The organism is Pseudomonas baltica, from assembly GCF_031880315.1.
In the GTDB taxonomy this organism is placed as follows: Bacteria; Pseudomonadota; Gammaproteobacteria; order Pseudomonadales; family Pseudomonadaceae; genus Aquipseudomonas.
Genome location: NZ_CP134771.1, coordinates 6420595 through 6478265, shown reverse-complemented (window position 1 = coordinate 6478265; position 57671 = coordinate 6420595). Strand labels below are relative to the sequence as shown.

Annotated in this window: 42 protein-coding genes and 1 pseudogene (1 of these 43 running past the window's edge); 21 read left to right on the top strand and 22 right to left on the bottom strand. The window is 62.8% G+C overall.

Features of this window, described 5'->3' with window-relative positions:
* Positions 1-566, top strand: partial view of a murein transglycosylase A gene (locus tag REH34_RS29350; protein WP_409373203.1) — the final stretch only. 589 nt of this gene lie to the left of the window's left edge; only the last 566 of its 1155 coding nucleotides appear in the window; the start codon falls outside the window, past its left edge; it ends in the stop codon at positions 564-566.
* 101 nt (positions 567-667) lie between these two features.
* Here REH34_RS29350 and REH34_RS29345 read toward each other — a convergent pair whose 3' ends face one another.
* From REH34_RS29345 to REH34_RS29320, 6 genes are all read right to left on the bottom strand, one after another.
* Positions 668-1309, bottom strand: coding sequence for a ribonuclease T2 (locus tag REH34_RS29345; RefSeq protein WP_311972185.1), 642 nt, complete (start codon positions 1307-1309; stop codon positions 668-670).
* Between the two features lie 49 nt (positions 1310-1358).
* Complete coding sequence (locus REH34_RS29340; protein ID WP_311970197.1) at positions 1359-3740, bottom strand: DNA polymerase II; 2382 nt, start codon at positions 3738-3740, stop codon at positions 1359-1361.
* Positions 3741-3743: 3 nt separating this feature from the next.
* The gene (locus tag REH34_RS29335; RefSeq protein ID WP_226502574.1) at positions 3744-4196 is read right to left on the bottom strand and encodes a MarR family winged helix-turn-helix transcriptional regulator; all 453 of its coding nucleotides are present in this window, start codon (positions 4194-4196) and stop codon (positions 3744-3746) included.
* Positions 4197-4466: 270 nt separating this feature from the next.
* The gene (locus REH34_RS29330; RefSeq protein ID WP_226502573.1) at positions 4467-4748 is read right to left on the bottom strand and encodes a DUF1652 domain-containing protein; all 282 of its coding nucleotides are present in this window, start codon (positions 4746-4748) and stop codon (positions 4467-4469) included.
* 212 nt (positions 4749-4960) lie between these two features.
* Positions 4961-5329, bottom strand: a complete 369-nt coding sequence (locus REH34_RS29325) for a hypothetical protein (RefSeq protein WP_311970196.1) — start codon at positions 5327-5329, stop codon at positions 4961-4963.
* 148 nt (positions 5330-5477) lie between these two features.
* Complete coding sequence (locus REH34_RS29320) at positions 5478-6371, bottom strand: LysR family transcriptional regulator (RefSeq protein ID WP_226502571.1); 894 nt, start codon at positions 6369-6371, stop codon at positions 5478-5480.
* 132 nt (positions 6372-6503) lie between these two features.
* Here REH34_RS29320 and REH34_RS29315 point away from each other — a divergent pair, with 132 nt between their 5' ends.
* Positions 6504-7568 (top strand): Ldh family oxidoreductase, encoded by a 1065-nt coding sequence (locus tag REH34_RS29315; RefSeq protein ID WP_311970195.1) that lies wholly within the window; start codon positions 6504-6506, stop codon positions 7566-7568.
* Between the two features lie 72 nt (positions 7569-7640).
* The gene (locus REH34_RS29310; RefSeq protein ID WP_311970194.1) at positions 7641-8957 is read left to right on the top strand and encodes an MFS transporter; all 1317 of its coding nucleotides are present in this window, start codon (positions 7641-7643) and stop codon (positions 8955-8957) included.
* Positions 8958-9062: 105 nt separating this feature from the next.
* On the opposite strand, the gene REH34_RS29305 is transcribed toward REH34_RS29310, so the two are convergent.
* On the bottom strand, positions 9063-9932 hold the full coding sequence (locus tag REH34_RS29305; RefSeq protein ID WP_226502568.1) for a family 16 glycosylhydrolase: 870 nt from the start codon (positions 9930-9932) through the stop codon (positions 9063-9065).
* 326 nt (positions 9933-10258) lie between these two features.
* On the opposite strand from REH34_RS29305, the gene REH34_RS29300 reads away from it, so the two are divergent.
* The 4 genes and pseudogenes from REH34_RS29300 to REH34_RS30435 all read left to right on the top strand — a co-directional run bounded on the left by REH34_RS29300 (position 10259) and on the right by REH34_RS30435 (position 14604).
* Complete coding sequence (locus tag REH34_RS29300) at positions 10259-11404, top strand: hypothetical protein (protein WP_311970193.1); 1146 nt, start codon at positions 10259-10261, stop codon at positions 11402-11404.
* 187 nt (positions 11405-11591) lie between these two features.
* A complete protein-coding gene (locus tag REH34_RS29295; RefSeq protein ID WP_311970192.1) occupies positions 11592-13073 on the top strand; it encodes an MFS transporter in 1482 nt (493 codons plus the stop codon).
* Between the two features lie 208 nt (positions 13074-13281).
* Positions 13282-14043, top strand: a pseudogene (locus tag REH34_RS30440) (PAS domain-containing protein); the annotation flags it as partial.
* Positions 14020-14604, top strand: a complete 585-nt coding sequence (locus REH34_RS30435; protein WP_409373361.1) for a methyl-accepting chemotaxis protein — start codon at positions 14020-14022, stop codon at positions 14602-14604. The pseudogene REH34_RS30440 and the gene REH34_RS30435, both read left to right, overlap by 24 nt.
* Positions 14605-14705: 101 nt before the next feature.
* On the opposite strand, the gene REH34_RS29285 is transcribed toward REH34_RS30435, so the two are convergent.
* Entirely contained in the window at positions 14706-16097 is a 1392-nt protein-coding gene (locus tag REH34_RS29285; protein WP_226502564.1) for a sugar porter family MFS transporter, read from the bottom strand.
* Between the two features lie 184 nt (positions 16098-16281).
* On the opposite strand from REH34_RS29285, the gene REH34_RS29280 reads away from it, so the two are divergent.
* On the top strand, positions 16282-16929 hold the full coding sequence (locus tag REH34_RS29280) for a nucleoside/nucleotide kinase family protein (protein ID WP_226502563.1): 648 nt from the start codon (positions 16282-16284) through the stop codon (positions 16927-16929).
* A 26-nt stretch (positions 16930-16955) separates the two neighbouring features.
* On the opposite strand, the gene REH34_RS29275 is transcribed toward REH34_RS29280, so the two are convergent.
* From REH34_RS29275 to REH34_RS29240, 8 genes are read right to left on the bottom strand one after another with little or no spacing between them, the layout of a single operon-like run.
* The gene (locus REH34_RS29275; protein ID WP_311970190.1) at positions 16956-17708 is read right to left on the bottom strand and encodes an SDR family oxidoreductase; all 753 of its coding nucleotides are present in this window, start codon (positions 17706-17708) and stop codon (positions 16956-16958) included.
* A gap of 23 nt (positions 17709-17731) precedes the next feature.
* Positions 17732-18856: a zinc-dependent alcohol dehydrogenase family protein gene (locus REH34_RS29270; RefSeq protein WP_311970189.1), complete on the bottom strand. Its 1125-nt coding sequence runs from the start codon at positions 18854-18856 to the stop codon at positions 17732-17734.
* 37 nt (positions 18857-18893) lie between these two features.
* Positions 18894-20327, bottom strand: coding sequence for an aldehyde dehydrogenase family protein (locus tag REH34_RS29265; protein WP_311970188.1), 1434 nt, complete (start codon positions 20325-20327; stop codon positions 18894-18896).
* On the bottom strand, positions 20324-21043 hold the full coding sequence (locus REH34_RS29260) for an ATP-binding cassette domain-containing protein (RefSeq protein WP_311970187.1): 720 nt from the start codon (positions 21041-21043) through the stop codon (positions 20324-20326). The genes REH34_RS29265 and REH34_RS29260 overlap by 4 nt, the downstream gene beginning before the upstream one ends.
* Positions 21044-21053: 10 nt before the next feature.
* Positions 21054-21794 (bottom strand): ATP-binding cassette domain-containing protein, encoded by a 741-nt coding sequence (locus tag REH34_RS29255; RefSeq protein ID WP_311970186.1) that lies wholly within the window; start codon positions 21792-21794, stop codon positions 21054-21056.
* On the bottom strand, positions 21791-22747 hold the full coding sequence (locus REH34_RS29250; protein ID WP_311970185.1) for a branched-chain amino acid ABC transporter permease: 957 nt from the start codon (positions 22745-22747) through the stop codon (positions 21791-21793). Before REH34_RS29250 ends, REH34_RS29255 begins: the two co-directional genes overlap by 4 nt.
* On the bottom strand, positions 22747-23649 hold the full coding sequence (locus tag REH34_RS29245) for a branched-chain amino acid ABC transporter permease (RefSeq protein ID WP_311970184.1): 903 nt from the start codon (positions 23647-23649) through the stop codon (positions 22747-22749). Before REH34_RS29245 ends, REH34_RS29250 begins: the two co-directional genes overlap by 1 nt.
* The gene (locus REH34_RS29240; RefSeq protein WP_311970183.1) at positions 23646-24971 is read right to left on the bottom strand and encodes an ABC transporter substrate-binding protein; all 1326 of its coding nucleotides are present in this window, start codon (positions 24969-24971) and stop codon (positions 23646-23648) included. The genes REH34_RS29245 and REH34_RS29240 overlap by 4 nt, the downstream gene beginning before the upstream one ends.
* Positions 24972-25310: 339 nt before the next feature.
* Here REH34_RS29240 and REH34_RS29235 point away from each other — a divergent pair, with 339 nt between their 5' ends.
* Together REH34_RS29235 and REH34_RS29230 are read left to right on the top strand one after the other, a co-directional pair.
* Positions 25311-26114: a CSS-motif domain-containing protein gene (locus REH34_RS29235; RefSeq protein WP_311970182.1), complete on the top strand. Its 804-nt coding sequence runs from the start codon at positions 25311-25313 to the stop codon at positions 26112-26114.
* A 230-nt stretch (positions 26115-26344) separates the two neighbouring features.
* Positions 26345-27886: an EAL domain-containing protein gene (locus REH34_RS29230; RefSeq protein ID WP_311970181.1), complete on the top strand. Its 1542-nt coding sequence runs from the start codon at positions 26345-26347 to the stop codon at positions 27884-27886.
* A gap of 39 nt (positions 27887-27925) precedes the next feature.
* Here the strand turns inward: REH34_RS29230 and REH34_RS29225 are convergent, their stop codons facing one another.
* Positions 27926-28858, bottom strand: coding sequence for an AEC family transporter (locus tag REH34_RS29225; protein ID WP_311970180.1), 933 nt, complete (start codon positions 28856-28858; stop codon positions 27926-27928).
* Positions 28859-29224: 366 nt separating this feature from the next.
* Here REH34_RS29225 and mexE point away from each other — a divergent pair, with 366 nt between their 5' ends.
* The 3 genes from mexE to REH34_RS29210 are packed head-to-tail and all read left to right on the top strand — an operon-like array spanning position 29225 to position 35172.
* A complete protein-coding gene (gene mexE / locus REH34_RS29220) occupies positions 29225-30463 on the top strand; it encodes a multidrug efflux RND transporter periplasmic adaptor subunit MexE (protein WP_311970179.1) in 1239 nt (412 codons plus the stop codon).
* Between the two features lie 12 nt (positions 30464-30475).
* On the top strand, positions 30476-33664 hold the full coding sequence (locus REH34_RS29215; protein WP_311970178.1) for an efflux RND transporter permease subunit: 3189 nt from the start codon (positions 30476-30478) through the stop codon (positions 33662-33664).
* Positions 33664-35172, top strand: a complete 1509-nt coding sequence (locus REH34_RS29210; protein ID WP_311970177.1) for a TolC family protein — start codon at positions 33664-33666, stop codon at positions 35170-35172. Before REH34_RS29215 ends, REH34_RS29210 begins: the two co-directional genes overlap by 1 nt.
* 85 nt (positions 35173-35257) lie before the next feature.
* Here REH34_RS29210 and xerC read toward each other — a convergent pair whose 3' ends face one another.
* Positions 35258-36211: a tyrosine recombinase XerC gene (gene xerC, locus REH34_RS29205; RefSeq protein ID WP_226502547.1), complete on the bottom strand. Its 954-nt coding sequence runs from the start codon at positions 36209-36211 to the stop codon at positions 35258-35260.
* Positions 36212-36568: 357 nt separating this feature from the next.
* Positions 36569-38992 (bottom strand): membrane-bound PQQ-dependent dehydrogenase, glucose/quinate/shikimate family, encoded by a 2424-nt coding sequence (locus REH34_RS29200; protein WP_311970176.1) that lies wholly within the window; start codon positions 38990-38992, stop codon positions 36569-36571.
* 287 nt (positions 38993-39279) lie between these two features.
* Here REH34_RS29200 and REH34_RS29195 point away from each other — a divergent pair, with 287 nt between their 5' ends.
* The gene (locus REH34_RS29195) at positions 39280-40260 is read left to right on the top strand and encodes a hypothetical protein (RefSeq protein ID WP_311970175.1); all 981 of its coding nucleotides are present in this window, start codon (positions 39280-39282) and stop codon (positions 40258-40260) included.
* A gap of 239 nt (positions 40261-40499) precedes the next feature.
* A complete protein-coding gene (locus REH34_RS29180; protein ID WP_409373202.1) occupies positions 40500-46103 on the top strand; it encodes a M10 family metallopeptidase C-terminal domain-containing protein in 5604 nt (1867 codons plus the stop codon).
* A gap of 122 nt (positions 46104-46225) precedes the next feature.
* Here the strand turns inward: REH34_RS29180 and REH34_RS29175 are convergent, their stop codons facing one another.
* From REH34_RS29175 to REH34_RS29165, 3 genes are read right to left on the bottom strand one after another with little or no spacing between them, the layout of a single operon-like run.
* Complete coding sequence (locus tag REH34_RS29175) at positions 46226-47578, bottom strand: TolC family outer membrane protein (protein WP_311970174.1); 1353 nt, start codon at positions 47576-47578, stop codon at positions 46226-46228.
* A gap of 3 nt (positions 47579-47581) precedes the next feature.
* Complete coding sequence (locus tag REH34_RS29170; protein ID WP_311970173.1) at positions 47582-48958, bottom strand: HlyD family type I secretion periplasmic adaptor subunit; 1377 nt, start codon at positions 48956-48958, stop codon at positions 47582-47584.
* Complete coding sequence (locus tag REH34_RS29165; RefSeq protein WP_311970172.1) at positions 48951-50672, bottom strand: type I secretion system permease/ATPase; 1722 nt, start codon at positions 50670-50672, stop codon at positions 48951-48953. Before REH34_RS29165 ends, REH34_RS29170 begins: the two co-directional genes overlap by 8 nt.
* Before the next feature lie 287 nt (positions 50673-50959).
* On the opposite strand from REH34_RS29165, the gene REH34_RS29160 reads away from it, so the two are divergent.
* The 6 genes from REH34_RS29160 (at position 50960) to REH34_RS29135 (ending at position 57658) form a co-directional block, all read left to right on the top strand.
* A complete protein-coding gene (locus REH34_RS29160) occupies positions 50960-52234 on the top strand; it encodes a glycosyltransferase (protein ID WP_311970171.1) in 1275 nt (424 codons plus the stop codon).
* A gap of 92 nt (positions 52235-52326) precedes the next feature.
* Positions 52327-53253 (top strand): MurR/RpiR family transcriptional regulator, encoded by a 927-nt coding sequence (locus tag REH34_RS29155; RefSeq protein WP_311970170.1) that lies wholly within the window; start codon positions 52327-52329, stop codon positions 53251-53253.
* Between the two features lie 50 nt (positions 53254-53303).
* The gene (locus REH34_RS29150) at positions 53304-54209 is read left to right on the top strand and encodes an AraC family transcriptional regulator (protein ID WP_226502538.1); all 906 of its coding nucleotides are present in this window, start codon (positions 53304-53306) and stop codon (positions 54207-54209) included.
* A 167-nt stretch (positions 54210-54376) separates the two neighbouring features.
* Positions 54377-55702: a sugar ABC transporter substrate-binding protein gene (locus REH34_RS29145; RefSeq protein WP_311970169.1), complete on the top strand. Its 1326-nt coding sequence runs from the start codon at positions 54377-54379 to the stop codon at positions 55700-55702.
* A gap of 185 nt (positions 55703-55887) precedes the next feature.
* Positions 55888-56814 (top strand): sugar ABC transporter permease, encoded by a 927-nt coding sequence (locus tag REH34_RS29140; RefSeq protein WP_311970168.1) that lies wholly within the window; start codon positions 55888-55890, stop codon positions 56812-56814.
* Positions 56815-56824: 10 nt separating this feature from the next.
* Positions 56825-57658 carry a carbohydrate ABC transporter permease gene (locus REH34_RS29135; protein ID WP_226502535.1) on the top strand — a complete coding sequence of 278 codons (834 nt, stop codon included), beginning with the start codon at positions 56825-56827 and terminating at the stop codon, positions 57656-57658.
* Positions 57659-57671: the final 13 nt, after the last annotated feature.

Genomic DNA, 57671 nt, shown 5'->3' with positions numbered 1-57671 from the left:
AGATCGACCTGCAGTTCCTGCAGATTCAAGGCTCGGGCAGGATTCGCCTCGACAACGGCCGCCAGGTACGTATCGCCTATGCCGACCAGAATGGTTACCCCTACAAACCGGTCGGCCGCTGGCTGGTGGAGCAAGGGCAGCTGAAAAAAGAAGAAGTGAGCATGGGCAAGATCCGCGACTGGGCGCTGGCCAACCCGCAGCGCCTGCCGGAAATGCTCGCGAGCAACCCCAGTTATGTGTTCTTCACTACTCGCCCGGACAGCAACGAAGGTCCGCGCGGCTCGTTGAACGTGCCGCTGACCACCGGCTACAGCGTGGCCATCGACCGCAAGGTGATTCCCTTGGGCAGCCTGCTGTGGCTTAACACTACCCGCCCGGACGGTACGGCGGTGGTCCGACCGGTGGCCGCGCAGGATACCGGTGGCGCCATTGCCGGCGAAGTGCGTGCGGATCTGTTCTGGGGCACCGGCGACCAGGCCGGCGAACTGGCGGGCAACATGAAGCAGCAGGGGCAGATCTGGCTGCTGTGGCCCAAGGGCATGGCGTTACCGCCAGTGCAGCCTTGAATACCCTGCAGCGAGGGGGCTTGCCCCTGATTCGGTACGTCAGGCGCATAACGGGGTCAGGCCAACGGGGGTAAGCCCCTCGCTGCAGAAACCGGTAACCGTCAGCGCACTGCGGGGATCCGCACCTCACCACTGCGACACTGGCTGCGCACGCCGTTGTCGCAAGCCTTGAACGTCAAGTCCTTGGTCAGGCACACCCACACCTCGGCCAGTTCCGGGCCATTGCAACGCACCGCAATGGCGTTGCTCGGCAGCCCGGGGTTCGCGCGTTGAAACAGATCGACGATCGCTTTGGGTTCCAGGCTCCGGGAGGCCGTCGACGGTTGCAGCGCAGGCGGGATCTTGACCACTGCCAACGCCTTGTCAGCCTGACTGAAATAGCCAGCGCCGCCCAGGCCTGTGCAGGTGCCGTGCTTCTTCCACTCGTGGCTCAGCAATTGGCCGCTGACGTACAAGCTGCTTCCCTGGGCACGTTCCGCTGCGGTCAGCGGCGCTGCCCCTTTACAGAATTGCGGCCAGCCGCCGCGATCATACTGCGGCCACAGCCCGTGCAAGACGAATCCGTAGCCCTTGCCCGTGCATTGCTCGTTATCGGCATGGGTCAGACAAAAGGTCGGCGACCAACTCAGGGCCAACAGGTAGTAGTCAAACACCCCCGCGACCGAATCATCAGAGCGCCGGTCATTGCGGGCTTGCGCCAAAGGAGCGGTGGCCAGTACGACCGCGAGCAGCAGCCAAGGCATCAGTTTGTTGTTCAAGCGGCATCATCCATAGGGGCAAGAGTCGTGCACTTTAGAACAAGCCCATCTGCCCGCCAATCAAAGTAGCGAAGTCATCACCCACAAACGGCAGGATGGCATCGGCCACCGGCTGCAATTGTTTGCTCAGGTAATGCTCGTAATCGATCGCCGAGGCTCGGGTCTCCAATGGCTCGGGCCCGGCCACGGTGATCACGTAACTGATCCAGCCGCCGCGTTGGTACTGCAGCGGGCGGCCGTGCAGGGCATTGTATTGATCGGCGAGCCGCGCAGCGCGCACCGGCGGCGGGACATTGACCTGATACTGGTCAAGCGGGCGGCGGACGCGTTTGCGGTAGATCAATAATTCGTCGAACTCGCCGTCCTGGGTGCGCTGCACGTAATCGCGCACGAACTGGCGGTATTCCTGGCGTAAGAAGATCCGCTCATACAGCGCCTGCTGGAATTCCCGGGCCAGGGGCGACCAGTCGCTGCGTACTGTCTCGAGGCCTTTGTAGACCATCCGCGTGCTGCCATCGGCCTGCGTGACCATACCGGCGTAACGTTTCTTGCTGCCCTCTTCGGCGCCGCGGATGGTCGGCATCAGGAAGCGCTGGTAATGGGTTTCGAACTGCAGTTCAAGCGCACTGGCCAGGCCGTAATCAGCCTGCAGATGCTCACGCCACCACTGATTGACCTGGGTCACCAGCCTCTGCCCGATCGCTGATGCCTGGGCTTCGTCGTGAGCGCCCTTGAGCCACACGAACGTAGAATCGGTATCGCCATAGATCACGCTGTAGCCCTGGGCCTCGATCAGTTGCCGGGTGCGCTGCATGATCTCGTGGCCGCGCAGGGTGATGGACGATGCCAGGCGCGTATCGAAGAAGCGGCAGCCGCTGGAGCCCAACACGCCATAGAAGGAATTCATGATGATCTTCAACGCTTGGGACAACGGCGCGTTGCCCTCGCGCTTGGCGACCTCGCGGCCCCGCCAGACGCTTTCGATGATCGCCGGCAGGCAATGGCGCTCACGGGAGAATTTCGCGCCGCGAAAGCCGGGCACCGGATGCTCTTCAGGCGCTTGGCGCAAACCTTCGATCAGGCCGACCGGATCGATCAAAAAGGTGCGAATGATCGAGGGATAAAGGCTTTTGTAATCCAGCACCAGCACCGATTCATAAAGCCCTGGCCGCGACTCCATGACGAACCCGCCTGGGCTGGCCTGGGCGGGTATATCCCCCAGGTTGGGCGCAACGAACCCCTGGCGATGCATCAAGGGGATGTACAGGTGGCCAAAAGCCGCCACCGAGCCGCCGCTACGGTCTGCGGGCAAGCCGGTGACTGTGGCGCGCTCGAGCAGGAAGGTCAGCAGCTGGGTTTTGGCGAATATCCGCGTCACCAGCTCGCAGTCCTTGAGGTTGTAGCGGGCCAGCGCCGGTTTGTCTTCGGCGAACATGCGGTTGATCGAGGCCATGCGCTGGTACGGATTGTCGATGTCCTTGCCTTCGCCGAGCAGGGTCTGAGCGACGTTCTCGAGGCTGAACGAGCTGAAGCTCCAGAACGCCGAGCGCAAACCCTCGATGCCGTCGATGATCAAGCGCCCGGCCGCCGAGGCGAAGTAATGCTGCTGACTGCCGTGCTCGCGCCACTGCATCTCTTCGCCGCCGCGCCCCAGACGCAGCGGTACCGCCAGTTGCCGAGCATGCTGATGCAGCACGCGCAGGTCGAACTGCACCAGGTTCCAGCCGATGATCGCATCGGGGTCGTGGCGCGCCATCCAGGCGTTGAGGGCTTCGAGCAGTTGCACGCGGGTGGCGCAGTATTGGAGGTCGAAATCCACCCGCGTGGCATCGCCGTTAGCTGGCCCGAGCATATACACCTGGCGTTGGCCGCAGCCCTCCAGGCCAATACAGTACAGCTCGCCCTGCTCGGTGGTTTCGATATCCAGCGACACCAGGCGCAGCTTGGGACGGTAATCGGCACTGGGTTTGAGCTGGGCGCTGGTCAACACCCCTTGGGCATCCGGCTGGCCGCTGAAGCTGACCGGTGCGGTGATGAAGCGCTCCATCAAGAAGCGCTCCGGCGGGCGGATGTCGGCCTCATAGACATCGACCGAATGGCGCCGCAGCAGGGTTTCCAACGCCATCAGCTGTCGATGCTGCTGGCAATACAGGCCGAGCACCGGACGATGCTGAAAGTCGCGCAGCTGCAGCGGGCGAATGTCGGCGCCCGCCTCGTTGCTCAGCAATGCTTGCACCTGGTCGCGCTGGGCCTCAGGGAAGAATGCCACCGAGGGTTGCGGCGCCAGCCGCACGTGCCGCGGGCCCTGGTCAGTCGCCAGCCAGAACTCTACCCACGTGCCCTGAGGGCTGTCGTGCCAATGCCGGGTGAGGATGAAACCTTGCCCAGTTTGCGTTACCCCGGTTACCTCAGCCACGCCTTAACCCCTGGCCGACACCAGCCGATCGTCGTAGGCGATTTCCAGCAGGGTCTGGCGCAAGGCGCAGGCCTTGGTCTCGCCGAATACTTCCAGAAAATGCGCTTGGGCGCGCTGCCACAGCCCCTGGGCGAGCTCGAAGGTAGCCTGTCCTTCGGCGCTCAGGGTGATCAACCGCCGACGGCGGTCTTCGATGCACTGCTGCTGTCCGATCAGGCCATCGCGCTCCAGTGGCTTGAGGTTGTGTCCCAGCGCCGAACGGTCCAGCACCAGCGCATCGGCAAGTTCCTGCAGCGTCGGGGGGCACTGCGCCCGTGCGGCCAGTTCGGCGAGGATCGCATATTGGGTCGAGCGCAGGCCCGAAGGCGCCAATGCGTCGTCGTAGAACTGGGTGATGCGCCGGGAGGCCTTGCGCATGGCCGTTGCACAACACAGGCCGGCTTGATCGTTGGGCATGATGCGGGGGGTGTCCGAGGGGCGAAACGGTGAACATAGGGCATATGCCCCGTTCAGGCAACTGCCGCTGGTAGGGAGGCTCGGATAACGTGGCAATTTGCCCGGTATGGCGATCCAGAGGATCGCTTTCGCACGCAAGCCTTGCCAATACAGCTCGCGATCGAATCGCCGAACACTTGTGGGAGCAAAGCTTGCTCGCGATGAGGCCGGCACAGCGTGCCTACACCCAGGACTCTGCCGCAGGGCTTGCCTCAAGAAGCGAGCGCGACGTCAATTGTTGTGCGTCTTGCTGCCACCAGACGGCTGATGGTGGCGGCTGAACCATTCCTGGTTAGCCCGCAGATCGGCCCTGAGTTCGGCAATCAGGTCATTGATGGCGCGCACTGACACGAGCTTTTGCGTGGGAACTCCCACCACCAGCAAGTCGACCTGGCCCGTGTGGGGGTCGGTGACTTCGATCGTCAACGTACCGCCGGGGTTGACTGCGCAACTGCACGTCATCGGCCCGAAACTTGATTCTATGATCTGGCGCAATTCACGGATGGGTATCACCGACTGTCCTCCCCTGGTCTGCCCGGATATCACTTTGAAAATGGCTTCAAAGGATGCTTTTGAGGATGGAGCAATACCGGACCAGACGCTTCTATTACATCTGGACGGAATACATTGCGCAGGGTTCAGAATAGTCGTTCAACGGTGCTGACAGCTAGTGGCAACTTGCATCGGGGCGCCGATACAGACCTTCCTCGGCGCCACTGGCACCCTCAGAGCTCGGCGCTGGCGTCCGAGGGGGAGCTCAAGCCGGCCAAGCGGGTGGCGCCGACGCCGCACTGAATCAGCATGTTGCGCTCATGGAAAGACTGGCTGGCGACACGCTGCTCAGCTTCAGGCTCGGACAGTCCATCGATGTGATTGCGGGCAATTACCTGATAACCGGTATCGCCACAAGCGATCACCGCTTGCGAGCGGCAAGCATCCCAGCTACCGAATACACCATTGCACTGGATGCTTTGCGCCGGGCTGGAGTCGGCCAGGTAGGCTTGCTGGGACGTGGCACAGCCGCTGAGGACGGTGACGGCAACCGCAGCGAAAATGAAGGTAAAACGGCGAAGAATCGATTGAGTGGCTGGCATGGTGGTAGCTCCTTGGTCTGTGGGGCCATTTTAGGGAGCTGCCTGCGGGGGCAGAAATCACTGCTGACGATAGTGAACATCGGCGCCGAGGATGATACTTCGCATGCTAACTAATCACCTGCTTGCACTCACACCTGCAGGCAGGGGCTCAGGGGCCCACCAAGGTTTCGATGATCAACCGCGCGGCCGGTTGGCAGGCGGCGTTGTCGGTAGTGCGCCGCCACGCCAGGATCAGGTCCACGCTCACCTCCTCGGCTCCCACTATCGGCTTGAGCACCACTTCGGCCGGCATGAAGCGTTCTACCGATTGCGGCACGATGCCGACGCCTAGCCCGGCGGCCACCAGCGCCAGGATCGAGTGGGTCTGCGTGACATGCTGAACATCGGCGAAGGTCACCCCGCGAACGTGCAACCAGCCATTGATCAAGTCATGCAGGTACAGCGCCTCGACCGGCGGATAGGTGATCAATGTCTCGCCGGCCAAGGCTTCGAGGGCGATTGCACCGGCCTCGGCCAAAGCATGCCCAACGGGCAATACCGCGCAGAGGCGTTCGCGGTAGACGCGCTGCGAATCGATGCCGGCCTGGATCATGGGCGGGCGCGACAGGCCGATATCGATCTGCTCATCGCGCAACGCCGCCCACTGTTGGGGGGAGGTCATTTCCCGCAGGGTCAACGACACCTCCGGCATCTGCGCCCTTAGCAGGGCCACCATGCGCGGCAAAAACACGTAGCTGGAGGCCGCCGTGAAAGCGATGGTCAAGGCGCCACTGTCGCCGCCCGCGATACGCCGGGCATCGCGTACCGCGTCCAGCGACTGCGCCATGATGCGCCGGGCCGAGCGCACGAAATGCTCACCGGCGGCGGTCAGGCGGATATGACGCGAGCTGCGGTCGAACAAGGGTGCGCCGACCTGATGCTCCAGGGCCTGGATCTGCCGCGTCAACGGTGGCTGAGTCATGTTCAGGCGCGCGGCGGCGCGACGAAAATTCATCTCGTCGACGACGGCAAGGAAGCAACGCAACTGGGCAAGGGTAATCATCGATGCACAATAGGTATCAACTGATTCAAGCGCAAGCGTAGACGGTATCAAGCCCCTGATTTAGCGTGAACGGCACTGCTCCCGATCACTTTCGGGTTGACCCAATAAAAACGCTGACAAGAAGAGGTGTGCATGCCTGTCGTTGCGCTCTACCGTCCCCCGCAAGCCCTGGCGAGCCTGGCCGCCGCACTGTTCGGCGCCGCCGGCATGGACAGCGAAAAAGCCCATTGCGTCGCCGACCTGCTGCTGCTGACCGACATGCTCGGCCGCGAAACCCATGGCCTGGCGCAATGCGGCGCCTACCTCAAGGAGCTCCAGGGCGGTGGCATGACCGCCACCGGCGTGCCGGAAACCGTGCGCGATACCGGCGCCACCGTGGTCTGGGATGGTGATTACCTGCCCGGCCTGTGGCTGATGCAGCGCGCCCTGACCCTGGGCTTCGAGCGGGTGGCCGAGCACGGCGTGTTCACCTTCGCCATGCGTCGCAGCCACCACATCGGTTGCCTCGCGGCCTTGGCCAAACAGGCCACCGACCGCGGCTACTACGCAATGATCGCCTCCTCCGGGCCGCACACCCAGGCAGTGGCGCCCTTCGGCAGCAAGCAGGCGTTATTCAGCCCCAACCCTTTCGCCTTTGCCTTCCCGACCTCGACCGCCCCGGTGCTGGTGGATACCTGCGCCTCGCTGACGACCATCTCCATGACCCGCGAAAAAGTCGCCGCCGGCGAGCAGTTCGCGCAGCCCTGGCTACTCGACAGTCAGGGCCGGCCCACCCGCGATCCGCGGGTGGTGGAAGCGGCAAGCGAGCGCGGCAGCCTGATGCTGCTGGGCGGCAGCGAGGCGGGCCACAAAGGCTTCGGGCTGGCGCTGATGGTCGAAGCGCTGACCCAGGGCCTGGCCGGATTCGGCCGCCGGGACGCTCCCAAACGTTGGGGCGCCAACGTCTACCTGCAATTGATCGACCCCAACGCCTTCGCCGGCGCTGGCCAATCGCTCGAGCAGATGGACTATCTGGTGGAGGCGTGTCACGCCTGCGCGCCGATCGACCCACTGCAGCCGGTGCGTCTGCCGGGCGAACAGGCCACCGCCAACATCGCCCGCGCCCGCCGCGAAGGGGTGAAGGTCAACCCCGGGGTACAGGCGAGCCTGCGCGAATGGGCTGCCACCCTGGGGGTGGATGCCAGCCTGCTGGACTGACGCTTTGCCTGCAAGCCCGCGGCACCCGACTCAAGCAAACCGCTCTCGATAAAAATAACTACGGAGTCCGTCATGTTGGAAACTACCCAACGCGCCAAATCGTATGCTGGCACCGCTACGCCCTATCGCACCCGCACGCGCTGGCTGATGCTGAGCATGGTATTCATCGGCACCATCATCAACTATCTCGACCGCTCGAACATGTCCATCGTCGCCCCGCTGATCTCCAAAGAGTTCAGCGTCAGCCCGGTGGCGATGGGCTTCATGTTCTCGGCGTTCTCCTGGGCCTATGCCGCGGCAACCCTGCCCGGCGGCTACTTCCTGGACCGTTTCGGCACGCGCAAGACGTATGGCGCCTGCCTGGGCGGCTGGTCTTTGCTGACGGTGCTGCAGGGCTTTTCCGGGAGTTTCATGTCGCTGTTCGGCATGCGCCTGGGAGTGGGCGCCGCCGAAGCGCCGGCGTTTCCGGCCAACAACAAGCTGGTGACCAACTGGTTCCCGCAGAAGGAACGCGGGGTGGCCGGCAGCGTCTGCTCCATGGGCGTTTATGTGGGCACTGCGCTGCTGACCCCGCCGGTGTTCTGGATAGCGCAGACCTATGGCTGGCGCGAGGTGTTCTTCGTTTCCGGTGGCCTGGGATTGGTCTGGACCCTGGTGTGGTTCCGGGTGTATCGCGACCCTGACGAGGCGACCCAGGCCAACACCGCCGAGCTGGCGTATATCCGTGAAGGCGGCGCCATCACTACCGATACCGCCAAGGGCCAGGCATTTCGCTGGGACCAATTGCGCAAGCTGCTGACCTACCGGCAGATCTGGGGCGTGTGCATCGGCAAGCTGGCAGCCACCTGCACCCTGTACTTCTTCCTGACGTGGTTCCCGACCTACCTGATCCAGGAGCGTGGCATGACCATGCTGCACGCAGGCTTCGCCTCGATCGGCCCGTATCTGGCTGCGGCTATGGGGGTAATGTTCGGCGGCGCGTGGGGCGACTGGATGATCAAGCGCGGCATGAGCGTCAACTTCGCGCGCAAGGCGCCGATGGTCATTGGCTTGCTGCTGACCGGTACCATCGTGCTGGCCAACTTCACCAGTTCCAACACCCTGGTAGTGGGCATTCTGTCGTTCGCGTTTTTCGCCCAAGGCATGTCGTCGACCAACTGGGTGGTCGTCTCGGAGATCGCTCCGCGCAATCTGGTGGGCATGACCGGCAGCGTCATCAGTTTTGCCAGCAACCTGGCCGGGATCATCACCCCGATCACCATCGGTTTCATCGTGCAGAGCACCGGCTCGTTCCAGTGGGCCTTGGGGTTTTGCGCGATCGTGGCGATGATCGGGGTGTTTTCGTACACGGTGATCCTGGGCAAGATCGAGCGGTTGCATATTGATTGAGGTCCTCGCCAGCAGCACTGGCCTCTTCGCGAGCAGAGCTGGCTCCCAGCCAGACATGCGTCAACTGCGGGAGCCGTGCCCGCGAAAGGGCGCTGGCAAGCACTATCAATCCGCCTGCCGCCACACCCGCACGTAATCGATATCGAAGGTGGACGGCAGATACGCGTCGTCCACCGGGCCGAACCAGGCCCACATCGCCTCGCTGTCGAAAACTAGCTGCATGGGGAAGAACCAGTGCGTATTGGGTGCTTCGCGCACCTTCACACCGTCCACATACCAGACCAGTTTTTCCGCGCTCCAGTCAAAACCGTACACGTGGTAAGCCTCGGCCAGCCGCCAGGGCGCCGTCCAGGCCTTGCCGACATCGAGGTGCTGATCACTGGTCGGGGTGCGCCATACGTGGGCATGCATGTGGTAGGCGCGGTCGAACTCAGGGTGGGTGGTGCGCCCGCCGATCTCGAAGATATCGATCTCGGTGGCGTTGTCAGGCAAGCCGGTCCAGTGCAGGAAAAATCCGCTGGAGGCCCCGGAATCCATGGCCTTGGCCCGGGTCTCGTAATAGCCATAGCGGGTGCGCTCCTGGCTGCGGACCAGCGCCGTGGTGTAGGCGAAATCCGGATTGCCGTTCATGAACGGCACTTGCTGCTTGCGAAACACGATCTTCAACAGGCCATCGCTGACCGTGGCGTTCTCGTGCACGAACACCGAGGGCGCCGGGCCGATGCCCTCCTCCGGCTTGCCAGGCGCGACCAGATGCCACCGGCTGGCGTCCAGGGTGTTGCCGTTGAATTCATCGCTGAACTGCGGATCGAGCGCCCAGTGACCACGATTTTGCTGATCGGACAGCGGCAAGTCGGCGCGCACATGGGCGGGGGTGTCGCCCAGCGGACCGACGCGGGTCCAGTCGTCGGCGGCCGAAGCCGTGCCGATGAGCCCGGACAGGCACGTAGCGTAGAGCAGAAGATTGTTTGCCATGCAGGCCTCGCAGACGAAAAAAACCCGCCGAAGCGGGTTTTCCCAAGACCATTCCAACTCCTGTCGGCGGCCATCCAGGCCATGGTCGATCATCCTTGATCCAGTGGCGCTGCCTGCGCCGCTGTGGATAGGTTCAGATTACTGCGCCGTGCCGCGCCGGCATAGAGCCAAACGCCACCACGGCGTGTAAGCCTTTCGCTATAGGCGGCAGGATGCGCCAGGGCGTCTTTACCAACTTTTTACCTCGTTGATACTCATTCGTACTCCATGCAGGCGACACTACGGTCATAATGCGGCTCCATTCTGCAAGGTCCGGTTGCAACCCCATGCCCATGCCCGCCCCTACTGTTCGCTTCGCCTGCCCCCTTCTGCTCGGCCTTGCCCTCGCGCTGGGTGCCTGCTCCAGCCAGCCCGACAAGGATGAGCCGCCGTTCATTTCGACCCAGACCTACCTGAAATCTGCATACACCGCACCGCAGCACTTCAAGTTCGCCAGTTTTGACACCCGTTGGGCCTGGGGTGGCCAGCAACAGGACGGCCAACGACCGGGCGCGCCAGAACAGGGCAAACACGAAGTGGATCTTTCCCTGCTGGTGCCCGAAGGCGTCAAGAACGTCCCGGTCATCATCTACCTGCCCGGCCTTGGCGAAGGCGCCAATGGCGGCGAGCTGTGGCGCCAGACCTGGGCCGATGCCGGCTACGCAGTGCTGTCGATCCAGGCCACCCGGGACAACGCTTCGATCTACAACAGCAGCAACGCCCGTGACGGCGCTTTTCGCACCATTGCCGCCAACGCTTTTGCCGAGGCACCGGCGGCCAACCGGGTAGCAGAGGTCAACCGTATCCTCAGCGAGGCTCGACGCCGCGGCCAGGCGGGCGAGGCCGGTTTCGCCGCGCTGGATACCAGCAAAGTCGCCGTCGCCGGTTTCGATCTGGGTGCACAGACCGCCGCCGCCCTGGCCGGTGAACGTCAGCCCGGCCAGCCACGGCCCGTTGACTGGAAACCGCTCGCGACCATTTTGCTCAGCCCCTATGTGCCAGGGGGCGTCGACGATCGGCGCTACAGCCAGATCGACTCGCCGCTGCTGGCGGTGACCGGTCCTATGGATGAGGACCCCTTCAGCTGGATCGCCAGTGCTCAACAACGCTTCGCTCTGTTCCGCGGCCTGAGCCATGACGGCTACCAGCTCACACTCAACGACGCGACCCACACGGTGTTGTCCGGCACCATCGCCAAGGTCGACAAGAGCGATAAAAAGCCGCGCGGTGGTGAGGATGATCCGTCAGGCCCCAACCGCCGTCCCGGTCGCCCGGCCAACCCTGGTTTCGATGCTCGGCAGGCCGGCAGCGTGGCCGCCGTGACCATCGCCTTCCTCGATGCCCGGCTCAAGCAATCGGCCACGGCCCAGCAATGGCTGGATGACAAGGCACAGAACTGGCTGGCGCCGGTCGGTGGTCTGCAGCGCAAATGACCGCCTAAGGATGCCGTGCCAGGTGGCGCGAAGTGTCGATGCCAACACATGACACTTCGTCGCGACCTGTGTGCATCTCTATCAAGGTGAAGTCCGAAGCGCGCGTTTGGCGGCGTACTGTTTGAACTGATGGCAATCGCGACAACTCCACTGTCATGGGCCTGCCCCAACAACAAAAGGAGTTGCCATGAGCACCCAAGCACTGTCCCCCGCCGCTGGCGATACGAACACCGCGCAAGACCGCATCTACGAAACCGACCTGCCCGCGCGCCTCGATCGGCTGCCTTGGACGCGCTTTCATACCTTGCTGGTGTTCGCCCTGGGCATCACCTGGTTGCTCGACGGGCTGGAGGTCACGCTGGCGGGTTCGGTGTCCGGCGCGCTGAAAAGCAGCCCCGCGCTGCACATGAGCAATGCCGACATAGGCCTGGCCGGCGCGGTCTACATCGCCGGCGCGGTACTCGGCGCGCTGTTCTTCGGCTGGCTGACCGACCGCCTGGGCCGCCGCAAACTGTTTTTCATCACCCTGTTCCTGTATGTCGGCGCCACCGCACTGACAGCGTTTTCGTGGAGCCTGTGGAGTTTTCTGCTGTTCCGCTTCCTGACCGGTGCCGGCATCGGCGGTGAATACACGGCGATCAACTCGACGATTCAGGAGTTCACCCCGGCGCGCTTTCGCGGCTGGGTCGACCTGACCATCAACGGCACCTTCTGGGTGGGTGCTGCGCTGGGGGCCTTTGGCTCGATCATCCTGCTCGATCCCGCACATGTCGGCGGCGACCTGGGCTGGCGCCTGTGCTTCGGTATCGGCGCGGTGCTGGGCCTGGTGATCATGCTGATGCGCTTGTGGGTGCCAGAGAGCCCGCGCTGGCTGATCATCCACAATCAGCCTGAAGAGGCCACACGCATCGTCGAAAACATCGAGAAGCACTACCGCGAGCGCGGCATCGACATCCCGCCGATCACCGAAAAGCCCCTGCGCTTGCATGCCCGAGACCACACGCCGCTCAAGGAAGTGTTCACCAGCCTGTTCGTGGTTCACCGCCAGCGCGCCCTGGTCGGCCTGACGCTGCTGACCGCTCAGGCGTTTTTCTACAACGCGATTTTCTTCACCTACGCCCTGGTGCTGACCGATTTCTACAACGTGCCCTCCGAGCATATCGGCTGGTACGTGCTGCCCTTCGCGCTGGGTAACTTCTGCGGGCCGCTGCTGCTGGGCCGGCTGTTCGATGTCATCGGTCGGCGAGTGATGATCAGCAGCACCTATGCGCTCTCCGGCGTGCTGCTGGCCATCAGCGGCTATTTGTTCCAGCAGGGAATTCTCGACGTGACCCAGCAGACCATCGCCTGGATGGTGATCTTCTTTTTTGCCTCGGCAGCGGCCAGTTCGGCCTATCTGACCGTGGCCGAAACCTTCCCACTGGAAATCCGCGCCTTGGCCATCGCCGTGTTCTACGCCTTCGGCACCGGCCTGGGCGGCATCGTCGGCCCGTCGTTGTTCGGTGCGCTGATCCAGAGTCACGACCGTACGAATGTGTTCATCGGCTATCTGATCGGCGCGGCGTTGATGATCATCGCTGGCGCAGTACAGGGCATATGGGGCGTGGCGGCCGAGGGCAAGTCGCTGGAAGAGGTCGCCAGGCCGTTGTCGCAGGTGCAGGCGGGGTGACGATTGGGCAGCGGGCGCAAGGTGCATCGCGGTAGAAATACAAAAAATCCGCGCCAAAACCTGACAAGTCCAGCCTGCCCATAAACGTGTATCTGACAACTTGCCCGGTACGCTCGGGTGCACAATTTATCTGTGCGCCCATCGCTCAAGTCCAGCCCTGGCATGCCGATGCAGTGATAATCCTAAAATCACAGGCTGGGCACGGGCGATGTTCAACAAGCATTTGAAGCAGGAACTGGCAGCGCTACGCGAAGAGCTGTCGTCGGTCGAACAGGTCCGTGACAGCCTTGATAGCGAGATGTTGGCGCTGTACCTGGACCCGCAGGGCCGGATCGAGTCCGCCAATGCCAATTTCGAGAAGGAAATGCTCTACCCCACCGCCAGCCTGGTGGGCAAGCATGTCGAAGAGCTGGTGCCCGCTTACCTGAAAAACGACGACATCTACAAAAGGTTCAAAAACGCCCTGACCCGTGGCGAACACCATAGCGGCGCGGTGCGCCTGCTACGCGGCAATGGCAAAGAAGCCTGGCTGCGCGCCGTGGTGCAGCCGATCAAGAACAGCAGCGGCGTGGTCCGCCATTACTCGATGTATTGCAACGACTTGACCCGCACCATCGAGCGCTCCCGCGAGGACGAGAGCCTGATCAAGGCACTGCTGCGCTCTACCGCTGTGATCGAGTTCAACCTCGACGGCGAGGTGATCACGGCCAACGATCGCTTTCTGCAGGGCATGAGCTACTCCCTCGACCAGATCAAAGGCAAGCACCATCGGCTGTTCTGCGACCCCGAGGAATACAACTCTCAAGGCTACAAAGCGTTCTGGGACAAACTGCGCCGCGGTGAATTCGTCGCCGACCGTTTCAAGCGCATCGACCGAAATGGCCATGTGGTGTGGCTCGAAGCCTCCTACAACCCGGTGTTCGATGCCCACGACAAACTCTACAAGGTGGTCAAATTCGCCACGGTAATCACTGATCAGGTCAACCGCGACATCGCCGTGGCCGAAGCCGCCAATATCGCGTTCAGCACCTCGAAGGATACCGATGCCAATGCGCAGAACGGCGCCGCCGTGGTCAAGCAGACCGTCGCGGTCATGAGCCAGCTCGCGGCCTGCATGGATCAGGCGGTGGAAGGCATCGCGGCGCTGGACAACCAGTCCCAGTTGATCGGCACCATCATCAAGACCATCAGCAGCATTGCCGAACAGACCAACCTGCTGGCGCTCAACGCGGCCATCGAGGCGGCCCGCGCCGGGGAGCAAGGGCGTGGCTTTGCGGTAGTGGCCGATGAAGTACGCCAGTTGGCCTCGCGCACCAGCAAGGCCACCGAAGAGATCACTGCGGTGGTCCAGCAGAATCAGGCGTTGGCGGCGACTGCCGTAGGCCTGGTCGACACCGGCAAACGGCAAGCGGGCGAAGGCAAGGAATTGGCCGACCAGGCCGGTGGTGTGATCGTCGAGATTCAGGACGGCGCGCGCAAAGTGGTGGACGCGATCGGGCAGTTTGCCAATCAGCTCAGCACGCACGCCTGACAAATCCCTGTAGCGAGGGCGGCTTGCCCCCGAAAACAGACCGTCCCCTCGCTGTGAGGGGGCATCATTTTACGGGGGCGAGCCGCCTCGCTACAGGTGGCTCACTTCTGTTGATACGGGTAGAACCGTTTCTCGCGCAGCGCGTGCTCGATCTCTTCGAGACTCTTGCCCATGGTTTCAGGCACGTAGCGGTAGATGAAAATCAGCGACAGCAGCGAGATCCCGGTGTAGAGCCACAGCGTGTAGGCGACGCCCAGCCAGGTCACCAGGCTGAGCGTGGTCAAGGTCACGATCAAATCGAAGAACCAGTGGCTGAACGCCCCGACGCTCGCGCCCTTGCCGCGTACGAACAACGGGTAGACCTCGGCGTTGATCAGCCAGATACACACGCCGAAGCCGCCGCAATTGAGCATCAGATAGGCCGCCAGGCATGCCACCACCACCCAGCGCTGAGTATCGGTGGTCGGGCCGGCGCCCATGAACAGATAACCCATCAGCGCCAAGGCGACGATGGAACCGGGGATCATCCACAGCAGATACCGGCGGCGGCCATACTTGTCCACCAGCCAACTGCCGACCACGGTCATCAGCACGATCAGCAAAGTACTGCTGCCGGTCGCCAGCACCGCCACCTGATCGGAGAACCCGGCCTGCGTGAGGATCGTCGGCGCGTAGTAGATCAGCGCGTTGTTACCGGTGATCTGCGAGAACATCGAGATACACGCCCCCACCAGCAAGGCCGGACGGATCCACGGCTTGGCCAGGTCGCGCCATTCGCCTTCGGGCTGCTTGAGGCTGATGGTCTTGATTTCCTCCAGCTCGTCGCTGGCCTGTTGATCGCTGCTGCGCACACTGCGCAGGACCGCCAGCGCTTGTGCCTCACGTGATTTGACCAGCAGCCAGCGCGGGCTCTCGGGCAGTACGGTCATGCCCAGCAGCAGAATGATCGCCGGCACCACGCCCAGGCCGAACATCCACCGCCAGTGATCGCCTAGGCCGAAACCGGTGAAGTACGCCACGGTAATGCCGAACACCACCATGAACTGGAACAACACCACCAGCTTGCCGCGATGCTCCGGCGGCGCCACCTCGGCGATGTACACCGGGATGATCTGCGTCGCACTGCCGGCGCTGAGACCCAGCAGAAAGCGCGAGAGGATGAGGATCGGCACACTGGGTGACACCGCCGACAGCAACGAACCGATGGCGAAAACGATGCCCACCAGGATGATCGAGCGGCGCCGGCCGAAGTGGTCGGAGATCGGCCCACTGCCCAGGCAACCGAACAAGGCACCGAAGATGATCCCCCCGGTCACCAGCTGTTTGAGGGTGTCGTTCAGGGCAAACTCCCTGCCCAGGCCCAGCAGCGCGACGCCGATGATGCCGGTGTCGTAGCCGAACAGCAGACCGCCCAAGGCGGCGATGACGGCGATGCCGATCACCAGCCCAGGGCGGCGTTTTACTTCAGTTGCGACGTTGTTGTATGTCGTCATGGGGTCATCCCGTTGGCCCGATGTTATTGGACAGCCTGCGTTAGAGCCTTCGCGGACTGCTCTGAAATTTCCTGTAACAGTTGTTAGTACGCATAAGTGCCGAATAAATTCCCTGGGCGGTGCAAGCAGCAAATCGCGTTTGCCGTTGTCATACCGGCACCCCAACAGCAATCGGAGCCTTCACATGACGCAAACTGCCGCGGCCCTGCCGCAACTGCCCAAGGGCCTGGTCGACCGCGCGCGGATGATGATCCGCAGCGGTGGGCGGCGCTTGCTGGGAATTGCCGGTACCCCCGGCTCGGGCAAATCGACGGTGGCGCAGTTGCTCGCCGAGGCCCTGGGCGAACATGCCGTGGTGGTGCCCATGGACGGTTTTCACCTGGCCAACCGTGAACTCGCGCGACTGGGGCGGGCCGAGCGCAAAGGCGCGCCGGATACCTTCGATGTGCAGGGTTATCTGGCGTTGTTGCATCGCCTCAAGGCGCAGCAGCCGGGGGAAACCGTGTATGCACCGCTGTTCGATCGGCAGATCGAGGAAAGCCTGGCGGGCGCTATCCCCGTGGCCGCCGAGGTGCCGCTGATTATCAGCGAAGGCAATTATCTGCTGCTGTCAGAAGGTGGCTGGGCGCCGGTGGCCCAATGCTTCGATGATCTGTGGTTCGTCGCGGTCAGCCCGGCGCAGCGTCGTGCGCGGTTGGTGGAGCGCCACATGCGCTTCGGCCGCAGCCGCGAAGAGGCCGAAGCCTGGGTGGACAGCACCGATGAGCCCAACGCGCAACTGGTCGATGCCGATCGCGCGCGGGCTCATGTGATGGTGCCTTGGGCGGGGTAGTACACATCAACGCTGCTGAATCTGCCTCAAACCACCCGCCCACCATCCACCGGCAGCTCGACGCCATTGAGGAACGCTGCGGCGTCGCTGGCCAGAAACAGCGCCACCGCTGCCACATCCGCAGGCGTCGACAGACGCCCCAACGGAATGGTCGCAATGAACCGCGCACGGTTCTGCGGGGTGTCCGGCACGCCCATGAAATCCTCCAGCAACGCCGTCTCGCCCATCACCGGGCAGATATTGTTGACCCGGATCCCATCGGGCCCCAACTCCACGGCCAGGGACTTGGACAGCAGATTCACTGCGCCCTTGGAGCCGTTGTACCAGGTCAGCCCCGGCCGTGGCCGAATGCCCGCCACCGAGCCGACGTTGATGATCGAGCCGCTGCCACGCTGACGCATCAACGGCACCACCGCTTTGACCATGTGAAAGATCGATTTGACGTTGACGTCGAACACCCGGTCGAAGGTCTTCTCGTCGACGTCCATCAGCGGCTGGTTGCGGTGGGTGGTGCCAGCATTGTTGACGACGATGTCCGGCGCCCCGAAGACGCCAGCGCAGAACTCGACCGCCGCTTGAACCTGATCGCCCTGCGTCACGTCGCAGCGCACCGCGCGGGCGTTGCTACCCAGCTCGGTGGCCAGGCGCTCGGCCGCCTCGGCGTTGATGTCGGCGAGGATCACCTTGGCACCTTCGGCAATGTATAACCGAGCGATACCGGCGCCGAAACCACTCGCGGCACCGGTGACGATGGCGATCTTGTCTTGTAGTTGAGCCATGTTGTTCTCCGGAAAAAGAGGTTCTAGAACACGATCAGGTCGCGCAGGCTGTTGCCACTGGCCAGCCCGTCGAAACCTTCGTTGATGTCTTCGAGCGCCAGCTTGCGGCCGATCAGACGGTCCACCGGCAAGGCGCCGCTGCGGTACAAACCCAGGTAGCGCGGCACGTCGCGGGCCGGTATGCAGGAACCGATGTAACTGCCCTTCACCGTGCGCTCCTCGGCCGTCAGGCTGAGCTGTTGCAGGGGCCAGCGATCGTCGGGGCGAGGCAACCCGGCGGTGACCGTGGTGCCACCGCGCCGGGTAGCACCGTAGGCCAGCTCCATGGCGGGTACGGAACCGGCGAACTCGAAGGCGAAATCCACACCGCCGCGGGTCAGCTCGCGGATCTGCGCCACGGCGTCCGGGTCCCGGGCGTTGACCGCAGCGGTAGCGCCCAGGGACAACGCCAATTCCAGTTTGGAGGCCTGTACGTCCACCGCGATCAGCGGATGGGCACCGGCCGCCCTGGCGCCCAGCAAGGCGCTCAAACCTACACCGCCCAGGCCGACGATCAATGCCGACGCCCCTGGCGTGACCTTGCCGGTATTGACCACCGCGCCCACCCCGGTGAGTACGGCACAGCCGAATACCGCGGCCTCGACCGGATCGATGCTGTCGTCGACAGGGATGCACGAACGCGCACTCACCACAGCGTGATCGGCGAACGCCGAGACCCCGCAGTGATGGCTGACATGACTGCCCGCCGCGCTCAGGCGATAGCCACCCTCAAGCATCTCGCCCTTGCCATTGGCTTCGGCACCCGGCTCGCACAACGCCGGGCGGCCCTCCATGCACGGCACGCAATGCCCGCAGCTGGGCACGAACACCAGCACAACCGTCTGCCCGACCCGCACGTTCCGTACCCCGGCGCCGACTTCCACCACCTGTGCGCTGGCTTCATGCCCCAAGGCCATGGGCAGCGGTCGGGGACGCACACCGGTAATCACCGACAGATCGGAATGGCACAACCCGGCGGCGATCATCTTCACTTTCACCTCCCCCGGCCCCGGCGGCGCCAGGTCCAGTTCGGTGATGTGCAAGGGTCGGCTGTGCGCAAACGGCGCCGACAGGCCCGATTCGCGAAGTACCGCAGCTCTGATTTTCATTCAAGGCTCCTGCTCTGATGCATTCGAATAATCGCTGTCACCCGTGGTGGCTGACGACCGTTTTGGTCAGGCTGAATTCTTCCAGCGCCATAAAGCCTTTTTCGCGACCATGGCCACTTTTGCGGATACCACCGAACGGCAGCTCCACACCGCCTCCGGCGCCGTAGCAGTTGATGAACACCTGCCCGCCTTCGAGGCGCCGTGACAGCCGCTGCTGGCGCGCACCGTTCTCGGTCCAGATCGCCGCCACCAGGCCGTATTCGGTGCCGTTGGCCAGGGCCACGGCATCGTCTTCATCATCGAAAGGCAGCACCGCCAGCACCGGCCCGAAAACTTCTTCGCGGGCCAGGCGATGGTCTCTGGGCACGGGCCCGAACATCATCGGCCGCACGTAGTACCCCGCGCTGGGCAGCTCGGCATCGAGGATGCCCTCGGCCAGCACCGGCAGCCCGGAATCGCGGCAATAGGCGACGAACTCGTTGACCCGGCCGAACTGCGCTTTGGTGATGATCGGCCCGCAGTCCGGCGCGCTGTCCGGGGCGCCGACACGCATCTGGCAAAAACGCTCGGCGACGCGGGCGACCACCTCGTCGAACACCTCGCGTTGAATCAGCAAGCGGCTGCCCGCCGAACAGGTCTGCCCGGCGTTCTGGATGATCGCGCCGACGATGATGGGCACCGCTTTATCGAGATCGGCATCGGCAAACACCACTTGTGGTGACTTGCCGCCCAGCTCCAGCACGCATTTGACGTAGTTCTTCGCTGCGGCGGTCTGGATGGCCGTGCCAACCTGTGGCGAGCCAGTAAAGGTGATCAGGTTGATGCCCGGATGCTCGGCCAAAGCTGCACCTGCCTCGCGCCCATAGCCGGTGACGATGTTGAGCACGCCGGCGGGCAAGCCGGCCTCGACCGCCAGTTCGGCGACGCGCAATGAGGTCAGGCAGGCATCTTCGGCCGGTTTGACCACCGAGGTGTTACCCATGGCCAACGCCGGGCCCAGCGTGCGGCCAAGCATCTGCGCCGGGTAGTTCCACGGAATGATGTGGCCGACTACGCCGAACGGCTCGCGCTGCACGGTTACCGAGTAGCCCGGCAGATACGGCAGGACTTCACCGTGGACCTTGTCGGCAGCGCCGCCGTAAAACTCGAAGTAACGCGCCAGCGCTTCGATGTCCTTGCGTGCCAGGGCCAGCGGCTTGCCGGTGTCCTTGGCTTCGATCCCGGCCAGTTCATCAATGTGATCGAGGATCTTGACGCCGATACGGGTCAGGGTCCGGCCGCGTTCGGTGGCGCTCAGCCTGCCCCACTCGCCCGCCAGCGCCGCGCGGGCAGCCTTGACGGCAAGGTCGATGTCCTCGGCCTGACCACGGCCGATGGTTGCGTATTGTTCGCCCGTGGCGGGTGCGAACACCGGGATGCTGTCTTGGCTGGATGCCACGTGCCACTGACCGCCGATAAACAGCTTGCTCATGAGTAAGCCTCCAGGCTCAGGGAAGAAAACGGTTGATCGGGGCGCGATGGCGCCTTCGGCTGTTCGGGCAGCAGTGCGCCACGTTCGATATGCAGTGTGCGATCGGGCACATCCTTGAGCAGGCTGGCGTTGGATTCGGTCACCAGGATGCACAGCTGTGGCTGGGTCTGCTGCAGGCGCTTGAGGGCTTCGCTGTACTGATTGGCCAAGGCCGGGGCCAGGCCCTGGAATGGTTCGTCGAGCAGCACCAGGCGCGTACCGATCATCAGCGCCCGGCCCAGGGCGGCGATCTTGCCCTGGCCGCCGGACAGTGCCGCGCAGGAGCGCGCAAGCATGTCCTTGAGTTGCGGGACCACTTCCAACGTCATGCTCAGGCGCTCGTCGACGGCTGCTTTCTTGAAGCCGCTGACTTGGCAGGGCAAACGCAGGTTTTCTTCTACCGTCAGGCTCGGGAACATCACCCGTTCCTGGGGCGCATAGCCGATGCCCAGACGCGTGCGATTATGTGCCGGCACGCTGGCCAGATCAGTGCCGTCGAACAGAATCCGCCCGCTGCGCAGCTTGACGAAGCCCATGATCGCCCGCAGCAGCGTAGTCTTGCCGGCACCGTTGCAGCCCACGACGGCAATGATGCTGCCCGGTGGCAGCTCGGCCTGGATGTTACGCAGCACCGGGACTTTGACGATGTCGGCGCTGATAGTGTCGAAGTGCAGCATGTTCAGCTCCTCAGATGCCCAGCACCTGGCGTTGCACAGTGGGGTCGGCAAGCACTACGTCCGGCGTGCCGTCGGCGGCGATGCCACCGCTGATCCAGGCCGCGACGCGGGTGGCGTAGCGGCGCACGATATCGACGTCGTGCTCGACGAAGATGGCCGTGACCCGCTGTTCGTCCAGGGCGCGCATGAGGATCTCCATGATCCCGTGCTTTTCTTCGCTGGACACGCCGCTGGTGGGCTCGTCCATGATCAACAGGCGCGGCTGCAGCATCAGCGACATGGCCACATCGAGCAGCTTGCGCTGGCCTTCCGGCAAGTTGCTGACCGGCTCGTGTTCGCGCTCGCGCAGGCTCACCAGTTCGAGCACGCGGTCCACCGCCACGGCGTCGGCGCTGCGCTCTAACGGTCGCCAGAATGGCAGCCGTGGTTGGCGTGCCATGCCCGCCAGCTCCAGGCACTGGCGCACATTGTGCTCAAGAAACAGCTGGGGTAATTGAAACGAGCGCGCCATGCCCTGGCGCACGATGCGCCGCGGTGACTGCCCGGTGATGTCATTGCCGGCAAAGCTGACGTTGCCTGCAGTGGGCCGAATCAGCCCGGTGCAGATATTGATGAAGGTGGTCTTGCCGGCGCCGTTCTGGCCGATCACGGCCAGGCGCTCGCCCTCTTCGAGGCTGAAGTCGATGCCGTTGGCGACCACCAGGCCACCGAACGCCAGCGTCAAGCCGCGGGTCTGCAGGAGCGCACTCATGACTCACCCTCCAAGGATTCGCGGCGAGCCGCACGGCGTTTGTGCAACAGCCCACTGAGGCCGGAGGGCAAAAAATAGATGATCACGATCAAGGTCGCGCCCACCAGCAACTGCCAGGCACCGCTGACCAGCACCGCCGCGTACATCTTCAGGAACTCGTAAAGCAAGGCGCCGACGAACGCGCCCAGTGCATGGCCCGAGCCGCCCAGAATGGCGATGAAGACGAATTCGCCGGAACGCAGCCAGTAGCCCATCTCCGGGGTCACCAGCCCTTGCGACAGGCCAAACAACGAACCCGACAGACCGCACAGCCCGGCCGACAGTACGTAGCCCTGCCACAACAGCTTCCTGGCACTGATGCCCAGGTATTCGAGGCGCGTTTCGTTGCTTTTCATCGCCATCAGCGCTTCACCGGCGCTGGAGCGCAGATACCGCTGTACGCCCCAGATCACCAGCACCGCGCAAACCAGCACCAGCACCAGCAGGGCGGTTTCGAAGCCGTTGCGGGCGAGGTCGAAGCCCAACAGGGTCGGCCGCGCCACGCGCAGGCCATCGGTACCGCCCGTGTAGGCGTAGAACTTGCCCAGCAGAGTGAACAGCACCATCGACAGCGCCAGATTGAGCATGCCGAAGAAGATCTCCCGGTAGCGCACTACAAACGCGCCAATGAGCATGCCGGCCACCACGCTGGCCAGGGTACCGAGCGCGATCAACGCAAATCCGTCGAGGCCGGGATAGCGCACGCTCAGGTACGCCACCGTGTAGCCCGAGATGCAGGCGTACATGGCGTGACCGAAAGAGATCTGCCCGGCCCGCAGGAGCACGACGATACCCAACGCCGCCAGGCCATAGCACAGCGCCAGGATCAGCGGCAGCTTCAGCCACGGGAAAGCCGCCGCCAGGCCCAGTACGACACCGCTCAGCGCAATCGCCCCATACAGAGTGGTTCGCATCAGATCCTCCTCGCCTGCGCCACGGTGAACAGCCCTTGCGGGCGGATCAGCAGCACCAGCACCATGATCACGTAAGGCATCACTACCTCGAGCTCGGGCATCAGGTACACGCAGAAGGACCGCGACAGGCCGATCATCAGCGCAACGATCAGTGCGCCGGAGATCTGCCCGAGCCCGGCACTGGCGACCACGGCGAACGACAGCACGATCATGTCGGCCCCGATGCCGGGCACCAGTGAGGTGGTCGGCGAGGCCAATGCGCCCCCCAGCGAGCCGAGCATGGCGCCGACCACGAAAGTCAGGTAGGCGATACGCTTGGCATTGATGCCCATGGCGGTGGCCACTTCGCGATCATGGGTGACCGCAACGATCTGCCGGCCGATGAGAGTGCGCCGCAAGAACCACTGCAGCAGCAGGTACACGGCAATGGCTGCGCCCGGCACGAACATCAGCTGGTAGTTCATGTACACCACGCCCAGCAGCTGCGAGGTGCCCATCTGATTGACGACGTCGGAGACGAAATACGGCTGGGTGCCCCAGATCATCCGCTGCAGGTCTTCGAAGATCATGAAGGCGCCGAAGGTGACCAGCAGTTGCAGAATCGGGTCGCGGTCCTGAAAGCGCCGCAGCAACAGCATCAGCACGGTGCCGAGGACCACCCCGACCAGCAGTGCGCCACCGATCAGCGCCGTCAGCGAGGCAGCCAGCGAATCACCGCCCTGCCCCAGCCACACGCCCAGCGACGCCGCCGCATAGCCGCCGCAGGCATACAGGCTGCCATGGGCGACGTTGAGGATGCGCACCACGCCAAAGATGAAGGTCAGCCCCAGCGCCACCAGAAACAACAACCCCGCATACGACACCCCATCGAGCAGCGCCAGCATGAAGATGTCGCGGGTCATGGCTGTTTATCCAGCAGGCTGACTTTGTCGAGCAGCGCCGGTGTCAGGGTTTTCAGCCACGTCGGGGTCGACTCGCCCGCTGGGGTGGTCACCAGGGCGGCCGGCACGATCATGATGTTCTTGAGGACTTTGAATCTGTAGTCGGGGCTGCTGGTGGTCATGCCGAACAGTTGGTCTTCCAGGCCTTGGCCATCTTCGGGGCGGATAGTCACGGGGGCGGTCAGGCCGCGGAACTCCAGCCCACGAAAGGCCTTGGCTAGTTGCTCCTCATCCGGCCACTGGCCGTTATTGGCGACGATGGCTTTTTTGTAGGCGGCAGTCATTGCATCCAGCGCCTGCACCATGTGGTACACCGAATAGATCGGGTAGACACCGGTCTTGGCCCGGTATTTATCGACGAAGGCCCTGTGTTTAGGGTCATTGATATAGCGCGGTTCAAGGAAGTAGTGATCGCCGCGGGCGCCGATCAGCACGCCATCGGGCAGACTGTTGCCCAGGCGCTCAAGCGAAGACTCGCCCAGGGCGAGGAAGAACTGCGAATTCTTCAGCAAGCCACGCTGGCTCGCCTGACGCACGAAGGTGTCCAGATCGCCCCCCCAGGAAGTGCTCAGCACGACGTCCGGACGCAACACTTGCAGGCGGCTGACTTCGGCGGAAAAATCCGAAGCACCGAACTTGGGAAACAGCTCGGCGACCACCTGCACGTCGGGCTTGAGGGCCTTGAGGGTGGTCTGGAAGATATCCCACGAGTCGCGACCCCAGGCGTAGTCCTGGTTGACCACGGCGATGGTCTTGAAGTCCGGTTTCATCTTCAGCAGATAGAGGACGCTGGCGACCATTTCGGTCACGGCGTTGGCCTGACTGCGAACGATGTACTGGTATTGATGGCCTTCAATGGCCTTCTCGGTGCCGCAGTCCCACAGGATGTTGACCACCTTGAGGTCTTCGGCAACCGGGGCCAGCGTGTTGCAGTTGCCGCTGGAGATCGACGCCAACATGATCTGGGCGCCTTGCTCCTGGACCACGCGCCGGTACTCGGACAACAACCGGTCACCCCCTACGCCTTCGTCGATGTAGATGGGCGTGACCTGGACGCCGTCGATACCACCGCCAGCATTGAGTTCGTCAAGGTAAATTTGCGCGGCTTCCCTGGCCGGCATGCCGAACACCGAGGCCGGGCCGGACATGAACGTGGTGATGCCGATGGGCAAGCTGGCAGGCTTTTCGGCGGCCTGTACGCTTGAGCTGGCGAGGCAGCCTAACGTGAATGAGCATAAAGAGAACGCGAACAGACCCGCAGTCATTGCTTTGCGCTTGAACATGGCTTTGCCCTTTCGGCTATTGTTTTTGTTGAAAAGCGTACGTCTTGAAGCGTAGTCCTCCAGCAGAGTGACGAGGGCCCCGTATGTTGTGAATCTTTAAATCAATAACCCGGCGTTCGGCGTTGCCGAATGCTGCGATGCACTAACGCCACAGGATCAGGCGAGCGCGCAGTGCGCCGCCACTGCAGGTAACCAACTCACATTCCTACCTACCCTGATGAAAAAGCCCACAAGTACTGTCCCTTCGCGGAAGGATGCTAGCGGCTGCGATTCCTTAGCCTGAGTCGTCCGCGCCGCCCCCTCCCGGCAGCCGCCATTCATCAGCAAGGGATTGCCTCCATGACTCAGCATCGCCCCCAACACCCCAGATCCGCCCGTACCTTCAAATTGAAGCCCTTGCTGCTGTCTGCGCTTGTAGGGCTGATCCCGGTCATCAGCGGCATGCTGATCCTCTATTGGCAGGTCGATCGCTCATTGATGCGCGACAGCCTGGCGGCCGGACAACGGGCTATCGCCAACATCGACCGAACCCTCGAACGCGCCGACGACGTGACCGCACGCGCCTTCTCCCTGGCGGGACAGGAGTGCAGCGCCATCCTCGAGCCGATGCGCCGCCTGGTAGTGGGCTACCCCTCGGTACGCTCGATCGTGATGGGCGACAGCGAACGCCTGTATTGCGGCAGCGAACTCGGCGAGTTCACTCGCCCTGTAACCCCGGATATGAACTCGACCAGCAAATTGATTCTGCGCACTGCCAGCACTTCGATGCCTGAACAACCTTCGTTGCTGTTTCGCCGGTTCGAGGGGCGCAACAGTGTCAACGCCGTGATCGATGCTCTGGTACTGGGCGAAAACCTCGCCCACGCCCGCAACGGTGCCACCGTGCTGCTCGAACACAACGGGCTGTTTCTCGATCCCGAGGGACGGATATCGACTTATGACTTCGACGACCATGGCGATCATCATGCAGTGCAGGTGTCGGCGCACTACGGCTACACCATCCACAGTGGTTATGGCCCGAATGAAGTGACCAAGGCCTTCAAGGCCCAGGCATTTCCCATGTTCGGCACGCTGCTGCTGTTGGGCGTCATTACCGCCGGCGTGTGCCATTGGCTGTCACGCCTGCCTCGCGGGCAACGCTAAACACCGATCCAGACCGCCTGCCTGCCTTCGCGGGTGGGCTTGCGGCGCGCAAGGCCGGCCCCTCCTCTGCACATTTACCCATCGGCGACAACCTGACAGTCCTGCGAGTAACCCCCACGCCTGTTTGTGGCTATCATGCATCGAGCTGTCTCACCCGGACCAAGACGTAATCGCGCCTGGCCATGGCCGACGTCCGCTCCCCCGCCTTGTTGCACTGCTGGTGTATGCCTATGCCCTTGAACCGCAAGTCCGCACGCCGCAATGCCCTGCTGCCTTGGCTCGTGGGCGCTGTGCCCGTGTTGTTGGGGCTGGTGATCACTTATTGGCAAGCCGAACGGGCGCTGGTCAACGAGGGAGAACTGACCGCCACTCAAACCGTCGGGCAGATCGAGCGCATCCTCGACAATGTTGCCGGTGCCGCCGACGAGCTGTTGCCATTGGCCGGCACACCCTGCGCCGACGCGCAGTTGGCGTTGCGCGATCAGGTTGCCCGTCGCCCCTACGTGCGCTCCACGCTCATTGCCGAGCGCGGCAGTCTGTATTGCAGCTCGCTGTTCGGCGACTTTCGCGAGCGCTTGAACGCGGCGGATTACGTCGGCGGTCGGCTGTCGCTGATCAGCGGCAACAGCGTGACGCCGGGGCGCGCAGTGCTGCTGTACCGCGCCCACCGCGACGACCCGCAGCATCCCGACCAGAGCGCCCTGGCCGCCGTCGACGGCACTCACGTGATCAATACCCTCAACACCTTGGGGCGCCATAACGACTTGATCCTGCAGGTCGGAGCGGACTGGCTATCAGCCGATGGCCAGGTACAGGAACAGGCCCTACCGGTGTTCGACATGGCGCCGGTCACCGTGCAATCGGCGCGCTACCCCATCAGCGTGCATACCGGCTTCGCGGCAGGATCCGCCTGGCAAGTGATGGTCAGCGACTATCCGGCGCTGCTGGCGCTGTTGCTGTTCCTCGGCCTGTTGGCCGGGCTGGTCTGTCGCTGGCTGCTCAAGCGCGCGCATTCGCCGCCGGCGGAACTGCGTCGGGCGCTCCTGGCTGCCGAGTTCGTGCCGTACTTCCAGCCGGTGGTGCGCAGTACCGACAAACACTGGGCCGGCGCCGAGGTCCTGATGCGCTGGCAGCATCCGCATCTAGGGTTGGTGCGCCCTGACCTGTTCATTCCGCTGGCCGAAGACTGCGGCGAAATCGTCCCCATGACCCGCTCGTTGATGCATCAGACCGCCCAGTTGATCAGCCCCATCGCCCATCGGCTCGGCGAACAGTTCCACCTGGCCTTCAACATCAGCGCCGCGCACTGCCAGGACCTGACGCTGCTCGCTGACTGTCGCGAATTCCTCGCCGCGTTTCCCGAAGGCAGTATCAAGCTGGTGCTGGAATTGACCGAGCGAGAGCTGATTGAGCCCAGCGACGTGACCCAGCGCCTGTTTGCCGAGCTGCATGAAATCGGCGTAAAGATCGCCCTGGATGACTTCGGCACCGGCCACTCCAGCCATTCCTATCTGCAGGCGTTCAAGATCGACTGCCTGAAGATCGACCAGAGTTTCGTCGCCATGATCGGCGTCGAAGCGCTATCGCGGCATATCCTCGATAACGTCATCGACCTGTGTCACAAGTTGGACCTGCAAATAGTCGCCGAAGGGGTCGAGACGCCAGAGCAAGGTGAGTACCTGGCGGCGCAGAACGTCGATTACCTGCAAGGCTATCTGTACGCCAAGCCCATGTCGGGGGCCGATTTCGTCGCCAGGTTGTCCCAAGCATGACCCTGTAGCGAGGGCTTGCTACCTCGCTACAGGCCGCCATTAGTGCTTGATGAAGATCAGCAACAAACTGATGGTAATGAAGGACGCCAGCGTGGTGATCACCAAGGCGGCGGCACAGCGACCTTCAAGGCCGAAGCGCTGCCCCAGGATCGGATACACGCTCATCATCGGCGCACTGGCCATGATCAGGCCCGCGGTCATCATCGCCGGCTCGACGTCGGCCAGTACCAGGAAGCCGAGGCTGAGCAGCAACGGATGCAGGATCAGCTTGCCCGCCCCGATCTGCAGGATTTCCCCCACCTGCCCGCGCACCTTGGTGCCGTACAGCACGCCGCCGATCACGAACAACGCCACAGGCGCGGAAGCCATCGAGAGCATTTCGATCAGCTTGAGCGGCACCACCGGCAACTTGACCTCGGCGATCGACAGAATACCTCCGGTGATGATCGCCAGGATCAGCGGATTGCGCGACAGACGCTTGAACGTTTCACGGACCACCGTCAGCGTCGAACCGCCGCCCTGATGACCCGCCTCGGCGAGCGCCAATGCCAGCGGAATCATCACCAGGTTCTCGACCATCATGCCGAGAGCCAGTGCGACGCCGGCCTGGGGCCCGACGGCCATCAGGGCAATCGGATAGCCGATAAAGCCACTGTTGGAGGTGCCCATGCCCATGGCAGCGATCGCACTGTTGCTGAGGTTGTGCCCATGCAGCTTGCGAAACACCACCAGCCCTACCGCCAGGCAGCCCAATGACGCCAGTACATAGGCGATCAGGTAATGGGGGTTGAGGACTTCGGCAATCGGCCGCAGGGCCAGGGCACGGATGACCAGCGCCGGCATGGCGAAGGTGATCACGAATGTACCAAGGCCGCGCATCTGTTCACGGCTCAACAGGGAAAAACGGGCGGCCAGGTAGCCCATGCCGATGATGCAGAAAATGGGTGCGGTGATTCCGAGAACTTCCAGCAAGCGGGCTTCCCTCAGCGCTGGCGGCCGACAATCGTGGCCTCCATGCTCCCTTGATTATTGTGTACGGGTGTGTCCACGATATAGCGCTCGCAGGGGTATCTCCAGCGGTTTTTTCGAGGGCGAGCCGCCTCGCTAAAGGTGATGGAGCGAGGCCGCGTGCGGCCGACCAGTGCGAATGGCCGAGCGATCTACCGCGACATCGTTATCAACCTAATTGATAGCAAGCTTGCTAAATAACTGTTTTCAAACCAATTATTTCGATGTTTATCATTCACAGTGATATTCATCTTCGAACCATTCGATTCGTCGATGGTCATGATCGAAGCCATGATCCGCCCACTCTCAATCTATCGGTGGGCAGCACACATGGAACAGTCTTTCAATCACTTGCGTTTTCCTCTCGCGGCCATCGCCCTGGTGGTCATGACTGCCTGCGGTCGCGCGCCGGAGGTTGCTCAGGCCCCAGCTGCACCCCAGGTCAGCGTCGCCAAAGTGCTGGAGCAGCCGATCAACGAATGGGACGAGTTCACCGGCCGCCTCGAAGCGCCGGAAACCGTCGAAGTGCGGCCGCGCGTATCCGGTCAGATCGACAAGGTGGCCTTTACCGAAGGCGCGTTGGTGAAAAAAGGCGACCTGCTGTTCCAGATCGATCCGCGCCCGTTCCAGGCCGAGGTCAACCGTCTGGATGCACAGCTCGCCCAGGCGCGCGCCACGGCCGCTCGCACCGACAACGAAGCGCAGCGCGGCGAGCGCCTGAAAGCCAGCAATGCGATTTCTGCCGAGCTGGCGGAAACGCGCACCACCACCGCCCAGGAAGCCCGCGCCGGTGTCGCGGCCATCCAGGCGCAACTCGATCTGGCGCGCCTGAACCTGAGCTTCACCCGGGTGACCGCCCCCATCAGCGGTCGCGTCAGCCGCGCGGCCATCACCGCTGGCAACATCGTCACCGCCGACCAGACGCCACTGACCACCCTGGTCTCGACCGAAAAGGTGTATGCCTACTTCGACGCCGACGAGCGCGTGTTCCTCAAATACAACCAGCTGTCGCGCGCCGGCCAGCGCAGCCAGACCAGCCCGGTGTACCTGGGCCTGTCCAACGAAGATGGCAACCCGCACCTGGGCCAGATGGATTTCGTCGACAACCAGGTCAACCCGCGCACCGGCACCATCCGTGGCCGCGCCGTGTTCGACAACAGCGACGGCAGTTACACCCCGGGCTTGTATGCGCGCCTGAAACTGGTCGGCAGCAAGACCTACGACGCCGTGCTGATCAAGGACGAAGCCGTCGGCACCGACCTGGGCAAGAAATTCGTGCTGGTGATGGACAAGGACAACAAGGCCGCTTACCGCTCAGTCGAACTGGGGCCCAAGCTTGAAGGCCTGCGCATCGTACGCAGTGGCCTGGTCAAGGGCGACAGCATTGTCGTCAACGGCCTGCAACGGGTACGTCCGGGCTCTACCGTGACCCCGCAGGACGTACCGATGGCCAGTGACGCGACCCTCGCCGCCCTCGCCCAGCAGCAACAGGCCCTCGAAGCCCGCACCACCGTCAAGACCGATTCGCCGGCGCCCCGCCTGGCGGCTGTTACCTCGCCACGCGGTTAAGGAAGCATCCCGATGAACTTCTCGCAATTCTTCATCAAGCGGCCGATCTTCGCCGCTGTGTTGTCGCTGGTGATCCTCATCGCCGGCGGCATCTCGCTGTTCCAGTTGCCCATCAGCGAGTACCCGGAAGTGGTACCGCCGACCGTGGTGGTGCGCGCCACCTTCCCCGGCGCCAACCCCAAGGTCATCGGTGAAACCATAGCCGCCCCGCTGGAGCAGGCCATCACCGGTGTCGAGCACATGCTGTACATGTCCTCGCAATCGACTGCCGACGGCAAGCTGACCCTGACCATCACCTTCGCCCTCGGCACCGACCTGGACAACGCACAGGTTCAGGTACAGAACCGTGTGACCCGTACCGAACCCAAGCTGCCTGAAGAAGTGACGCGTATCGGTATCACCGTCGACAAGGCCTCGCCAGACCTGACCATGGTGGTCCATCTGACCTCCCCTGATAAGCGCTACGACATGCTTTACCTGTCCAACTACGCGACGCTCAACATCAAGGATGAGCTGGCGAGCCTGAACGGTATCGGTGATGTACAGCTGTTCGGCATGGGCGAATACTCGCTGCGCGTCTGGCTGGACCCGAACAAGGTCGCTTCGCGCAACTTGACCGCCACCGATGTGGTCACGGCCATTCGTGAACAGAACCGCCAGGTGGCCGCCGGCCAGCTCGGCGCACCGCCGGCGCCAAACGCGACAAGTTTCCAGATGTCGATCAACACTCAGGGCCGGCTGGTCAACGAAGAAGAATTCGAGAACATCGTGGTGCGCGCCGGTGCCGATGGAGAGATCACGCGCCTCAAGGATATCGCCCGCATCGAACTCGGCTCCAGCCAGTACGCCCTGCGCTCACTGCTCGACAATCAGCCTGCGGTGGCGATTCCGATCTTCCAGCGTCCTGGGTCCAACGCCATTCAAATATCCAACGATGTTCGCGCCAAGATGGCCGAACTCAAGAAGAACTTCCCCGAAGGCATGGATTACGCCATCGCCTACGATCCGACGATATTCGTGCGCGGGTCCATCGAGGCCGTGGTCCATACCCTGTTCGAAGCGTTGATCCTGGTGGTCGTGGTGGTCATCGTGTTCCTGCAGACCTGGCGCGCCTCGATCATTCCCCTGGTGGCCGTGCCTGTCTCGCTGATCGGCACCTTCGCGGTCATGCACCTGTTCGGCTTTTCGCTCAACGCCCTGTCGCTGTTCGGCCTGGTGCTGGCCATCGGTATCGTGGTGGATGACGCCATCGTCGTGGTGGAAAACGTCGAGCGCAACATCGAACTAGGGCTCGAGCCCGTCGCTGCGACCCGCAAAGCCATGAGCGAGGTGACTGGACCTATCATCGCGACGGCGCTGGTGCTGTGCGCGGTCTTCGTTCCTGCGGCGTTCATCTCCGGGCTCACCGGGCAGTTCTACAAACAGTTCGCATTGACCATCGCCATCTCGACCGTCATCTCGGCGTTCAACTCCTTGACGTTGTCGCCGGCGCTTTCCGCGGTACTGCTCAAGGGACACGACGCGCCCAAGGATCGGTTTTCGAAGTTTCTGGATGCCTCGTTGGGTTGGTTCTTTCGTCCCTTCAACCGCGTCTTTGAAAAAGCCAGCCATGGGTATGTGGGTGCGGTACGTCGAGTGATTCGCGGCAGCGGCATTGCCCTGTTCGTCTACGCCGGATTGATGGGCCTGACGTATCTCGGCTTCGCCACCACTCCCACCGGTTTCGTGCCCCCGCAGGACAAGCAATATCTGGTGGCCTTCGCGCAACTGCCGGATGCCTCGAGCCTGGACCGCACGGAGGACGTGATCAAGCGCATGTCCGATATCGCGCTCAAGCAACCGGGTGTCCAGTCCGCCATTGCGTTTCCGGGACTGTCGATCAACGGCTTCACCAACAGCCCTAACAACGGCATCGTGTTCGTCACGCTCAAGCCATTCGACGAGCGCCGGGACCCGAGCCTTTCGGCGGGCGCCATCGCCGGCGCGCTGAACGGCAAGTACGCGGCCATTCAGGACGCCTACATGGCGATCTTCCCGCCGCCGCCGGTCATGGGGCTGGGGACCATTGGCGGTTTCCGCCTGCAAATCGAAGACCGCGGCAACCTGGGCTACGAGGAGCTGTACAAGGAAACCCAAAACATCATCGCCAAAAGTCGCAGCGTGCCGGAACTCGCCGGGCTGTTCACCAGCTACACCGTCAACGTTCCGCAAGTGGATGCCAGCATCGACCGCGAGAAAGCCAAGACCCACGGTGTGGCGATCAGTGACATCTTCGACACCCTGCAGGTGTACCTGGGTTCGCTCTATGCGAACGACTTCAACCGCTTCGGCCGCACCTATCAGGTCAATGTCCAGGCCGAGCAGCAGTTCCGTCTTGACCCTGAGCAGATCGGTCAACTGAAGGTGCGCAACAACCTGGGCGAGATGGTCCCACTGGCGACCTTCATCAAGGTGGGCAGCACCTCGGGGCCTGACCGGGTAATGCATTACAACGGCTTCGTGACCGCAGAAATCAGTGGCGCCGCCGCGCCGGGCTACAGCTCTGGCCAGGCCCAGGCCGCCGTCGAAAAACTGCTCAAGCAGGAACTGCCCAACGGCATGACCTACGAATGGACCGAGATCACCTATCAACAGATCCTCTCGGGCAATACCGCCCTGCTGGTCTTCCCGCTCTGCGTGCTGCTGGCGTTCCTGGTGCTGGCCGCGCAATACGAGAGCTGGAGCCTGCCGCTGGCGGTGATCCTGATCGTGCCGATGACCTTGCTGTCGGCCATTACCGGCGTGATCCTGTCAGGTAGCGACAACAACATCTTCACTCAAATCGGGCTGATCGTGCTGGTGGGCCTGGCGTGCAAGAACGCGATCCTGATCGTCGAGTTCGCCAAGGACAAGCAACAGGAGGGCCTCGACCCGCTGGCCGCGGTACTGGAAGCCTGCCGGATGCGGCTGCGACCGATCCTGATGACGTCGTTCGCCTTCATCATGGGAGTGGTGCCGCTGGTGATTTCTACCGGGGCCGGCGCCGAGATGCGTCATGCCATGGGTGTGGCGGTGTTCTCCGGGATGCTCGGGGTGACCTTCTTCGGCCTGCTGCTGACACCGGTGTTCTTTGTGCTGATTCGTCGTTACGTCGAACGTGCTCAGGCTCGCAAGTCCGCCCGGACGGAACATACCCGCGCATTGGCGCAGGAGAGCCACTGATGAGCGCCCTTCAACATCAAACTTTACGAGTGCGTAGCGTGACTTCCAACGCCCTGAAACTCTTCGCCCCGAGCCTGTTGATGCTGGCACTGGCCGCTTGCGCTGTGGGCCCCGACTACAAGACCCCCGAGACGGCGGCGGCGAATGTCGTTGCCGCCAACGACGCCAGCCACTATGACCACGCACGGTTCGAGAGCGTCTGGTGGCAGCAGTTCGATGATCCGACCCTCAACACGCTGGTCACTCGATCGGTGCAAGACAACCGCGACCTGCGTGTGGCTTTCGCCCGCCTCAAGGCCGCGCGAGCGATTCGTGACGACATCGCCAACGACAACCTGCCGGTGGTCACCAGCCGTGCCAGCAGCGATCTGGGCAAGGTCCAGGTGCCAGGGCAGACCACCGATCGGGTCAATATCGAGCGCTACGACCTGGGCCTGGACATGGCCTGGGAGATCGACCTGTTCGGGCGTATCCAGCGGCAACTGGAAGCCAGCAACGCCGAAGAAGACGTCGCTCTGGCGGACCTGCAACAGCTGCAAGTCACCATGATCGCCGAGTTGGTGGACGCCTATGGCAACTTGCGCGGCGCCCAGCTGCGCGAGCATATCGCCGCCGAGAACCTGAAGAACCAGCAGGATTCGCGGGCCATTACCGTGAGCCTGCGCGATGCCGGCGTCGGCAATCAACTCGATGTGGTGCGCGCCGATGCGAGGCTGGCGGGGGTAGAAGCGACGATTCCGCAACTGCAGGCCGACCAGGCGCGGGCGCGTAATCGCATCGCCACTTTGCTGGGCGAGCGCCCGGACCACCTCAGTGTGGACCTGAGCCCCAAGCAACTGCCGGCGATCGCCAAGGCGTTGCCGATCGGTGATCCGGGCCAATTGCTGCGCCGCCGCCCGGATGTGCGCAGTGCCGAGCGCAAGCTAGCCGCCGCCACCGCCAATATCGGCGTGGCCACTGCCGACCTGTTCCCCCGGGTCAGCCTGAGCGGCTTCCTCGGTTTTACCGCGGCACGCGGTTCGCAAATCGGCGCCAGCGCCGCCAACGCCTGGAGCCTGGGCCCGAGCATTACCTGGGCGGCCTTCGACCTGGGCAGCGTGCGCGCGCGGATTCGCGGCGCCAACGCCAATGCCGAGGGCGCCCTGGCGACCTATGAGCAGCAGGTATTGCTGGCGTTGGAGGAGTCGGAAAATGCCTTCAGCGACTATGGCAAGCGTCAGCAACGGTTGATCTCGCTGATGCGCCAGAGCGAGTCGAGCCGTGCGGCCGCCGACCTGGCCTCGATTCAGTACCGCGAAGGTGGGGTGGATTATCTGGTGCTGCTGGATGCCGAGCGCGAACGTCTGAGCGCCGAAGACGCCCAGGCCCAGGGCGAGATCGAGCTGTATCACGGCATCGTGGCGATCTATAAAGCGCTGGGTGGGGGTTGGCAGCCGGCCGCTACGGCTGCGGCGTCAGCGCCGGCACCTTCGCAGGCAAGCCTTGTTCCCACAGGTGCACGGCTCTAGAACGGAGAACTCCCACGGGTGTACGCCTGTGGGAGCGAAGCGTACTCGCGAAGAGGCCGAGCGTGCTTGTACAGATTGCGCAGACTCACAGCTCATACCGATCCACCGCCCGGCGCCGCTCGTTGTCATCACGCATGTCATACGCCGCCGTGGTCTGGATATTGGTGTGGTGCGCCAGCTTCTGCGCGATCGACAGATCGTGCTCCTCGATCACCCGCGTGATGAACGAACGGCGAAAGTCATGGGGCATGATCTTCACACCCACCTCTGCGCCCCGCTGCCGGGCGATGTAATAAATCGCATGCTTGGTGATCCGTTCCCGGGTGATATGACTGCCTCGGCGGATGCGATTGAACAGAAAGTCATCATCCGCCTGCCCCTGGGGCAACTCGCTGCGCCGCAACTCGAGCCATGCCTGCAACTTTTCGAACGCCCAGGCCGGGGCATATTTGAGCAACTCGCGATTGCCCTTGCCGATCACCCGCAGGCTGCGCTCGGCGAAGTCGATCTGGCTGAGGTCGAGGTTGACCGACTCCGACTTGCGCATCCCGGAGCCGTACAGCACGGCGATCACCGCCGCGTCGCGTTTGCCCTGCGGGCGCGGATCGGCAGCGCAGGCCGCCATCAGGTCGCGGATCAGCGTGCGCTTGAGATTGCGGCCGTTGCCCAGGCGCGCGCCTTGGGTGGGTTTGACCGCACGGATCTTGAGCAAATGGGCGTGTTCTACCAGTTCAAGGCGCCAGGCCTCATTGACCACACCTCGGATGGCATTGACGTACAGCGACGAAGTATTTGGCGCATAACCATCTTCACGCAGGGCCGCCACCAGGCCAGTGACGTGGGCCGCTTGCAACAGGTGCCAGGGCACCTCGGTGATATCGGTGTCGGCAAAGCCGAGGCGATCGGCCGCGTCCTGCAACACATAGCGCAGGGTCAACTGGCTGCTCGGCGCCAGCCGCGCGAAATATTGCACCAGTGGGTTGCACAGTGGAGATGGGGGTGTGAAATCAGCAAACGGAGGGGAATCGTGATCAGGCAAACCGGGGCCGCTCTCGGCAAAAGGCGGCAGTTTAGCAGCCGTCGCAGGCCAATTGGCTAGCCAGTGGTCTTATAGTTGAAGTATCAGGCGAGATAATGCTTGCATGAGATTGATTTGACGAAGGATTTCATCGGTAACCTCGCGTGTTCGCTAACGTACCCACCACACGGCTTGCTCTGCAGCACCGCCTGTTCGGCGCAGGCGGCACGCCAGGGCGCGGTCGTCAGCGTTTTGCAACGGCAGGGATCGCGCGGGCTTCTTCGCGAGCAAGCCCTGCCCCCACAGCGTTGACCCTCACCGAGTCGTACCACTGTGAGCAGGGCTTGGCCGCGAACAGGCCAGTAGCCCTGCCGATGACTATTTGTCGTCCAGCGCGTAGGCGACGATGTAATCCCCGGTCGTGGTCCCCAACCCGCCGTGGCCACCCGCAGCAATGGCCACGAACTGCTTGCCATCCACCGCATAGGACAACGGCGTCGCCTGCCCACCTGCCGGCAGTCGGGCCTTCCAGATCACCTCTCCATTGCGCTCATCGATGGCGCGTAGATAGTTGTCGGCCGTGGCACCGACGAATACCAGCCCGCCTTTGGTGACGATATTGCCGCCAATGTTGAAGATCCCGGTGTTGAACGGCAGGTTGCTGTGGGTGCCGAACGGCCCGGTATCACGGGTGGTGCCCAGCGGATGCTGCCACGCGACCTTACGTGTGTTCAGGTCGATGGCGGTCAAGGTGCCCCACGGCGGGGAGTTGCAAGGTACGCCCAACGGATTGAGCCACGGGTGCACGCTGGCCACATAAGGCGTGCCGTACTGCGGCGCAAACGCCGATGGGTTTTGCGGCTGGTCACCCTTGCCATCCCAGGCCGGCACCTGTGGATGCGTTTCGCGCGGGCTCATCTGCACGATAAAAGGGATGTAGTTGGCATTGGCGATCACCACCTTGTGGTTCGGATCGATGGATGCGCCCATCCAGTCAATCACGCCATCAAAGGCCGGATAGACGATGGTGGTCTGCAAACCGGGAGGCGTGAACTGCCCGCGGTAGTTGAACGACTTGAACTGGATGCGGCAGATCATCTGGTCGAACGGCGTGGCACCCCACAGATGGTTCTCGGTCAGATCCGCCGGGGTCACCGACGGCAGGCCAGTGGAATACGGCTGGGTCGGCGAGGTGAAATCGCCGTTGACCGCGCCTTGGGGTGCCGGTTTTTCCTCGACCTGGGCGATGGGTTTACCATCACGGCGATCGAGCATGAAGAACTCGCCGCGCTTGTTGGTCTGGACCAACGCCGGGATCTGCGCGCCTGGGTTGGCGGGATCGGGTACATCCACCAGCGACGGGCCGATGGGCAGGTCCATGTCCCACAGGTCGTGGTGGGTGGTCTGGAAGTGCCAACGTTCTTCACCAGTGGTGATGTCCAGGGCCACCACCGAGCTGTTGTATTGTTCATCGAATGGCCGACGGTGACCGCCGAAGTAATCCGGCGTCGCATTGCCCAGTGGCAGGTAAACCAGATTGCGCTCTGGGTCGGCGGTGTAGACGCCCCAGGCGTTCGGCGTGCCGCGGGTCAGCTCGTCGGTGGCGCCAGGCTTGAAGTTATGCGGGGTATGGCCGATGTCCCAGGCCCAACTGATGGCGCCGGTGATCGGATCGAACGCGCGCACAGCGCCTGAAGGTTCGTGCTCGGCCTGGTTGTCCCAGACCCAGCCGCCCAGGATCAGCCGATCATGCAGGACCAGCGGCGGCGACGTCACGAAATGGAAGCCCTTCTGCACATGCCCCAGATACTGCGTCAGGGACACGAAGCCGTGCTCGCCGAAGTCTTCGCAAGGCTTGCCGGTCTCGGCGTTCAAGGCCATCACCCGGGCATCGAGTACCGGTGCGATGATACGTTTCGGGCAATCGGTGGCGACGCCTTTGGGCGCTTCGTAATAAGCCACCCCACGGCACGCCAGGTAGACATCGGCATCCGTATCGGCGTGGGGGTTGAAGCTCCATTTTTTCTGCCCGGTCTTGGCGTCGAAGGCAACGACCCAACTGTGACCGGTGCACACGTAAAGGGTGTCGCCGACCTTGGTGGGGGTGTCTTCAAAGTTGAATTCGTGACCGGCATCGGTACCGCCCACGTCCTCACCGGGCCTCATGGTGTCGCCGGTCTGTGCTTGCCACGCCACCTTGAGGTGGTTGATGTTCTGCGGCGTGATCTGGTCCAGCGGCGAGAAGCGATCGCCTTTGGCGGTGCGACCGTAGTATTGCCAGTCGGCGTCGGCTACCGACGTATCGTGCCCATCGCTGACATTGGCCGGCAAAGCCAGCTCGCCTTGAACACCTGGAGATTGGGTCAGGGACGCGGCACCTGTGCCGACGGCGATAACCACCGCGACCGCCAGTGGCAAGTGCGCACGGCCATAACCGCTGGCAGATGCACCCAGGCGCCGTGCGACCCACGGCAGCAGCAGATAGATCCCCAGGCACGTCGGAATCAACAGCCTTGGCTCCAACTCCCAGCCACGCAGGCCAACTTCGTAGAGCGCCCATGCGACGGTGCCCAATAGCACCAGTGCATACAACAGCAGCGACCAGCTGCGGCCCTTGATCAGACCGATGCCAGTGATCAGCGTACCCGCGCCGGCCAGCAGGTAATAAGGCGTCCCGCCCAGCACCAGCAGGTAAAGCCCGCCCGCAGCCAGCAGCAGGCCGGCAAGACCCACCAGTGCACCGGTGATGCGCGGTGCCCTGCGGGTCCGCGGGGTTGATGAAGCAGTAGATGGGTCAGACACGTCGAAAGGCCTCCGGAGGAAAAATAGCGCGAAAGCGCCCGCAGGCCTGGCGAAGTGCCGGCCCGGGAGTATGGGCATCGGGGTGCGGCATTTGGCCACAGATGTAACAATATATGACCGAGCAAATAGCAAGCAAGCTAACTAATCGCCTCAGCAGGTAATTAAAGTTTGAACTTTCTTTCACCGTTACGCTCAGCCGCATGCTCTAGCATCACCCTCTCAGGCTTTCTGCTTTACTCATACGTTGCGCGTCATTCGCCTCTGCGAGGCATTTACGAGGGCAGTCCTTGAATCGAGTATCGCTGTGCACTGCCGCCCTCATACTGGGCCAGTTGACCCCCATTGCTGCCAGTGCCTCGGCATCTGCCCCTGAGCTGCGCAGTGTCGAACCCGTCAAGGGCCAAGGCGTGCTGCACTACTACGAGTCGGACGACGCGCAATCGGCCGGCAAGGTCCCGACCGCTGCAGTGATCGCCATTCACGGCCATCCACGGGATGCACTGCGCACCTTTCAGGCCACCGCGACGGCGGTCAAGGGTACCGATACTCTGGTAGTGGCGCCGTTGTTTCAGGTCGACGAGCGCCACTCCGACCGCTGCGTCAGCGCCGGTGAGCCACTGGCCGAACCGGGCGATCTGTTGTGGACATGCGGCTCGTGGATTGCCGGCGAACCGGCCAACAACGCACCAGGGGTAAGCGCCTTCAATGCACTGGACGCAGTGGTGGCCCAGGTCCACGAGCGATTTCCCAGCGTAAAGACCATCACCGTCGCCGGGTTTTCGGCGGGGGCGCAGATGGTCCAGCATGCGATCGCCTTCGCCGCGCCGGCGCCGACCGGGGTCACTCTGCGCTATGTGGTGGCCGACCCCGGCACCTGGCTGTATTTCGATACCTGGCGGGCCTCGGCGACCACCGGCTGCGCGGACTTCAACCAGTGGAAATACGGCCTCGACGGGCTGCCGGCCTGGCTGAAGAAGACCCCGGAACAGGCCCGTGAGCGCTATGCGACGGCCGATATCCGCTACCTCGAAGGCGAGCTGGACAGCAGCAACGCCAAGGGCACCTTCTATCCGATCCTGGACAAGAGCTGCGCAGCCATGGCCCAAGGCCCTTATCGCCTGCAGCGCGGGCAGGCCTATCAGACCTATGAACGGGAGCAGCTCAAGCCCAATAAACCGCGGCCGCTGGCAATCGTTCCTGGCTGCGCTCATGAGGTGACGTGTGTATTTCCGTCGGCTGAAGGTCGGGCAGCGCTGCTGGGGCAGTAAGGATACGAGCCAGTCGCAACGCGCGAAAAATCTCAATTCGCCTACCGCCACGCCGAATGCAAAGTCAATTAACTGTCATTAATTCTTTACAAACGTGAACCGCTGATCACTTTGTTCGGTTTTTTGACAATTCCCCGATATTCGGTCGTAACTTTTCTCTTCCGTCCTGTCATAACAGCGGTGCCTGCCGATGGTTTATTGGCAGTCAGCGTTTTCTGGCCTGATAAGGAGATAAGTGCATGATTTTCAACGTACAAGACTTTGGCGCCAAAGGCGACGGCATCACTGACGATACCGCAGCCATCCAAAAGGCGATCGACGCGGCCTCGGCCGCCGGCGGCGGCCAAGTGTACGTGCCAACCGGCACTTATATCGTATCGGGTGGCGAGGAACCTTCTGACGGCTGCTTGATGCTCAAGAGCAATGTGTACATGTCCGGCGACGGCATGGGCGAGACCACCATCAAAGTGGCAGATGGCTCCGACAAAGAGATCACCGGCATCGTGCGGTCTGCCTATGGCGAGGAGACCCACGATTTCGGCCTCAGCAACCTGACCCTGGACGGTAACCGGGACAACACCACGGCCAAGGTCGACGGCTGGTTCAACGGTTATATCCCCGGCAAGATCGGCTACGACTCCAATGTCACTCTCGATGGCGTCGAGATCAAGGACTGCTCCGGCTACGGCTTCGATCCCCATGAACAGACCGTCAACATGGTGATCAAGAACAGCGTATCTCACGGCAATGGCTTGGACGGCTTCGTCGCTGACTTTCTTAGCGACAGCGTCTACGAGAACAACGTTGCCTACGACAACGACCGCCATGGTTTCAACATCGTCACCAGCACCCACGACTTCACCCTCACCGATAACGTCGCCTATGGCAACGGCGGTGGCGGTATCGTCGTGCAGCGCGGCAGTGAAAACATTCCTTCGCCCACCAATATCACCATCACCGGTGGGGAGATGTACGACAACGGTGCCGAGGGCGTGCTGATCAAGCTATCCGACAACGTCACCGTCAGCGGCGTCGACATCCACGACAACAACGGCGCCGGGGTGCGCCTGTACGGCAGCAACAACGTCACCGTCAGCGATAACACCCTCACCAACAACGCGCTGGGCGCGGGTGTGCCAGAGGTAATCATCCAGTCCTATGACGACACTCAGGGCGTCTCGGGCAAGTACTACAACGGCAGCGACAACACCATCGAAGGCAACACCATCAGTGGCAGCGATCTGTCGACCTACGGCGTCGCCGAGCGCAACGAGGACGGTACTGACCGCAACGCAATCGTCGGCAACACCATCAGCCACACCAGCAAGGGCGACACCCTGGTGTATGGCGATGGCAGCTATGTGAGCGCGACGATACCGGTGATCACCGTGCAAGGCACCGATGGCAACGACACCTTGCTGGGCAGCAACGCCAACGAGATCTTCTACGGCGGCGCTGGCAAGGACACCATCAGCGGCGGCGCCGGCGACGACATCCTCGTCGGCGGCGCCGGTGTCGATAAACTCACAGGCGGTGCGGGCGCCGATACCTTCCGCTTCTCCAGCCCGACCGACAGCTACCGCACGGCCACCAGCAGCTTCGACGACACCATCACCGACTTCAACGTCAGCCAGGACAAGATCGATCTCGCCGGCCTGGGTTTCACCGGTCTGGGCAACGGCCGCGGCGGCACCTTGCAAGTCAGTTACAACGCCAGCACCGACCGCACCTACATCAAGGACTACGACGCCGATGCCAGTGGCAACCGCTTCGAGCTGGTGCTGTCTGGCAACCTGGCCAGCACCTTGACCGCCAGCAACTTCATCTTCAATCGAGTGGTCACCGGCACCACAGGCAATGACTCGCTGCAAGGCACCGATGGCCCCGACACGCTGCTCGGCCTCGCGGGCAACGACAGCCTCAGCGGCGGCGCTGGTGATGACCGCCTCGATGGCGGCGCTGGCGCCGATACGCTCACTGGCGGCGCCGGGGCGGACACCTTCGTGTTCTCCAGCCGCCTGGACAGCTATCGCAACTACAATACCGGCGGTGCGAACCTGGGCGACCTGATCACCGATTTCAACGCCAGCGCCGACAAGATCGACCTCTCGGCACTGGGCTTCACCGGCCTTGGCGACGGCAAGAACAATACCGTGTACCTGGTGCTCAACAGCGCCGGCACCAAGACCTACATCAAGTCGCTGGCCGCCGACGCTGCCGGAAACCGCTTTGAAGTGGCTCTGGACGGCAACTTTCTGAATACGCTGACTGCGGCCAACTTCGTCTTCGCCACCACACCGACGGTCAACCATGCGCCGGTAGTGGCTTCGCCGCTGCTCGACCAGAACGCGACGGAAAACACCCCGTTCACCTTCGTGGTGCCGGCCACCAGCTTCACCGATCCGGACAACGACAGCCTGGCCTACAGCGCCACCCTGGCCGACGGCAGCGCCCTGCCCGACTGGCTGAAGTTCGACGCTGCCACCCGCACCTTCAGCGGCACCCCGAGCGACACCGCCTCGGGCACCTATTCGGTGCTGGTCAACGCCACGGATGCCAGCAACGCCAAGGTCAGTGACAGCTTCACCCTCGCCGTGCAGGATGTGCCTGCGCCGCCGAGCGTGATCAACGGCACCCCTGGCAACGACACCCTGACTGGTACTGCGGCCAACGAGCAGCTGATTGGCGGCGCGGGTAACGACGTCATCAACGGCGGGGCCGGCAACGATATCCTCATCGGCGGCGCCGGGGCCGACAAGCTCACCGGCGGTGCGGGCGCAGACGTCTTCCGCTACACCTCCAGGCTGGACAGCTACCGCACCGCGACCACCAGCAACAGCGATCAGATACTTGATTTCGATCCAAGCGCCGACAAGATCGACCTCTCGGCCCTGGGCTACATAGGCTTGGGCGACGGCAAGAACGGCACGCTGCAAATCAGCTACAACGCCACCACCAACCGCACCTACCTCAAGGACCTGATCCCTGACGCCAGTGGCAACCGCTTCGAGCTTTCCCTGAACGGCAACCTGGTCAGCAGCCTGACCGCCAGTCATTTCGTGTTCGCCGATCAGGAGCAAACCGGCAATGTCGCGCCAGTGGTGGTGATCCCGCTGCTGGACCAGAACGCCACTGAAAGCACCCCGTTCACCTATACCGTTACCAGCAACAGCTTCGCCGACGGCAATCAGGACCTGCTCACCTACACCGCGTCCCTGGTCGATGGCAGCCCCCTGCCCACCTGGTTGACCTTCGATGCCAGCAAGCTGACGTTCACGGGCACTCCCACCGACACCGCGTCGGGCGCCTATAACGTATTGGTCAAAGCCACCGACCCATCGGGTGCGTCGGTCAGTGACAACTTCGCCCTGACGGTCGCCGATGCCCCGGCCAATACCATTACCGGCACCAGCGCCGGCGAAACCCTCACCGGTACCGCCGGCGCCGATTTGATCCTCGGCCTGGGTGGCGACGACACCATCAAGGCCGGCGCCGGCATGGACATCATCGACGGCGGCGCTGGCCGTGACGCCCTGTACGGGGGCGATGGCGCCGACACCTTCCGCTTCAGCAACCTGTCGGACAGCTACCGCGACTATGACGCCGGCGGCGTCACGGCCACGGATACCATCTACGACTTCACGGTGGGCAGCGACAAGATCGATGTCTCGGCGCTGGGTTTCCTCGGCCTGGGCGACGGCGACCATAACACCCTGGTCATGAGCCTCAATGAAGCGGGCGACAAGACCTACATCAAGTCCAGCGTGGCGGACGCCGACGGCAATCGGTTCGAGATCGCCCTCGCCGGCAATTACCTCGATACCCTCACCAGCGCCGACTTCGTCTTTGCCGAACGCGCCCAGCAGGACATCCTCTACCTGCCGACGCTGGGGCAATCCAACGCGCGTCTGCTGCGCATGACCGAAGACGATGATCAGTCCGGTACCTCGATGCTGGTCAACGACCTGACCAAGTACACCCCCTATGATGTGCGCAGCCAATTCACCGATGCCGACGGCAATGGTATCGATATCGCGGTAGGGGGCAGCACGGTCAACGGCCTGTCGACCGGCACCCCGGAGGAGCTCAGGCTGTCCTGGTGGCTGACCGACACCAACCAGCCAGGCCCGGCGCTGTTGCGCGCGGTCGCACTGCTGAAGGACCAGCTCGGCCAGCTCAACGCCATCGATAACGTGACCATGGGCATCATCTGGGGCCAGGGCGAGGAAGCCGCCCAGGAAATCGCCCGATCCACCGATAAAGTCGCCGCGGCAGCAGCCTACAAGGCCGCCACTCTGGCGGTGTTCGACTATCTGCACGCGCAGCTCGGCAACTTCAACGTGTACATGATGGAGACCGGGCACTACGAGCAGGATGCCGCTCGCGCCCGTGGCTATTCCGAAGACAAGATCGCCGGCATCGTCGAAGGCGTCGGTATCGTGCGCGAAACCCAGGAAGCTATCGCCGCCGAGCGCGCCGATGTGAAGCTGGCCGTGGACTACACCGACCTGCCGCTGCGTTACGAGGTGGATCCGCTGGTGTACCCCGACGATGTCTGGCACTTGCATGAAGAGTCGGCGGAGATCGTCGGCCAACGCCTGGCGGACTACATCGCCGATGACCTGGGCTACCAGGGCAACCCGGACGACAACAACAGCGTGCAGGCGATCTTCGATGGCGCCCAGAATGCCGGCGGGATGATTTTCGGCACCGATCAGGACGACACCCTGGTCGGCACCGCCGGCAACGACACCATCAATGGCGACCTTGGCGCCGACACCATGACCGGTGGCGACGGCAACGATATCTACATCGTCGACAATGCGTTCGACACAGTGATTGAAACCAACGCCGCCCCCTCGCAGGTAGATGCGGTGCAGGCCTCGGTCAGTTGGACCCTGGGCGCCAACCTGGAGAACCTGGTACTGACCGGTGTCTCGGACATCGACGGTACCGGCAACGAGTTGCGCAATTTCATTACCGGGAACTCCGGCAACAACGTACTCGATGGCGGCGCAGGTGCGGACAGCCTGAGCGGCGGCGATGGCAACGATACCTACTATGTCGACAACGCCGACGACAACGTCATCGAAAACAGCAGCGCTGGCATCGACAGCGTCCACAGCAGCCTGGCGGCCTACACCCTGACCAGCAACGTCGAGAACCTGTACATCGATTCACCGGACGCCGCCAATGGCACCGGCAATGCGCTGGACAACACGCTGTTCGCCGGTGCCGGTAACAACGTGCTGGACGGCCGCGCGGGGATCGACACCGTGTCGTACGCCAATGCGGCGGCGGGGGTGGCGGTCACCCTCTCGACCTCGGCGCAACAGAACACCGGCGGCTCCGGGCTCGATACTCTGAAGAACATGGAGAACCTCAGCGGTAGCAGCTACGCCGACACCCTGACCGGCAACAGCGGTGCAAATACCCTGGATGGCGGCGCGGGCAACGACACACTGGTGGGGGGCGCCGGGGATGACCGTCTGATCGGCGGCGCGGGCACCGATACCCTGACCGGCGGCACTGGCGCCGATACCTATGTGTTCGGGGCGGTGGCGGATATGGGCGTCGGGGCATTGCGTGATGTCATCAACGGCTTCAAAACCGCTGAAGGTGATCATCTGGACTTCACCGGGCTGGATGCCAACCCGCAGACCTCGGCTATCGATGCGTTCAGCTTCATCGGCAGCAATGCCTTCGACGCCAGCAACGCCACCGGGCAGTTGCGCTTCGCCGACGGAATTCTGTATGGCAGTGTGAATGCCGATGCGACGCCGGAGTTCGAGATTCAGCTGGTGGGGGTCAAGGAGTTGCACGCTTCGGACTTCACCGCCTGAGGGTAGTACCTTGTAGCGAGGGGGCTTGCCCCCGATAGGCCTCTGCTGATCCGATGCGGTGATCAAGCAAGGGCGTATCGGGGGCAAGCCCCCTCGCTATATTTGGATCGCGTCGAAGCGGTTCAAAACAACCCCTGCACCTGCGCCAGCACGGCACGATTCATCTGCCCGGTGTGGGTGTGCAGGCTCACATAGCTCTGCAGCATGTCCAGCTTGGTGTTGAGCAGATCGCGACGGGCCTGAAACAGCCGCTGCTGGGCATCGAGAATATCCACCGTCGAGCGCACACCACCCTGGAACCCCTTCTCGGTCGACGTCAGCGCGCGCTGGTTGGATTCCACCGCGCGCAACATCGCCTTGCTCTTGGTAAAGCCCGCGACTACGCCCAGGTAATCGGTTTCGATATCCTCGGCCAGTTGCTGGCGCTGCACGTCGTAGTCCGACTGCGCGCCGGCCAGCTGCGCCTCGGCCTTGGCCACCGAAGCCCGCACAGTGCCGCCCCGGTACAGCGGAATATCCAGTTGCACGCCCACGTAGTAAGTGTCCTGACGCGGGTCGAGGTCGTTGTACTGCTGGGTTTCGCGGTGGGTGGTCTGAGCGGTCAACGATAGCGTCGGGTAGTGCCCGGCACGCTGGGAGTCGGCCTGGGCCTCGGCCACCTTGACCGCCGACAGCCGCGCGGCCAGCTCCGGGCTGGCGTCGCGGGCGATCGCCGTCCAGTAGGACAAGTCCTGCTCGGTGGGGATCGGGCTACTGCTGGCGAGCTCTTCGTGCATTGGCTGGATATCGTCGATGGCCACGCTGGCGCGCCCCGACAAGGCCCGTAGCGCGGCAACCCGCTTGGCCTGGGCTTCGGCCTCCTGGGCCTCGACCAGATCAAAGCGCGCCTGGGCCTCGTCGATGTCGGTGACCGCGCCCTGCCCCAACTCGTAGAGCCTTTTGCTCTGGGTCACGAGGCCGCTGATGGCGGTTTTCTGCTGGGCGATCAGCTTGATCTCGTTCTCGGCGCGAGCCACATCGAAATAGCTCTTGGCAACCCGGTCATAGAGGCCTTGCCCGGCTACATCGAACTGCTGCACGCCCAGCTGGCCGCGCGCCTTGCCTTCCTGAAACGCGGCCCAGCGGGCCTTGTCGTACAGCGGTTGCTGCACGGCCAGGGTGACGTTATTGGCCTGGTAGTCGTTGCTGTTGACGTAGGTGTTGTCCTCACCGCCGTCAGTGCGCCCGCCACGCCCGTAGCGCGAACTCAGCGACACTTGCGGGTACAGCCCGCCGCGGCCGATAGCCTCTTCGTGCTGCGAAGCTTCATAGGCGTGGTTGGCCGACTGCTGGGTCGGGTCATTGACCCGCGAGGCGTCGTATGCCGCGGTGAGGCTCAGCGGTTCTGCGGCCCAGGCCGGGCTGATCGCCGCCCAGGTGGTCAACAGGCAAAGCGGCCAGAGCGCCTTGTGGGCGCGGTGCTTACGCTCGGTCATGGCTCATTCCTCCTTGAAGGCTGCGAGCAAACGTTCGCGCAAGGGTTTCATCAGGTAGTTCATCAAAGTACGTTCGCCGGTGACCACGGTGACGTCGGCGAGCATGCCGGGGCGCACCAGCAAGCCGGCGGCCTGCAGCGAGGCGACAGTGTCGGCCGGGATGTCGACCCGAGCGGAAAAATACGGTTGGTGGGTCTGTTCGTTGAGCAGCTGGTCGGCCGACACCGTGGTGACGATGCCGGTGACCGTCGGCGTGTCGACCCGCTGCAATGCCGTGAAGTGCACGTGCACCGGCAACCCCGGGCGCAGCTTGTTGGCCATCAGCGGTTCGAAGCGCGCGGTAATGGCCATGGGCGCGTCCAGCGGCACCACCTGCATCAGGCTTTGCCCGGCCTGGGCGACGCCGCCAACGGTGTGGATACTCAGGTCCATGACCTGACCGCCCACCGGGGCGCGGATAGCACCGTTGTCGACCTCGAATTGCAGCGCGCGAATCTGATCGGCAAAACCTGAAGCCTCGGCCGAGACTTCGCTGAGCTGGGTTTCGGCGTCGCGGCGAAACTCCTGCTGGGTCTGCAGGGCCTTGAGGCGGCTCTCGTTGATGGCCTGGCGGGTCTTGCCCACGTCCCCTATGCCCGAGGCGATCTGCCCGGCCAGTTGCGCGGCGTTACGCTCGGCCTCGAACAACTTGTTGCGCGGCACGTAGCCCTCACGGGCAAGATCGCGCAGGCCTTCGAGCTCCTGTTGCTGGAACTGCATCTGGGTGTCGTAGTTGCGCTTGACCCCTTCATAGCCGCGCAGCTGCTGTTCCAGCGACGCGGATTCGTGCTCGATGATCTGTACGCGGCTGGCCAGCTCGGTGCGGCGAGTCTGGAAGAGCTGCGTCTGCAGGGCCATGGCCGCCTTGACCCGTGGCTCGTCGGCATGGTCCAGCAGCTCGGCAGGCCACTCGATGCTGGTTTTGCCAAGTCGTTCGGCGATCAACCGCGCCTCGATGCTGCGGTCGTTGAGCAGCTTGCCCAAGGTCACGTCGAGCTGCGATTGTGCCTGCACGGTGTTGAGCTGCACCAGCAACTGCCCCTGCGTAACGCGGTCGCCGTCATTGACCAGCAACTTTTCCACTACCCCGCCCACCAGCGACTGCACGGCCTTGCGCTCGCCTGCGACCACCACGGTGCCGCTGCCCACCACGCCTTGGTCAAGTGGCGCCAGGCAGGCCCAGAGCAAAAATCCGCCCAGGGCCAGCACCAGAAATCCCACGCCGTAACGGGCCGCAGCGCCCGCATCGGTGCTGGCACTGGGTAACGTGCCGTTGCTGCGGACACTCAAGCCATGGGGCTGCTCGCTATAAGACCGGGCCCCCGGAGTCAAATCACGCATCTTTGCCAGCCTCCCTGACGACCGTCGGTTTCGGTGCCGGCATCAGCGCCTTGAGCACCCGATCGCGGGGGCCGAAGGCTTGTTGCGTGCCGTCCTTGAGCAGCAGGATCTGATCGACCACAGCCAGCACACTGGGCCGGTGAGTGATCAGCACCACGGTGCTGCCAAGCGCTTTCAAGGCGCCGATGGCCTGGACCAGCGCGAGCTCGCCCGCCTCATCGAGGTTGGAATTGGGCTCGTCGAGCACAATCAAGGTGGGGTTGCCATACAGTGCCCGCGCCAGGCCGATGCGCTGCTTTTGTCCACCTGACAAGCCCAGCCCGCCAGGACCCAATGGCGTGTCGTAGCCCTTGGGGAAACGCAGGATCATTTCATGGATGCCAGCGTGGCGGCTGGCGGTGATGATCTTGTCGGCATCCTGCTCGCCGAAGCGGGCGATGTTATCCGCCACGGTGCCGTCGAACAGCTCGATGTCCTGGGGCAGATAGCCCAGGTGCGGCCCGAGGGCATCATGGGACCACTGGCTGATTTCGGCCTCGTCCAGCCGCACTGAACCGCCCAGCGGCGGCCATACCCCGACCAATGCTCGGGCCAGGGTCGACTTGCCACTGGCACTGGCGCCGATCACTGCCAGCACCTCGCCTTTGGCCAGGCTCAAGTTGATGCCCCGCAGCGTCGGCTGCGGCGAGCCCGGCGGGCCTACATAGAGTTGCTCAAGGCGCACAGCGCCACTGGGTGGCGGCAGCGGCATGCGCAGGCGGTCGCGAGGATGCTGGGTGAGCAAGTGGCTCAGGCGCTGGTAGCTTTGGCGCCCGGCATTGAACTGTTTCCACGAGCCGATGGCGATTTCCACCGGCGCCAGCGCCCGCCCCAGCAGCAGCGACATGGCAATCATCATGCCGGCCGACAGCTGGCCTTCAAGCACCAGCAACGCACCCAGCCCCAGTGCCAGGGACTGCCCGGAAATACGCACGAAGCGCGTGGTCGAGGTGATCCGCGCACTGCGGTCGCTGGCATGCGCCTGCGCGGCGATGATGCCCTGCTGCAACAGGCTCCAGCGCTGGCGCAACGGCCCAAGCATGCCCAGCGCCTGAATCACTTCGGCATTCTGCAAGGTGCTGTTGACGTAGATTGCCGACTGTACGCCCAGGCGATTTGCCTCGCCCAGACGCACCCGGGTCGCCAGCTCGCCCCACAGGGCGAGGCCGATGAGCACCAACGCCAGGATCAGCGTCAGCACGCCGAACCAGGGATGAAAGATGAACGCAACGATCAGAAATATGGGCAGCCAGGGCGCATCGAGCAAGGCGATGAGGCCCTGACCGGTGATCAACTGACGCAAGGTGGTCAAGTCGCTGAGCACCTGCGCCGGGTTGGCGTTGTGTTCGCGCAGGCTGCGCGCAAAGGCGGCGTCGAAAATCCGCTCGCCCAGGGCATCGTCCAGGCCCGCACTCATGCGAATCATCACCTGGCCGCGGATCCATTCGATCAACGCGCTGAACATGAACAGTCCCAACGCGATCAGGGTAAGCATGAACAGCGTGGTCTCGTTGCGGCTGGTCAGCACGCGGTCGTAGACCTGCATCATGTACAGCGAGGGCACCAGTACCAGCAGGTTGATCACCCCACTGAACAGCGCCAATGACCAGAACACCCGGCGGTAGCTGAGCAACGCGGCATCGATGTCGTGATGGGGGTCGAGTAGCAGGCGCATAGGGTCTGACCGCAAGTATCGGCGCCACCCTGCGACGAGGGGGCTTGCCTGCGACGGCGTGTCAGTCAACTGATGTTTGTCTGACACGACATATCGGGGGCAAGCCCCCTCGCTACAGTTCAAGCACCAGGGGTTATCGTTCGCAAAGTACTGACCGCATTTCCGCAAGTTAGTGCCCGCAGGTATCAATAACGATATAAACGTCAATATTCTGTCTTCTTCGCTCGGTCCAGTGGCGAAGGCCCTGTGCTTTAATGGCGGCCCTTTTTCACTCGTGAGCTTGAAACATGCGCGTGCTGGTCATCGGCTATGTGTGGCCTGAACCCACTTCCTCCGCAGCCGGCGGGCATATGATGCAAATCCTTGAGGCGTTTGTCGGGCAAGGCTGGGAGGTGACGTTCAGCAGCCCGGCCGCGGCCGGTGAACATACGGCGGACCTGGCTGCGCTGGGCATACAACGATGCGCGATCACCCTGAACGACAGCAGCTTCGACCGCTTTATCGAAGGCCTGCAGCCTGACATCGTGCTGTTCGATCGTTTCATGATGGAAGAGCAGTTCGGCTGGCGCGTCGAGCGCCATTGCCCCACTGCCCTGCGCGTGCTCGAGACCAGTGACTTCGCCAGCCTGCGCGACGCTCGCCAGCGCATGCTCAAGCAACACCTCAAGGACGCCCCCGAGCCGGATGACTGCACGGCACTGTTCGCACCTCAGGGCCAGGCGCTCTATGCCCATATGGCCGAAGCCGACATGACCCTGCGCGAGATCGCCGCGATCTATCGTTGCGACCTCAGCCTGATGATCTCCGATGTGGAAATAGAGCTGCTGACGCAGGTGTTCGGCGTGCCGGCCAACCTGCTGCTGTGGTGCCCGCTGATGCTCCAGGCCCCGGACTCGCCGCTGCCGGGTTTCGCCGAGCGCCAGCACTTCTTGAGCATCGGCAACTTCCGCCACGCCCCCAACTGGGATGCCGTGCAGTGGATGAAAACCGCCGTGTGGCCGTTGATCCGCGCGCGCCTGCCGCAAGCGCAACTGCATATCTACGGGGCATACACGCCGCCCAAAGCCACTGCGTTGCACAGCCCCAAACAGGGGTTTCTGGTACTCGACCGGGCCGAGGATGCCTTGGTGGTGATGCGCCAGGCACGTGTAGCGCTCGCCCCTTTGCGCTTTGGCGCCGGTATCAAGGGCAAGCTGGCAGACGCCATGCTGTGCGGCACGCCCAGCGTCACCACGGTGATGGGCAGCGAGGGCATGCAGGGCGCGCTGCCATGGCCCGGTGCCGTAGCCAATGATGCTCAGGGTCTGGCCGCTGCCGCTGTGGCACTGTATCAAGATCCTCAACGCTGGCTGCTGGCTCAGGCACAAGGCGTGCGCTTGCTCGCCGAGCGCTACGCCGCCAAACCCCATCAAGAGGCCCTGATCGCTCGCTTGCAAGCACTGCGCGGTCAACTCGGCGCGCATCGCTTGGGCAACTTCACCGGTACGTTGTTACGCCATCATCACCACAAAAGCACTCAATACATGGCGCAATGGATAGAAGCGAAAAACCGACTAGACTGATAACTTTTAAAGCGCAAGACATTTTTTATCAGGTAGCTTCCTGCTGTCGACTTACCTGCAACTCCAATGCCGTCAGGATGAGGGCAAAAACCATGCACAACCCTTCAGGAAACACCCTTTACGAAAGCCCGTTGATGATGCAGTTCATCGACTTGCTGCCCACCTTGAAGCCCGCGTTGCGCAAGGTCGCCGATTACGTTCTACGCGAACCGCTGCAAGCGGCGACCATGAACATCCATGAATTGGGCGCCAGCACCGGCGCCTCTACCGCCGCCGTCCACCGCTTCGCCAAGGCGATGGGTTTCGATGGGTTCATCGGTCTGCGCCAAGCGCTTCTGATCAACCTGAGGGGGTGGGTCGCGCCGGCCGTTCAAATACCGGAGGCGCTGGACCTTGCCAGCGGCCACTTCAGTCTCGGCCAGCAGGTCCAGCAGGCCAAGCACAATCTCAACACCCTTATGGACAGCAATCCGCAGTCGTCTTTCGATGCTGTGGTTCAGGCACTGGAGGGCGCCAGACGGCTGTATATCATCGGCTTTGGCAACAGCTTTCACATGGCGGGTTTGCTGGAGGCTTTTCTGATCCCCTTTGGTAAAGACGTCTCGGTCGTCAGCAACGATGGCGGCGTCGACATCACCGCCCATCGCATCGCGCCCATCACTGCCGATGACGTGCTGCTGGCACTGTCGCTTCCCCCTTATACCCGCGAAACCGTGCATCTGACGCGTTATGCCAGAAGCAAGGGCGCGCGCATACTGGCCCTGACCGATGCACCGATCTCGCCTCTGGCGGTGCTGGCGGACCACGTCTTGTATGCTCCACCGACTCATCCGGTATTACGCAACAGCAAGATCGCCTTGCTGAGTCTGATTGAAGCCCTGGTCGCCGCCATTCAATTGCGTCATCAGCCCATGATCGAGCAGGCCCTGTACCAGGCGAGCGAAGCACAGATCTATATGCATGGCGAAGACCCGTCAGCGCAAGGCTCCATGGCTGAAGGTGGCTATGCCCAGAAGTGACGTGTACCCCTGCTAAAAAGCTCACAACAATAACAATCCGGCCAACACCCATGTCCAGAACCACTCGCGTCACCGATCCGTCCTACGAGCTGATGGACGACCATGAAGGGTTGTCCATCATCTATCGCCAGCATGGCTTCCCCTGCCCGCTGGTACGCTGGCATTTTCACAAGGAATACGAGCTGCACCTGATCGTCGCCAGCGCCGGCAAGGTCTTCGTCGGTGACTATATCGGCAACTTCACGCCCTACAGCCTGTTCCTCACCGGCCCCAACCTGCCGCACAACTGGATCAGCCAGATCGCCCCCGATGAAGTGGTGGATAAACGCGACATGCTGGTGAACTTCACCGATGATCTGCTGGAGAGCGGCTATCAGGTGTTTGCCGAGCTCAAGCAATTGACCCCGCTACTCGAACGCTCGCGATACGGCATCGAGTTTCGCGATCCCAAGGTCATCCTGCAGGCCGCCGAGTTGATGCAGGCCATCGCCGATAGCCAGGGGATCAGGCGCCTGGGGCATTTCTTCATTCTCATGGAGCTGTTGGCAAGCTGTGAGCAATACCAGCTGCTGTCGGCCACGACCTCGCTGCAACTGGCCGACGAAAGCAGCATCGATCGCACCAACCGCGCCGTGGATTATATCTTCGCCCACTACGGGCGCGAGTTGTCCCTTGAAGAGGTGGCCGAGCACCTGGGCATGAAGCCGACGTACTTTTCTCGCGTATTCAAGCAAGCCACCGGCCGTTCGTTCGTCGAGTTCGTCAATCGCTTGCGGATCAGCAAGTCCTGCGAGTTGCTGGCCGACGGTGACCGGCCCGTGACGCAAGTGTGCTTCGAGTCGGGCTTCAACAATATCTCCAACTTCAATCGGCGCTTCCAGCAACTCAAGGGCATGACTCCCTCCCATTATCGCCGGCTGGCGGTGCAGCGTTTGAGTGAGCGAACCCGCGGCTGAGCACGGTCCGACCCGAGTGCAAGAAAGTATCAGTCAGCGTGCAGCTACGGCGTTGCCAAACGCTCCATTCGGGGCTGTAATCAGCGGCAGATGCTTGCCATTGCGCAGGACAACAAAAACAAAAACCACTGAATCGGGCCCTTTGGGTACCGATGAGGAGACGCACGATGCACACTCCCGCAAAAACGCTGCTTGCCATTGCCTGCCTGGGCCTGACCGCCAGTGCGTTCAGCCTCAGCGCCTCTGCCGCCGATACCTTGACCATCGCCACGGTCAACAACAGCGACATGATCCGCATGCAGCGCCTGTCCAAGACCTTCGAACAACAGCACCCGGACATCAAGCTCAACTGGGTGGTGCTTGAAGAAAACGTCCTGCGTCAACGCCTGACGACTGATATCGCCACCCAGGGCGGTCAATTCGACGTGTTGACCATCGGCATGTACGAAGCTGCACTCTGGGGCGCCAAGGGCTGGCTCGAGCCCATGACCGATCTGCCCGCCACCTACGATCTGGACGACGTGTTCCCCTCGGTGCGCGAGGGCCTGTCCGTCAAGGGCACCCTGTACGCCCTGCCGTTCTATGCCGAAAGCTCCATGACCTACTACCGTACCGATCTGTTCAAGGCAGCCGGGCTGACCATGCCGGAGCGCCCGACCTGGGAGCAGATCGCCGATTTCGCCAGCAAGCTCAACGATCCGAGCAAGGAACAATACGGTATCTGCCTGCGCGGCAAAGCCGGCTGGGGCGAGAACATCGCGCTCATCACCACCATGGCCAACAGTTACGGCGGGCGCTGGTTCGATGAGAAGTGGCAGCCGCAATTCAACACCGAGCCGTGGAAAAAAGCGCTGAACTTCTATGTCGACACCATGAAGAAATCCGGCCCGCCCGGGGCTTCGAGCAACGGTTTCAACGAGAATCTGGCGCTGTTCAACAGTGGCAAGTGCGCGATCTGGGTCGACGCCAGCGTGGCCGGCTCGTTCGTCATCGACAAGACTCAGAGCAAGGTCGCCGACAGCGTCGCCTTCACTTATGCCCCGCATCAGGTGACCGACAAAGGCTCGGCATGGTTGTATTCCTGGTCGCTGGGCATCCCCACCAGCTCGAAAGAGAAACCCGCCGCCAAGGCCTTCGCCGCCTGGGCGACGTCCAAGGAATACGCCGAGTTGGTGGCCAAGACCGACGGCGCTGCCAACGTGCCGCCTGGGACGCGTAAGTCGACCTACACCGATGCCTACATGAAGGCGGCCCCGTTCGCCAACATCACTCTGGAGTCGTTGAAGGTGGCTGATCCGAGTAAACCGTCCGTGGACCCGGTGCCTTATATCGGCATTCAGTTGGTGACGATCCCCGAGTTCCAGGGCATCGGCACTTCGGTAGGCAAGTTGTTCTCGGCGGCGCTGACCGGCCAGACCACGGCTGACCAAGCCTTGGCGGCCGCGCAGACCAGCACCGAGCGCGACATGAAGCGTGCCGGGTATCCGAAGTAGGCGCTGCCGTCGATACCGCTTTCGAGCAAGCTTTGCTCCTACAGGTGCACGCAGTCCTGAGTCGTGCACCGTGAGAGATTGCTCCCGCAATGTGTACAGACTTTGAGTCGTACACCTGTCGGTGCAAGGCTTGCCCGCGAGGAGGCCCTTGAAGCCAACGCTCGATCCTGGAAGGTACCAAAACAATGAACACTCACACCGCCAAGGCGCAGCTGCACGTCCCCAAGGACGCTGCCAAGCGCCGCTTGATCAACCCCGGCTGGTTCCTGGTCAGCCCATCGGTCGTGCTGTTGCTGCTGTGGATGATCGTGCCGCTGGGCATGACCGTCTACTTCTCGCTGATCCGCTACAACCTGCTCAACCCCGGCGAAAACCAGTTCGCGGGGCTGGAAAACTTTGAATTTTTCATCACCGATTCCGGCTTTTTGCCGGGGGCCTGGAACACCTTGGTGCTGGTGGGCAGTGTGCTGCTAATCAGCGTGGTGTTCGGCGTACTGATCTCGGCGCTGCTCGAAGCCAGTGACTTCGTCGGCCGCGGCATCGTGCGGGTGTTGTTGATTTCGCCGTTCTTCATCATGCCCACGGTGGGCGCGCTGGTGTTCAAGAACCTGATCTTCCACCCGGTCTCCGGTATCCTCGCCGCGCTGTTCAAGGCCGTCGGCTTGCAGCCCATCGACTGGCTGGCCAACTACCCGCTGCTGTCAATCATCATCATCGTCAGCTGGCAGTGGCTGCCGTTCGCCATCCTGATTTTGATGACCGCCATGCAGTCGCTGGACCAGGAGCAGAAAGAAGCTGCGCGGCTGGACGGTGCCGGGCCGATCGCGATCTTCTGGCACCTGACCCTGCCCCATCTGGCACGGCCCATCGCCGTGGTGGTGATGATCGAGACGATCTTTCTACTGTCGGTGTTCGCCGAAATCTTCACCACCACCAACGGCGGCCCCGGTTTTGCCTCGACCAACCTGGCGTACCTGATCTACAACCAGGCGCTGGTGCAGTTCGACGTCGGCATGGCTTCGGCGGGCGGGTTGATCGCGGTGGTGATCGCCAACATCGCAGCGATTGTGCTGGTGCGCATGATCGGCAAAAACCTGACCGACAAGACTTGAGGAGCCCGCCATGATGACGCTCAAACAATCGCGGCGCCTGCAAAGCGCCTTGCTCGGCACCCTGGCGTGGATCATCGCGCTGGTGATCTTCTTCCCGATCTTCTGGATGATCCTCACCAGCTTCAAGACCGAGATCGATGCCTTCGCCACGCCGCCGCAGTTCTTCTTCACGCCGACGCTGGAAAACTACCTGCACATCCAGGAGCGCAGCGACTACTTCCACTTCGCCTGGAACTCGGTGCTGATCTCGTTCACCGCCACGGCGCTGTGCATGCTGATCGCGGTGCCGGCAGCGTACTCGATGGCGTTCTACGAGACCAAGCGCACCAAGAAAACCCTGCTGTGGATGCTCTCGACCAAGATGCTGCCGCCGGTGGGCGTGCTGATGCCCATCTACCTCCTGGCCAAGGGCGCGGGGCTGCTGGATTCGCGCACGGCGCTGATCATCATCTACACCCTGATCAACCTGCCGATCGTGGTGTGGATGGTGTACACCTATTTCAAGGACATTCCCAAGGACATCCTCGAAGCCGCGCGCCTGGACGGCGCCACGCTGTGGCAGGAGATGGTCCGCGTGCTGCTGCCGATCAGCAAGGGCGGGCTCGCTTCGACCGTGTTGCTGTCGCTGATTCTGTGCTGGAACGAAGCGTTCTGGTCGCTAAACCTGACCAGCTCCCAGGCCGCGCCGCTGACGGCATTGATCGCCTCGTACTCAAGCCCCGAAGGGTTGTTCTGGGCCAAGCTGTCGGCGGTGTCGACGTTGGCCTGTGCCCCTATCCTCATCTTTGGCTGGATCAGTCAGAAGCAGTTGGTGCGCGGCCTCTCTTTTGGGGCGGTCAAATGAATTTCGTTCCGCA

Coding starts and splice junctions, on each gene's coding strand:
- REH34_RS29345 (WP_311972185.1), bottom strand. CDS start 1,309: ATGCCTTGGCTGCTGCTCGCGGTCGTACTGGCCACCGCTCCTTTGGCG.
- REH34_RS29335 (WP_226502574.1), bottom strand. CDS start 4,196: ATGCCCAACGATCAAGCCGGCCTGTGTTGTGCAACGGCCATGCGCAAG.
- REH34_RS29325 (WP_311970196.1), bottom strand. CDS start 5,329: ATGCCAGCCACTCAATCGATTCTTCGCCGTTTTACCTTCATTTTCGCT.
- REH34_RS29320 (WP_226502571.1), bottom strand. CDS start 6,371: ATGATTACCCTTGCCCAGTTGCGTTGCTTCCTTGCCGTCGTCGACGAG.
- REH34_RS29315 (WP_311970195.1), top strand. CDS start 6,504: ATGCCTGTCGTTGCGCTCTACCGTCCCCCGCAAGCCCTGGCGAGCCTG.
- REH34_RS29310 (WP_311970194.1), top strand. CDS start 7,641: ATGTTGGAAACTACCCAACGCGCCAAATCGTATGCTGGCACCGCTACG.
- REH34_RS29305 (WP_226502568.1), bottom strand. CDS start 9,932: ATGGCAAACAATCTTCTGCTCTACGCTACGTGCCTGTCCGGGCTCATC.
- REH34_RS29300 (WP_311970193.1), top strand. CDS start 10,259: ATGCCCATGCCCGCCCCTACTGTTCGCTTCGCCTGCCCCCTTCTGCTC.
- REH34_RS29295 (WP_311970192.1), top strand. CDS start 11,592: ATGAGCACCCAAGCACTGTCCCCCGCCGCTGGCGATACGAACACCGCG.
- REH34_RS29285 (WP_226502564.1), bottom strand. CDS start 16,097: ATGACGACATACAACAACGTCGCAACTGAAGTAAAACGCCGCCCTGGG.
- REH34_RS29280 (WP_226502563.1), top strand. CDS start 16,282: ATGACGCAAACTGCCGCGGCCCTGCCGCAACTGCCCAAGGGCCTGGTC.
- REH34_RS29275 (WP_311970190.1), bottom strand. CDS start 17,708: ATGGCTCAACTACAAGACAAGATCGCCATCGTCACCGGTGCCGCGAGT.
- REH34_RS29270 (WP_311970189.1), bottom strand. CDS start 18,856: ATGAAAATCAGAGCTGCGGTACTTCGCGAATCGGGCCTGTCGGCGCCG.
- REH34_RS29265 (WP_311970188.1), bottom strand. CDS start 20,327: ATGAGCAAGCTGTTTATCGGCGGTCAGTGGCACGTGGCATCCAGCCAA.
- REH34_RS29260 (WP_311970187.1), bottom strand. CDS start 21,043: ATGCTGCACTTCGACACTATCAGCGCCGACATCGTCAAAGTCCCGGTG.
- REH34_RS29255 (WP_311970186.1), bottom strand. CDS start 21,794: ATGAGTGCGCTCCTGCAGACCCGCGGCTTGACGCTGGCGTTCGGTGGC.
- REH34_RS29250 (WP_311970185.1), bottom strand. CDS start 22,747: ATGCGAACCACTCTGTATGGGGCGATTGCGCTGAGCGGTGTCGTACTG.
- REH34_RS29245 (WP_311970184.1), bottom strand. CDS start 23,649: ATGACCCGCGACATCTTCATGCTGGCGCTGCTCGATGGGGTGTCGTAT.
- REH34_RS29240 (WP_311970183.1), bottom strand. CDS start 24,971: ATGTTCAAGCGCAAAGCAATGACTGCGGGTCTGTTCGCGTTCTCTTTA.
- REH34_RS29235 (WP_311970182.1), top strand. CDS start 25,311: ATGACTCAGCATCGCCCCCAACACCCCAGATCCGCCCGTACCTTCAAA.
- REH34_RS29230 (WP_311970181.1), top strand. CDS start 26,345: ATGCCCTTGAACCGCAAGTCCGCACGCCGCAATGCCCTGCTGCCTTGG.
- mexE (WP_311970179.1), top strand. CDS start 29,225: ATGGAACAGTCTTTCAATCACTTGCGTTTTCCTCTCGCGGCCATCGCC.
- REH34_RS29215 (WP_311970178.1), top strand. CDS start 30,476: ATGAACTTCTCGCAATTCTTCATCAAGCGGCCGATCTTCGCCGCTGTG.
- REH34_RS29210 (WP_311970177.1), top strand. CDS start 33,664: ATGAGCGCCCTTCAACATCAAACTTTACGAGTGCGTAGCGTGACTTCC.
- REH34_RS29180 (WP_409373202.1), top strand. CDS start 40,500: ATGATTTTCAACGTACAAGACTTTGGCGCCAAAGGCGACGGCATCACT.
- REH34_RS29175 (WP_311970174.1), bottom strand. CDS start 47,578: ATGACCGAGCGTAAGCACCGCGCCCACAAGGCGCTCTGGCCGCTTTGC.
- REH34_RS29170 (WP_311970173.1), bottom strand. CDS start 48,958: ATGCGTGATTTGACTCCGGGGGCCCGGTCTTATAGCGAGCAGCCCCAT.
- REH34_RS29165 (WP_311970172.1), bottom strand. CDS start 50,672: ATGCGCCTGCTACTCGACCCCCATCACGACATCGATGCCGCGTTGCTC.
- REH34_RS29160 (WP_311970171.1), top strand. CDS start 50,960: ATGCGCGTGCTGGTCATCGGCTATGTGTGGCCTGAACCCACTTCCTCC.
- REH34_RS29155 (WP_311970170.1), top strand. CDS start 52,327: ATGCACAACCCTTCAGGAAACACCCTTTACGAAAGCCCGTTGATGATG.
- REH34_RS29150 (WP_226502538.1), top strand. CDS start 53,304: ATGTCCAGAACCACTCGCGTCACCGATCCGTCCTACGAGCTGATGGAC.
- REH34_RS29145 (WP_311970169.1), top strand. CDS start 54,377: ATGCACACTCCCGCAAAAACGCTGCTTGCCATTGCCTGCCTGGGCCTG.
- REH34_RS29140 (WP_311970168.1), top strand. CDS start 55,888: ATGAACACTCACACCGCCAAGGCGCAGCTGCACGTCCCCAAGGACGCT.
- REH34_RS29135 (WP_226502535.1), top strand. CDS start 56,825: ATGATGACGCTCAAACAATCGCGGCGCCTGCAAAGCGCCTTGCTCGGC.